Origin of the sequence: Phycicoccus sp. Root101, assembly GCF_001426245.1 — a bacterium.
Taxonomy (GTDB): domain Bacteria; phylum Actinomycetota; class Actinomycetes; order Actinomycetales; family Dermatophilaceae; genus Pedococcus.
Genome location: NZ_LMCM01000007.1, coordinates 1 through 57,296, shown reverse-complemented (window position 1 = coordinate 57,296; position 57,296 = coordinate 1). Strand labels below are relative to the sequence as shown.

Genomic DNA, 57,296 nt, shown 5'->3' with positions numbered 1-57,296 from the left:
CACGAACCGGGTGAGGACCGTGCGGTCCGGGTATGCCGCGGCGAGCCGGCGCGCGGAGCTCGCCGCGGCGGCATACCGGGGGGCGCACCAGGCGCTCGACGGGTCGCCGAAGACGCGCTGGAGGTCGATCCCCACGAACCAGGTCGTCCCGCTCACGCGCGGGACCCCGTGCCCTCCTCCTGGCGCCGGACGGTCCCGCGGCGCAGCACCAGGGTCGCGACGAACGACAGGATCAGCGCGAGGAGCACGCCGAGGTTGGCGTACGGCCAGTTGCCCTCCCAGAACGCGCCGGCGGGGTCGTCGACGAACTTGCCCAGACCGAGCGGCTCCAGCAGGTAGCCCTGCCAGTTGTTCCAGGAGGCGTCCTTGGCGAAGCTGTTGACGACCAGGCCCCAGCCGATCACGGACGTCACGACCATCGTGCCGATCGAGACCCAGTCCCATGCGCCGTACCGGCCGGCCGGGTCGAACAGCGCCGCCTCGTCGTAGTCGCGCTTGCGCAGGACGATGTCGGCGATCATGATCCCGGCCCACGAGGCGAGCGGGACGCCCAGGGTGATGAGGAACGACTGGAACGGGTTGATGAAGCTGTCGGCGAAGAAGACGACGTAGATCGTGCCGACGGTGAGGATGACCCCGTCGACGATCGCGGCCCGCGGTCGCGAGATGCGCACGCCGAGGGACAGCAGCGTCAGGCCCGAGGAGTAGATGCCGAGGACGGCACCGCTGACCAGGGCCAGGATCGCTGCGAGCAGGAACGGCACGAGGAACCAGGTCGGCAGGATCGTGGCCAGGGTGCCCACCGGGTCGGACCCGATGCCCTCCAGCAGCTTCTTGTCGGAGCCGGCGAGGGCCAGCCCGAAGACGACGAGCAGCACGGGCGCGAGCGCGCCGCCGAAGGTGTTCCACCCGACGATGGAGGCGCCGGAGGCGTCGCGCCGCTGGTAGCGGGACCAGTCGGCGGCGATGTTGATCCAGCCCAGGCCGAAGCCGGTCATCACCAGGACAAGGGCGCCGACGACCTGCTGGGTGGAGCCCGAGGGGAGGTCGGAGACCGTGGACCAGTTGATGTGTCCCACCGTGAGCGCGATGTAGACGACGCTGACCGCACCGGTGATCCAGGTCAGCCAGGACTGCAGCCGCATGATCACGTGGTACCCGGCGACGGAGGCCGCCACGACCAGCGCCGCCGTCACGAGGCTCGCCACGATCTTGGTGGCGGTGCCGCCGCTCCACCCGAGCTGGGTGAAGATCGTGGCGGTCGCGAGGGTCGCGGTGATGACCAGGAAGGTCTCCCAGCCGATCGAGGTCAGCCACGACATGACGCCGGGGACCTTTTGGCCGGTCACGCCGAACGCGGCTCGCGAAAGCACCATCGTCGGTGCGGAGCCCCGCTTGCCGGCGATGGCGATCACGCCGCACAGGGCGAACGACACGACGACCCCGACGACCGTCACGACGAACGCCTGCCAGAACGAGATGCCGAACCCGAGGACGAATCCGGCGTACGACAGCCCGAACACCGAGACGTTGGCCGCGAACCACGGCCAGAAGAGGTCGGAGGGCCGGGCGGTGCGCTCGGCCTCGTCGATGATCTCGATGCCGGTGGTCTCGACCCCGAGACGGCGCGTCTGCTCGCGCGTGTCAGTGCTCATGGCGCGAGCGTAGGCCCTGACGGCCCCCACCACTCATGCGCCACGGCACGACGCCATGACGACGTGCCGTGGTGCGGCGGTGATGACACACGGGCAGGGCCCGCGCATGAGGTGGTGTGGTCGGTCGAGCGTCCGGGTCAAGCTTGACCCGAGGCCCACTTCCCGTACTCGTCGTACTCGTCCTCGCTGACGGAGGTGTCGGACTTTCGGTCCGGCTCCGCGTAGGAGGACCCGTGCAGTTCTTGCTCAAGCGCACTCAGGTCGGTGTTGGGAGAGAAGTACTTCAGCTCCCGGGCAACCTTGGTCTGCTTGGCTTTGGCCCGGCCGCGCCCCATGGCGTGACCCCCTCATGCGTCTGGCGGGACGGCATCGCTGGGTCCGAGTCGTCGTGATGACGGCTCGACTCCGCGGAGCGGTCCCGGGAATCGTGTATTTGTCGTGGGGCCAACGCTACATGAGCGTGGCAAGTTTGGCGGCAGGACTCCCGGCTGACGGGACGAGATCAGCGTGCCGGCAGCCAGATCCCGCCGGCTGCCCCGGCCGCCATCCGCTCCTCGGCGATGTGGTCGGCGGCCGCTGCAGGCGTGATGTCGCGTGATGTCGCGGTCTCGAGGACCTCGAGGGTGTGGTCGAAGATCGCCGCGGCGCCCTTCTTCGCCCGCTCGAAGTCGAACCCGTGCAGCTCGTCGCTGACCTGGATGACGCCACCGGCGTTGACGAGGAAGTCGGGGGCGTAGGTGATGCCGCGGGCCTTGAGCTGGTCGGCGGTCCCGCCCGGGCCCTCGGTCACGAGCTGGTTGTTGGCGCCACCGCACACCACGGTGGCCCGCAGGGCGGCGACGGTCTGCTCGTCGAGCGCCCCTCCGAGCGCGCAGGGGGCGTAGACGTCCAGGTCGGACCGGACCAGGGCGTCGGTGTCGGCGACGACGTCGATCTGGGGGTGGGTGGCCTTGAGCGCCGCGACGGCCTGCTCGTTGACGTCGGTCACCACGACGTGCGCGCCGTCCTCGAGGAGGTGGCCGGTGAGGATGCGACCCACCTTGCCGACGCCGGCGATGCCCACGGTCCGGCCCTTGAGGGTGGCCTCGCCCCACAGGTGCTGGGCGCACGCGCGCTGGCCCTGGAACACGCCGTACGCGGTCAGGACGGAGGAGTCGCCCGCGCCACCGTTGCTCTCCGAGCGCCCGGTGGCGAAGCGGGTCGTCTCGCTGACGACGTCCATGTCGGCGACGTAGGTGCCCACGTCGCAGGCGGTGACGTACCGGCCGCCGAGGCTCTCGACGAACCGGCCGTAGGCGCGCAGCAGCTCCGGGGTCTTGTCGGTCGCGGGGTCGCCGATGATGACGGCCTTGCCCCCACCGAGGTCGAGCCCGGCGACCGCGTTCTTGTAGGCCATGCCGCGCGAGAGGCGCAGGACGTCGGCCAGGGCTGCCTCCTCGGAGGCGTACGGGTAGAACCGCGTCCCGCCGAGGGCCGGCCCGAGGGCGGTGCTGTAGATGCCGATGATGGCCCGCAGGCCGGTGGCGCGGTCGTGGCAGAACACGACCTGCTCGTGCTGGGCCATCGCGGCCAAGGGGCCGGGGGGCGTGGTCAGCACGGGGCTGGACGGCGACGAGGACGTGGTCACGGTGGTGACTCCTGGAGCTCGGTGGGGCGCTGGACGGGAACGGGATGGCGCGGGTCACGCGCCCACCCCAGCGTATTCCTGACCACCTGGTGGTCGTGTGACTAGTCCCAACGAGCCATGGGGGATGACCCGTATGGAATGTTCCCAAAGCATCCCCCTTGTCCGATTATGGAGAGACGTCCCCTGCACGAGGAGAAAGTCATGGTTACTCGCACCACCGAGGTCGAGAAGTTGCTCACCCCCGCGGAAGTCGCGTCACTGTTCCGCGTCGACCCCAAGACGGTCACCCGCTGGGCCAAGGCCGGCAAGCTCAACTCGATCCGCACGCTCGGCGGCCACCGCCGCTACCGAGAGGCCGAGGTTCGCGCCCTTCTCACTGACGTGATCTGAGCCGCTGACCGGCGTCCGGGGGCAGGGCCCGGGCGCTGGACCACCAGCGGCTCTCCATCACCGCTCACCCACGGGTGAGGTCACCACCGGCTCGGGAAGGTCGGTGGGGTCAGGGCCTTGACGGTCCGGACCTGCCTGGCCTCGTCCGCGGCCCCGCGACGGTACGTTGCGGACCATGGTCGACCACGCGCTGCCTGCTGCCCGTCAGGGCCCGCTCACCGATGTGGGTGTGGTCGAGGTCGGTGGGATCGGTCCCGTGCCGTTCGCGGCCATGCTGCTGGCAGACCTGGGGGCCGACGTCGTGCGTGTCGACCGTCCCCTGGACGACCTGAGCGGCACCCACGCCGTGCTGTTGCGTGGGCGGAGGTCGGTGGTGCTCGACCTCAAGTCCGACGAGGGTCGGACGGAGGTGCTGCGCCTGGTCGAGGCCAGCGACGTGCTGCTCGAGGGCTTCCGCCCCGGCGTGGCCGAGCGGCTGGGGTTCGGACCCGAGGTCGCCCTCGCGCGCAACCCGCGCCTCGTCTACGGCCGGATGACCGGGTGGGGACAGGACGGGCCGTATGCCGCGCTGGCCGGCCACGACATCACCTACCTCGCGATCAGCGGGGTCCTGGACGCGTTCGTCGGGGACGGCGGCCGACCCGTGCCACCCCTCAACCTCCTCGGCGACTTCGGTGGGGGTGGGGCGCTGCTGGCCTTCGGGGTGCTGGCCGGCGTGCTGCACGCTCGCGCCACCGGCGAGGGCCAGGTGGTCGACGCCGCGATCGTCGACGGCGTCGCGGCGATGACGGCGATGCAGCAGTCGCTCCTCGCCTCCGGGGCGTGGTCGGGGCCACGGGGCCACAACCTGTTCGACGGTGGAGCTCCGTTCTACCGCTGCTACCGCACCGCGGACGACCGGTGGATGGCGGTCGGCGCGATCGAACCGGTCTTCTACGGCCGCCTCCTGCAGGGTCTGGGCCTCCACTCCGCCGAGCTGGCCACCGCCCAGATGGATGCTGCGGCGTGGCCGGCGACGAGCGAGCTGCTGGCGAAGGAGTTCGCCCGTCGCACCCGGGCCGAGTGGGTCTGCGTGTTCGCGGACCTCGACGCCTGTGTGGCGCCCGTGCTCAGCCTGCAGGAGGCGAGGGAGGACCCCCACCTGGCTGCGCGCCATACGTATGCCGCCCGGGCGGGGTCCGTGGTCCACCCCGGCGTCATGCCGCGGTTCTCGGCCACTCCGGGGTCCGCGGGCACGGCCAGTGCACCCCGGTGAAGGGATGAGTGCGGCGAGCCCCGGACGAACGCGGACGAAGCGCTTCGGCTGACAGGCTCGGCGAGTTGGGACTAGGAGGTGCTGGCCGAACGGACGACATCACGTTCAAGTATTGGCAAAGTTCCTATCCCCGACCTCCCAAGAAGTGTTCGATCATCACATAACTTACGCAGGTGTCTTCTAGGGAGCTCGTAGTGATCAACAGCCTCGGCCTTTTCGTCCAGGAGCAGATGAGCCTGCTCGGATGGACCCGCGAAGTCCTCTCCGAGCGCACCGGGATCGATGAGTGGACGCTGGCCACGATCCTGGACTCCCACGTCCTCCCCGGGTCGCCCGACACCGACGACATCGTGGCCCTCGCCCGGGCGTTCTCGATGCCGGTGCGTGAGATCGTCCTCCGTTCCGCCGAGGGGTGCGGCCTGCACGTGATGGCGCCGCTGAGCCCCACCGAGACCCTGCTCCTCGCCTCGAACGACGAGCTCATGCGGGAGGTGCGTCGCCGGCTCGCGCTGGGCGCCCGCACCGGTGGCTACCTCGCCGCCCCGGCCCAGCACTGGGACGTCGAAGCCGTCTGACCCCGCAGTACCCGTCCGAGCCTCCTTGGCCGGTCCTCGGCCCCTCCCTGGCCCCTCCCTGGCCCCTCCCTGGCCACGGATGCCCGAGGACCCACCTCGGACCCCAAGAACTGCCCGCCCCTCGTGGTGGGGCCTGCGTGTCCTCAGGCTCCACCACGAGGGGCTCTGGCATTCCCCGCCGGAGGGCGCGTGGGCCGGGGGCCAGCCGCGGGCCGCTGACGTCCAGACCCGTGACCCTCAGGACTCGGGCGAGGGTCCCTCAGGCGTCGCGGCGCAGGGCCGAAGCCAGCCCCTCCAGGGCGGCCACGGCCCGCTGGCGCTCCCGGGCCAGGTTGTCGAGCACGCGGTCGTCGACGAGCTCACCCTGGTCGCCGAGGTCCTCGACCTCCTTGCACAGCGCGGCCAGGGCGGTCGCGCCCAGGTTGGCCGAGCTGCCCTTGAGGCTGTGCGCGGCACGGCCCATCTCCTGGGCGGCTCCGGTGTCGCGGGCCCGCACGAGCTCGCGCATCGTCTGACCTGAGTTCACGTCGAAGCGGTCGATGAACCGCAGCAGCATCGACGGGTCACCGGGTTCGAGGTCGAGCAGCTCCCCGAGCCGGTCTCGGTCGAGGACGTCCGTGTCGGCGTCGGGAACGAGGTTCGCGCCGGTGCCGCCGGTCTCGCCGGTCTCGCCGGAAGGCGTCGCAGCGGTCGGTGCCGACAGGGGAGCCGACCCCTGCGCCGAAGCCGGCGCCGACAGGGATGCCGGCGCACCGGCGGCCCCGCTCGTTCGCTCGGGGTCCGGCTGGACCCAGCGGGCCAGGGTCGAGCGGAGCAGGCCCACGTCGACGGGTTTCGTGAGGAAGTCGTCCATCCCGGCGAGCAGGCAGCGCTCGCGCTCCCCGGCGATCGCGGCGGCGGTCATGGCGATGATCGGCACCCGGGACGCGTTGGCCTCGTGGGCACGGATCGCCCGCGTCGCCTCGTAGCCGTCCATCTGCGGCATCTGGCAGTCCATGAGGATCGCGTCGTAGGCGCCGGGGTCCTCCACGAAGGTGGCCACACCGATGACGCCGTTCTCGGCGACGGACGCGGCATACCCGAGGCTCTCCAGGATGCCCACGGCGACCATCTGGTTGACGGCGTTGTCCTCCACCACGAGGACCCGGCCGAGGTGGCCTGCGGGGCCGGCTGCCGCGGGCGGGCTCGGCGCGACTCCGCGCGCGTGGGCGGCAGAGCCGAGCGGCGTCGGGGCCGACGCGGCCACGGTCGCGAGGCTGTCGAACAGGCTCGAAGCGAACACCGGCTTGGTCAGGGCGAGGTCGATGCCGGCCTCGGTCAGGGTCGAGGACTTGAGGTCCATCGACGAGCTCAACAAGATGATGCGGGTGGCGGCGAACCGGCCGTCGCCGCGCACCATCCGGGCGAACTGCTCACCGTTGACGCCCGGCATGAGGTAGTCGAGCAGCACGATGTCGAACGGCGTGCCGTGCCGGTTCGCCTCGTCGAGCAGGCTGAGCCCTTCGACGCCGGAGGCGGCCAGGGACGTGTCGACCTTCCACGAGCCCAGCTGCTCCTCGAGGATGAAGCGGTTGGTCTCGTTGTCGTCGATGACCAGGACGCGCAGGCCGGAGACGATCGCCGTTCCCATCGTCGCAGGCACGGACACCTCGGTGGCGGGGGCGAACGGCGCCGTGAACCAGAACGTGCTCCCGCGACCGCGGGCGCTCGTGACCCCGATCTCGCCACCCATGGCCGTGACGATCTGGCGGCAGATGGCCAGTCCGAGGCCGGTGCCCCCGAACTCGCGCGTCGTCGAGGTGTCGCCCTGGGAGAAGGCGGTGAACAGGCGGCTCTGCACCTCGGGCGTCATGCCGTAGCCGGTGTCGGTCACCTCGACCCGCAGGACCACCGAGTCGTCCGGCGTCCCGCGCTCGAGGGAGGCCCGCACGACGACCTCGCCGCTCGCGGTGAACTTCACGGCGTTGGAGGTGAGGTTGGCGACGACCTGTCCGAACCGGACGGGGTCGCCGCACACGGCGGTCGGCAGGTCGGGCTGGCAGGACACCACGAGCTCGAGCGACTTGCGCCGGGCCAGCTCGGCCACGACGGTGCTGCTCTGCTCGATGACCGTGCGCGGGTCGAAGTCGACCTGCTCCAGCTCGAGCCGGCCGGCCTCGATCTTGGACAGGTCGAGGATGTCGTTGACCAGGGCCAACAACTGGCGCCCGGCGTTGTCGATGCCGTCGGCGAGCCGGCGCTGGCGCTCGGTGAGCTCGGTGCGGTTGAGCAGCTCGGAGAGCCCGATGACACCGTTCAGGGGGGTACGGATCTCGTGGCTCATGGTGGCGAGGAACTGCGACTTGGCCACCGAGGCGGCCATGGCGTCGTCGCGAGCGGTGGCAAGGCGTTCGCGCGTCCACTCACGCTCGGCGACGCGGCTGAAGAGGGCGGCGGCCTGGCTGATGGTGACCGCGTCGCTCTCGGTCGGCGGCGTCGTGGCGCGGCTGTCCATGACGATGACGCAGGCGGCGCGGCCCTCGGCCACGATCGGGGCTGCCACCAGGGTCGTGCCCTCCGAGGTGGAGCCGACGGCTGGGGTGCGCTGCTGGACGGCCTGACGGGCCAGGCGCAGGGCCTCCTCGCGGTCGTCCTGGGGCGTCTGCCGCAGATCGCCGTCGACCGGGTCGAGGCGACCGTCCTCGGAGACCATCCACGCGGCGACCGGACGCCACCCGGTGTGCGTGGCGACGTCTGCGATGACCGTGGGGACGACCTCGACGAGGCTGTTGGCCTGGTTGGCCGTCGTGGCCATCGCCGAGAGCAGGGCCAACGCCTGTTCGGCGTCCTTGGTGGCGGTGATGTCCTGGGACGTGCCACCCAGCCGGAGGACCTGGCCGTCGGCGTCCCGGGTCACCTGGCCGCGGCCGCGGATCCACATGATCTCGCCGTCCACCTGCACCGTTCGGGCGTCGAACTCGAACGCGTCGCGACCGGCCAGGGCTTCGCCGATCGCCGCGTTGACCCGGTCCCGGTCGTCCGGGTGGAGCCGCTCGATGAACGCTCGGTAGTTGGGGACGGGCTCATTGCCCCGCTCGATCTCGTAGATCCGGTAGAGCTCGTCGGACCAGGTGACGACGTCGGCGCGGACGTCCCACTCCCAGCTGCCGATCTTGGCGATCCGCTGGGCCTCGGCGAGCTGCTGCTCGCGGTGCTGCAGGGTGTCGAGGAGGCGGCGCTGCTCGCTGTACTCGGTGACCCGGTGCAGCCACCCGACGTGGTCGCCGTCGTCGTCGAGGACGGGGGTGTGGCTGACGAGGGCCCAGATGTCCGACCCGTCGCCGCACAGGAAGCGACACTCGAGGTTGCTCCCGGGGGTCCGGGTGGTGGCGAGGTTGGCGAGGTGGCGGGAGAGGTCGTCCTTGCCCTGCTCGTCCATGCAGTCGTAGACCGACAGGGTGCGCATCTGCTCCGGGGTCCGTCGGAGGAGCTCACCGAGTCGGTCGTTGGCGAACACCGTCATGCCGTGCTCGTCGAACACCCACAGCCCGTCGGGAGATGCCTGGACCAGCCAGCGACTCAGGTCACCGGGGTCGACGTTGGCGAGGGCGGGGTGCTGCACCCTCCGATCTTCATGCATCAACAGGGGCCAAGCGTCGCTAAACGCTGGAAATCATCTCTTCGGTTGGTGCCAGGGGGAGTGTGAACGAGAACTGTGCCCCGCCCTGGGGGTGGTTGGTGCCCCAGATGCGTCCGCCGTGCTGCTCGACGAGCCCCCGGCAGATCGCCAGACCGAGGCCGGTGCCTCCGTGGCGCCGCGTGTCGGATGCGTCGGCCTGCCGGAACGGCTCGAAGATCACCTCGAACTGGTCGGGGGGCAGCCCGGGACCGTGGTCGCGGACCTCGAAGCAGACCTGCCGCCCGATCTCGCGCGTGGTCACCTGGACGACCGAGCCGGGGTCGGAGAACTTCACCGCGTTGGTGATGAGGTTGGTGAGCACCTGGATGGCGCGGTCCGGGTCGGCCATGACCCGGGCCGGCGGCCCCTCCGCGTCGATGCGAACCCGCCGCTCGGCCACGAACGCCGCCGTGTCCTGCAGGCTGGCCGCGACGAGCGCGCTGGTGTCGCAGGCCTGCGGGTACAGCGCCATCTGGCCGGCCGCGAGGCGCTCGATGTCGAGGATGTCGGTGACCAGCCGGATCAACCGGTTGGTGCTCACGGTCGCGAGGTCCACCATCCGCCCCGCGGCTGCCGGGAGCTCGCCGGCCGCGCCGCCACCGAGCAGGCCGAGGGCGCCCCGGATGGACGTGAGCGGCGTACGCAGCTCGTGGCTCACCACCGCGAGGAACTGGTCCTTCATCCGCTCGACCGCACGCTGCTCGCTGACGTCGCGGAACACGACGACCGCCCCGCTCTCGACCCCCTCGGCGACGATGGGGGCGGAGATCCACTCGGAGTCGAACGCGGACCCGTCGGCCCGGGTGTGCCGCCCGAGGACGCGCGTCGCCAGCGGGACGGGGGTGCCGTCCTGCCCCTGCGTGGCCGACCTCTGCGTGGCCGACCCCGCAGTGGCCGACCCCTGCGAGCCCGGTATGGCGTCGGGCTGGCTCCCGGCCGGGAGCCGCCGGGGGGTGGTGTCCACCTCGGCCCGCAGCACGACCTGCACCGGTCGGCCGATGATCTCCTCGCGGCGTCGGCCCACCAGGGCGGCCCCGGCCTCGTTGATGAAGGTGACGTGGTCGGTGTCGTCGACGCCGTAGATGCCTTCGCCGGCGGAGTTGAGGACGGTCTCCAGCCGCTTGGAGAGCCGGCGCAGCTCGAGGGCGTGGCGACCGAGGTGGTGCTCGGCCCGGGCGCGCTCCACGACGCGTCCCAGCTGCGTGCCGAGGTGACGCATGATCTGGATCGTCGCGCTGTCGAGCTCGCGGATCTCGGTGCTGAAGAACTCCAGGACGCCGACCGGCTCCTCGCGGATCATCAGCGGGAAGGCGCACCCCGAGACGAGGCCCGCAGCCGTGCCCTCGACGGCGCGGCCCCGCTGGGCGCGCTCGTCGAGCCGGTCGATCCACTGGGGCTTGGCCTGCTCGAAGACGGTGCGGGGGAGCCCCAGCTCGCTGACCGGCAGCATCTCGGTGCGGGCGCGGAACTCGGAGCAGCACCCCGAGTCCCGGGAGTACCACTCGGAGTGCTGGAGGATGCCGGTGTCGTGGTCGGCGAGGTAGGCGTGCGCGAGCTGCCAGCCGCCATAGTCGCAGAACGCCTCGAGCGTCGCGTGCAGGGCCTCCTCGACGCCGGACGCGGTGTTGGACGCGGTGGCCACCGACCCGAGCAGCTCGAGCGTCCGGGCCTGGCGGGCGAGAGCCAGCTCGGCGTTGCGCCGCTCGGTGATGTCCTGGGTGACCTTGCCGAAGCCGCGCAGCTCGCCCGACTCGTCGCGCAGGGCGGTGAGCACGACGCTGGCCCAGAACCGGGAGCCGTCCTGGCGCACGCGCCATCCCTCGTCCGTCGCGCGGCCCTCCGAGCGGGCCTGCTCGAGCAGCTGCCAGGGACGGCCGGCCTGCAGGTCCTCCTGGGGGTAGAAGGCGGCGTGGGAGCGCCCGAGGATCTGGTCCTCGGTGAAGCCGTGGATGCGCAGGGCGCCCTCGGTCCAGGTGATGACGTGCCCGTGCGGGTCGAGGTTGAGGATGGCGTAGTCGCGGACCTGGGTGACGAGCATGTCGAGGTTGGCCTCGCTGTGCCGCAGGTCGTCCTGCAGGCGTCGCTCGTCCGAGACGTCGCGGAAGCTCCACACCCGCCCCATGGTCGTGCCGTCGACCCGCTGCGGCTGGGAGTAGCGCTCGTAGATCCGGCCGTCGAGGAACCTCAGCTCGTCGAAGCTGGTCTGCTCCGGGTGGTCGTACAGGTCGCGCACCTGCGCCACGAACCCGTCGGGGTCGACGAGCTGCTCGAGCACCGAGCCCATCACCTTGCCGTCGTCGCCGGAGTTCATCACCTCCCGGTCGATGCGCCACATGGACGCGAACCGCTCGTTGTGACCGACGATGTGGCCGTCACGGTCGACGACGAGGATCCCGTCGACGGTGGACTCGAGGGTGGCGGCCAGCAGGGCGCGCGAGGTGGCTGCGCGTTCGCGTTCCCCGGCCCGGGTCACGGCGAGCGCCGCGAGCTGCGCCGCCCACTCGGGGAGGTCGAGGTCGCCCTCGGGAGGCGGCGTGCCCGGCATGTAGTGGAGCGTGACGCAGCCCATCTCGCTGCCGTCCTGCCCCTTGATGGGGGAGGAGTGGGTGGCGCCCACGAACGTCGCGGTGACCGGGGGGTGGACCACCTGCGGCAGGTCCTTGACCGTGATCACGCAGCGGTGGGCGGACGCCATACCCATGACCTTGCGGGCCAGCCCCGCGAGCACCTCCGCCAACGACGTCGGGCCGGCCAGCGCCTCGACCAGCTCGGCCTGGGCGGCGAGCATGAACCCTGACCGCTTCTGGTCGGTGATGTCGACGAGGAAGCCGTCCTGGACGATCCGGCCCTCCGCCGTCCGCGCCATGGCGGCGTCGTCGACGAGCCAGACGATCTGGCCGTCGGGACGGATCATGCGGTACTCGGAGCGGACGCGGCCGTCGACCTGGAGTCGGGACTCGCGGTCGAGCACCCGCTCGCGGTCGTCGGGGTGCAGGTGGCGCAGCCAGAGGTCGGGGTCGGCGACGAGGGCCTCGGGGGTGAGCCCGATCATGGCGGTCACTGCCGGGCTGGCGTGCAACCAGCGCCCTGCGGCACCCGGTTCGGCGACGTAGACGGCCACGCCGAGGCGGTGGGCCAGGGCCCGGTCCTCGGGTTGGAGGACGGGGCGCTCGGACCACTGCGTGAAGGGTCCCTCCCCTACCACCATGTCGCTCCCTCGATGCGTGGCCATGTCATCCGTGACGGGCGACCAACGAGTTCGATGGTAGAAGCCGAACTGTCCGATGTGCACCCTTTGGTCTGAGTCGGGTCTCCTTGTCAGCCCGTAGGACGGAGACGTCGATCGGCTGTGTGGACAGGATGTTGCGTGCAGTTGCCCCGAGGGACCTCGGGTTGATGCACTATGTCCGCATGATGTGCCGACCCGGGGGATCAGTCCCTCTCCCCGCATGACCCCCGCGCTGCCGTCAGGTGGCCCGCGGCGGGTCCTGGTGGTCGACGACGACGAGCTGATCCTCGAGGTGGCCGAGATGAGCCTGTCGATGGTCGGAGGCTGGGAGGTCACCACCGCCACGGGTGGTCAGGAGGCGCTGGACCGCTGCGCCCGCGAGCTGCCCGACGCCGTGGTCATGGACGTCATGATGCCTGGCATGGACGGGTCGACCGCTGCGGTGCTGATGTCCCAGGACCCCGCCATCAGCCACATCCCGGTCGTGCTGCTGACCGCCAAGGCCCAGGCCGCCGAGGACGCCCAGAAGTCGGGGCTTCCGGTCGTCGGGGTGCTGGCCAAGCCGTTCGACCCGATGACGCTGCCGGCCCAGCTCAGCACCATGCTCGGGTGGACCGCGTGAGCGACGAGGCCCTGATGTGGGCCAAGATGCGTGAGCGCGCCCGAGCCACGAACCTCGCCCGCACCGACCAGATCGAGCCTGCGCTCGCGGACGGCGCCCCGCGCGAGGTCGTCGACGCCGGCCGTGCGGTGGCCCACTCGGTGGCCGGGGCCGCCGGAACGTTCGGGTACGACGAGGCCTCCCGCCTGGCCCGCCAGATCGAGCACGCCCTCGAGGACGCCCTGCGCTCCGAGGCTCCGGCACCGGCCAGCCTGCGCGACGACCTGGTCGCGCTGCGCGCCGAGCTCCAACCCACCGACGCCTGACCGCCGCCGGACCGCTGGGCCGACTTCCCAGCCGACCTGCCGGTCCCGGACGACACGGCAAGACGGCAGTTGCTGGGCGAAACGGCAGTTATTTGTGCTGGTTTTGCCCAGCAACCGCCGTGTTGCGGGCGCGTCGCGAGCAGGACGCACAGCCCCGCAGGGCGTGCGAACTGGCTCGGACAGGACGAAACCGCCGCCACCTCACGGGTGGCGGCGGTTCCTCGTGGTGGCCAGGGGCGGGGTCGAACCGCCGACCTTCCGATTTTCAGTCGGACGCTCGTACCAACTGAGCTACCTGGCCGTGAAGCACGCACAACATGCGTTCGCGACCGGTCTGCTCCGGTTGATCTCCGGGGTAGGCCTGTCGCGGCGCGTCGATCATATCCCATCGCCAACGGTGGTGGTGACGCCCTCTCGGGCGTCGGCTGGGGCTCGCGGAGCGCCACACCGCCCCTCGGTGCAGGCGTTATGCCGACGCGGGCTCCGCAGGTCCTAGAGTCTGCCGCGAGGCAACGGCACCGACCCCGCCCGTGTCTACCCCCAGTCCCCCGACCGGTCCCCGAGGAGCGCCATGACGAAGCCGGCACCGCGTCGTCGCCCGAGCCTCCAGGACGTGGCCGAGGTCGCCGGCGTCTCCCACCAGACGGTCTCGCGGGTGGTCAACGGGTCGCCGAGCGTCGCTCCCGCCACCCGTGACCGCGTCCTCGAGGCGATCCACCAGCTGGGGTACCGGCGCAACAGTGCCGCACGGGCCCTGGCCACCAGGCGGTCCGGGACGATCGGGGTCGTCGTCGCCGGGCTCGGCTACTTCGGGCCCTCCAGCACCGTGGTGGGCCTCGAGGCGGCGGCCCGCGCCGAGGGCTACAGCCTGGTCCTCGTGTCGGTGTCCGAGACGAGTCCCGAGGCGAGCAACCGGGCGACCCAGGACGCGATCGAGCACCTCATCGGCGAGTCCGTGGAGGCGCTGGTGATGATCGCCCCGGACGACGCCGGGCTGGACCTCGGCCCCGGGGCCCAGGTGCCGCTGCCCCTGGTGGTGCTGGACTCCGACCCTGCTCGGGCCGGGCTCAGCGTGGGGGTCGACCACGCGCAGGGTGCGCGGCTGGCGACCCAGCACCTCATCGACCTCGGGCACCGCCACATCGCCCACATCGGCGGGCCGGCCAACTGGTACCAGGCGGAGTGCCGCCTCGAGGGCTGGCGTTCGGCGCTCGCCTCCGCTGGGCTGACGCCGGGGCCGGTGCTCACGGGGGACTGGACCGCCTCGAGCGGTTACCGGCACGGTGTCGGGCTGGCCGCCGACCGGGATGTCAGCGCGGTCTTCGTGGCCAACGACCAGATGGCCATCGGGGTCCTGCGGGCCATGGCCGAGGCCGGGCGCAGGGTGCCCGAGGACGTGAGTGTCGTGGGCTTCGACGACCTGCCCGAGGCGGAGTACCTCTTCCCGCCGCTCACCACGGTCCACCAGAACTTCGTCGCCCTCGGGAGGGCGGCGCTGCGGGAGCTGCTCGGCGCCATCAACGGCGAGCCGGGCGACGGCGCGGTCCTCGTCCCGCCGAAGCTCGTGGTGCGGGGTTCGACCGCCCGACGCGCCCGCGCCTGAGCCCTCTGCGGAAGGGTCCGAGCGGCGTCCGAGCCGTCGCCCCCGAGGTGTTCGTCCACCTCGCTCGACGGGAAGTTCGAGCGAAACCCTTGACACGCAGGGCGGTGTTAGCGCTAACTTCTGCACAGCGTTAGCGCTAACACCGACTCGATGAGGAGTTCACGATGGCCCAGCCGGAAGCCCGGGAGACCCATGTGGTCGGTGTCGACTTCGGCACCCTGTCCGGTCGGGCCCTGGTTGTCCGGGTCAGCGACGGCGCCGAGCTCGGGACCGCCGTCGCGACCTACCCCCACGGGGTCGTCTCGGAGGTCCTGCCCGGCAGCGGCGAGCAGCTCCCCCCGGAGTGGGCGCTGCAGGTGCCCACCGACTACGTGCACGTCCTGCGCACCGCGGTCCCCGAGGCCCTCGCAGCGGCCGGGATCGACCCGGGCAGCGTCGTGGGCATCGCCACCGACTTCACCGCCTGCACGATGCTCCCCGTCACCTCGGACGGGACGCCGCTGTGCGAGACCGCCTCCGGGGCGTCCGAGAAGCACGCCTACGTCAAGCTCTGGCGCCACCACGCGGCCCAGGCGCAGGCCGACCGCATCAACGTCCTCGCCAAGGAGCGCGGCGAGCGCTGGCTGCCGCGCTACGGCGGCCTGATCTCCTCGGAGTGGGAGTTCGCCAAGGGTCTGCAGATCCTCGAGGAGGCCCCCGAGGTGTATGCCGCGATGGCCCACTTCGTCGAGGCTGCGGACTGGATCGTGTGGCAGCTGTGCGGTACCTACGTCCGCAACGCCTGCACCGCCGGGTACAAGGGCATCTACCAGGACGGGGAGTACCCGTCGCGCGAGTTCCTGACCGCCCTCAACCCGGAGTTCGCCTCCTTCGTCGAGGACAAGCTGGCCCACCGGATCGGGCAGCTCGGCGAGGCCGCGGGCTCGCTGACCGCGGAGGCGGCGCGCTGGACCGGGCTGCCGGAGGGGATCGCTGTCGCGGTCGGCAACATCGACGCCCACGTGACCGCCCCGGCCGCCCAGGCGGTCGACGCCGGACAGATGGTGGCCATCATGGGCACCTCGACCTGCCACGTCATGAGCGCAGCGGTCCTGCGCGAGGTCCCCGGGATGTGTGGCGTGGTCGAGGGCGGGATCGTCCCCGGCCTCTGGGGCTACGAGGCGGGGCAGTCCGGGGTCGGTGACATCTTCGGCTGGTTCGTCGGCAACGGTGTGCCGCCGGAGTACCACGCCGCAGCCGCCGAGCGCGGCCTCTCGGTCCACGAGCACCTGACCGAGCTCGCGGCCCGCCAGCCGATCGGTGGGCACGGTCTCGTGGCCCTCGACTGGCACAGCGGCAACCGTTCGGTGCTGGTCGACCACGAGCTCTCGGGACTGGTCGTCGGCCAGACGCTGGCGACCCGGCCGGAGGACAACTATCGGGCGCTCCTCGAGTCCACCGCGTTCGGCGCGCGCACCATCGTCGAGACGTTCGCCCACTCGGGCGTCCCCGTGACCGAGTTCATCGTCGCGGGCGGGTTGATGCGCAACGAGCTCCTCATGCAGATCTACGCCGACGTCCTCGGTATGCCGTTGTCGGTCATCTCCTCCACGCAGGGCCCCGCCCTGGGTGCCGCGATCCACGCTGCGGTGGCTGCCGGGGCCTACCCCGACATCCACAAGGCCGCCCAGGCCATGGGCGGGCGCCGCGTCGCGGCATACGAGCCGATCGCGGCCAACGCCGCCGCGTACGACGAGCTGTACGCGGAGTACCGCGCCCTGCACGACCACTTCGGGCGGGGCGGGACCGACGTGATGCGCCGGTTGCGGGCCCTCCAGCGGCGGGCGGTGGGGGCATGACGACCATCCCCGGCACCGTCCGCGCGACGGTCGACCGGTTGCGGGCCGAGGTGGCCGAGCTGCACGCCGAGCTCACGCGCAACCAGCTCGTGGTGTGGACCGCGGGCAACGTCTCGGCGCGCGTCCCGGGCGCCGACCTTCTCGTGATCAAGCCGTCCGGCATCTCCTACGACGAGCTGACCCCCGAGGCCATGGTCGTCTGCGACCTCGAGGGCCGGGTGGTCCAGGGTGACGGCTCGCCGTCCTCCGACACCGCGGCCCACGCCTACGTGTACCGGGAGATGCCGGAGGTGGGCGGCGTGGTCCACACGCACTCGACCTACGCGACGGCGTGGTGCGCCCGACGCGAGCCCATTCCCTGCGTCCTGACGATGATGGCCGACGAGTTCGGCGGCGACGTCCCCGTCGGTCCGTTCGCCCTCATCGGCGACGACTCCATCGGGCGCGGCATCGTCTCGACCCTGCGAGGGCACCGGTCGCCGGCCGTCCTCATGGGTGGCCACGGCCCCTTCACCATCGGCGCCACCGCCCGCGCAGCGGTGAAGGCGGCCGTGATGCTCGAGGACGTGGCCCGCACCGTGCACGTCGCCCAGCAGCTGGGGCGGACCTGGCCCCTGGACCAGGCCGACGTCACCCAGCTCTACGACCGCTACCAGAACGTCTACGGACAGAAGGACACCACACCATGACCGCGACCCCTGCACACGTCTGGTTCCTCACCGGGAGCCAGGGCCTCTACGGGGACGACGTCCTGGCCCAGGTGGCGGCCCAGTCGGCGACGATCTCGGACGCGCTCGCGGGTCACGACGGCATCATCGCCGAGGTCGTGGCCAAGCCGGTCCTCACTGACGCCGACGCCATCCGGCGGGTGATGCTCGAGGCCAACAGCGACGACAGCTGCGTCGGGGTCATCGCCTGGATGCACACCTTCTCGCCCGCCAAGATGTGGATCTCCGGACTCGAGCGGCTCCAGAAGCCGTTGCTGCACCTGCACACCCAGGTCAACCGCGACCTGCCCTGGGCCAGCATCGACATGGACTTCATGAACCTCAACCAGGCCGCGCACGGCGACCGGGAGTTCGGGTACGTCCAGTCCCGGCTCGGGGTCACCCGCAAGACCGTCGCCGGCCACGTCAGCGACCCGGCCGTCCTGGCAGGGGTGGCCGCGTGGAGCCGGGCGGCCTGCGGTCTCGCGGCGGTGCGGTCGCTGCGACTGGTGCGCTTCGGCGACAACATGCGCAACGTCGCGGTGACGGACGGTGACAAGGTCGAGGCGGAGCGCCGGTTCGGCGTCTCGGTGAACACCTATGGCGTCAACGACCTCGTCACCGTGGTCGACGCCATCGGCGATGCCGACATCGACGCGCTCGTCGCCACCTACGCCGACGAGTACGACGTGGCCGCGCCCCTGCGCGCGGGCGGCGAGCGGCACGACTCGCTGCGGTATGCCGCGCGGATCGAGCTGGGCATGCGACAGTTCCTCGTCGAGGGTGGCTACGGGGCGTTCACGACGAACTTCGAGGACCTCGGGGGCCTGCGCCAGCTCCCCGGCATCGCGGTCCAGCGCCTCATGGCCGACGGCTACGGCTTCGGCGGCGAGGGCGACTGGAAGACCTCGGTCCTGCTGCACGGGCTCAAGGTCATGGGTCGCGGCCTGCCTGGCGGCACGTCCTTCATGGAGGACTACACCTACCACCTCGCCCCGGGCGCGGAGCTCATCCTGGGCGCGCACATGCTCGAGGTCTGCCCCTCGATCGCGGCGGCCCGCCCGACGGTGGAGATCCACCCGCTCGGCATCGGTGGACGTGAGGACCCGGTACGCCTGGTGTTCACCGCTGCCCCGGGCTCCGGCTTCACCGTGGGCATGGCCGACATGGGAGACCGGTTCCGGTTGGTGGCCAACGACATCGAGGTCGTGACGCCCCCCGAGGACCTTCCCCGGCTGCCGGTGGCGCGAGCCGTGTGGCGCCCGCAGCCGGACCTGCGCACCTCCACCACGTCGTGGCTCATGGCCGGCGGCCCCCACCACACGGTCCTGTCGACCGCGCTGGACCGGGAGCACCTCGAGGACTTCAGCGAGATGGCGGGCGTGGAGCTCGCCCACATCGACGCTGACACCACCGTGCGCGGCTTCGGTCGCGAGCTGCGGTGGAACAACGCCTACCACCGGCTCGCCCAAGGGCTCGCCTGATCGGAAGCCGTTGCAGGACAACTGAATACGCACAACATCTGGATCAACCGGCACAAGGGCAGGTTGGCCTGCACAAGAATGGAGCACACAGTGGTGCGCAGAATCGTTGCGGTCGTAGCGGCCGGGGCCCTGGCCTTCGGCCTGAGTGCGTGCGGTCGCCAGACCGACACCGGGGGTGCCGCCAAGAGCGGCTCGACCGAGAAGGGGACGATCGGGGTCGCCATGCCGACCAAGACGTCCGAGCGCTGGATCAAGGACGGCGACTACATCAAGTCCCAGCTCGAGGCGGCCGGCTACAAGGTCAACCTCCAGTACGCCAACGACGACATCCCGACCCAGGTCACCCAGGTCAACGACATGGTGACCAAGCAGAACCAGGTCCTGGTCGTCGCCTCGATCGACGGCACGGCTCTCAAGGGCGCCCTCAAGGAGGCCAAGGACGCCGGCATCCCCGTGATCGCCTACGACCGGCTGCTTCGTGACACCGACGCCGTGGACTACTACACGACGTTCGACAACCTCAAGGTCGGCAAGCTGCAGGCCGAGTCCCTCCTCGAGGGGCTCGCGGCCAGCGGCGCGCCGAAGCCGTGGAACGTCGAGGTCTTCGCCGGTTCGCCGGACGACAACAACGCGACCTTCTTCTTCAACGGCGCGATGCAGGTCCTGCAGCCGAAGATCGATGCCGGCGAGATCAAGATCGCCTCGGGCGAGACCGCGTTCAAGACGGTGGCCACCCTGCGCTGGGACGCCGCGGTCGCCAAGAAGCGCATGGAGAACCTGCTGACCAAGTCCTACTCCAACAAGGACGTCAACGGGGTGCTGTCCCCGTACGACGGCCTCTCCCGCGGCATCATCGCGGCGCTCAAGGGCAGCGGCTACGGCAGCGGTGGAAAGACCCTGCCGGTCGTCACCGGGCAGGACGCCGAGCTCGAGTCGGTCAAGTCGATCCTCGCGGGCGAGCAGTACTCCACCGTCTTCAAAAACACCCGTGACCTGGCGCAGGCCACGGTGAAGATGATCCAGGAAATCGCCGACAAGAAGACCGTGACCGTCAACGACACGTCCTCGTACAACAACGGTGTCAAGACCGTGCCGACCCAGCTGCTCGAGCCGGTCTCGGTCAACAAGGACAACGTCTCGAAGGTCCTGCTGGACGCGAAGTACTACACCGAGGACCAGCTCAAGTAGCCGGTCACCACTGAGGTCCGGTGGCAGCGGCACGTCTCCGCCGCTGCCACCGGCACTCCCCGGGCCACCCGGTGGCAGCGGCACCATGCAGCCACTGCCACCGGGTTCCGCCCAGCACCTCTCCCGGGACCGCGCGGTCCCACCCGACGATGCGACGAGGCATGCCGATGACCAACCCCATCCTGTCGATGCGGTCCATCACCAAGGAGTTCCCGGGAGTCAAGGCACTCTCGGACGTCAGCCTGGACGTCCAGCGCGGCGAGATCCACGCGATCTGCGGCGAGAACGGCGCCGGGAAGTCGACCCTGATGAAGGTCCTGTCCGGGGTCTACCCGCACGGCACCTACCTGGGCGACATCGAGTTCGAGGGGAGCCCCTGCGAGTTCAAGGGTATCCGCGAGAGCGAGGCCGCGGGGATCGTCATCATCCACCAGGAGCTCGCGCTCGTGCCCGAGCTCTCGATCGTGGAGAACCTGTTCCTCGGCAACGAGCAGAGCCGGGCCGGGGTCATCAGCTGGAACGCCGCGCGACAACGAGCCCTGGAGCTCCTCGCGCGGGTGGGCCTGCAGGAGGACCCCGCCACCCCGATCCGGAGCATCGGCATCGGCAAGCAGCAGCTCGTCGAGATCGCCAAAGCCCTGGCCAAGGACGTGAAGCTGCTCATCCTCGACGAGCCGACCGCCGCGCTGAACGACACCGACTCCCGGCACCTCCTGGACCTGCTCCTCGGGCTGAAAGCCAAGGGCATCACCTCGATCATGATCTCCCACAAGCTGAACGAGATCGAGGAGATCGCCGACTCGATCACGATCATCCGCGACGGGCGCACCATCGAGACCCTCGACGTGCGACGTGGCGAGGTCAACGAGGACCGCATCATCCGCGGGATGGTCGGCCGCGACCTCGACCACCGCTTCCCGCCGCACGAGTCCACCGTGGGGGAGACCCTGCTGGAGATCCGCGACTGGACGGTCGCCCACCCGGACGACTCGTCCCGCCTCGTCGTCAAGGGCGCCTCGATGACCGTGCGCCGCGGCGAGATCGTGGGGCTCGCCGGCCTGATGGGCGCGGGCCGCACCGAGCTGGCGCGCAGCGTGTTCGGGCAGTCGTACGGTCGCAAGGTCACCGGCGAGCTGCTCAAGGAAGGCAAGCCGGTCAAGGCCAACACGGTGCAGCAGGCGATCGACGCAGGCCTCGCCTACGTCACCGAGGACCGCAAGAGCCTCGGCCTCAACCTGCTGGACAGCGTCAAGGTGTCGATCACCTCTGCCGGGCTCAAGAAGATCCGGCGCAGGGGACGGGTCGACGAGCACGCCGAGGTGGTGGCGGCCAACCGCTACCGCACCAGCATGAACATCAAGACGCCGTCGGTGGAGGCGGGCGTCGGCAAGCTGTCGGGTGGCAACCAGCAGAAGGTCGTCCTCGGCAAGTGGATGTTCACCGAACCCGACGTCCTCATCCTCGACGAGCCCACCCGCGGCATCGACGTCGGGGCCAAGTACGAGATCTACGAGATCATCAACCAGCTCGCCGACAGCGGGCGCGGCGTGCTTGTGATCTCCTCCGAGCTGCCCGAGCTGCTCGGCCTCTGCGACCGCATCTACACCCTCTCCGCGGGCGTCATCACCGCCGACGTCCCCCGGGCCGAGGCAGACCAGGAAGTCCTCATGCGTTTCATGACCCAGCGAAAGGCAGATTGAGCCATGGCCACCCACACCGCACCCCCGCGGACGGAGGAGCGAGCGGCTCCCACCACCTCGCTGGCGGTCGAGATCCGTCGCACGATGAGCGGCAACATCCGCCAGTACGGGATGATGATCGCGCTCCTGCTGCTCGTGGTGATGTTCCAGATCTTCACCGACGGACTGTTCCTGCAGCCGCGCAACGTCACCTCCCTGCTCGTCCAGAACGGCTACATCCTCATCCTGGCCATCGGGATGGTCATGGTGATCATCGCCGGGCACATCGACCTGTCGGTCGGGTCCGTCTCGGCGTTCGTGGGCGCGACCGTGGCCCTGTCGATGCAGCGGTTCGACCTGCCGTGGCCGGCCGCGATCCTGCTCGGCCTGGCGCTGGGCATCCTGGTCGGGGTGTGGCAGGGCTTCTGGGTCGCCTACGTCGGGATCCCCGCCTTCATCGTCACGCTGGCCGGCATGCTGCTCTTCCGCGGCCTGGACCTGATGATCCTCAACGCCGAGAGCATCCCCGTCCCCGAGTCGTTCCAGAAGATCGCCAACGGCTACCTGCCCGAGATGGGGCCGGTGACGGGGTACCACAACCCCACGCTGGTCCTCACGCTGCTCGCGGTCGCCGTGATCGTCTGGCTGGAGCTCAAGAAGCGGGCCGACCTGCGCACCTACGGGATGGTCGTCCCCCGCATGGCGCTCACCATCGTCAAGCTCGTCGTGGTGTGCGGCCTGCTCATGACCTTCGGCCTGCTCCTGGCGTCGTACAAGGGTGTCCCCGTGGTGGGCCTGATCCTCGGCGCGCTCATCATCTTCTACACCTTCGTCACGCAGCGGACCGTCCTCGGCCGCCACATCTACTCCGTGGGCGGCAACGCGAACGCCGCCCGCCTCTCGGGCGTCGACACCCGACGGGTCGACCTCTTCGTCATGGTGAACATGGGTGTCCTCGCGGCGATCGCCGGCATGGTCTTCACCGCCTACCTCAACGCCGCCAACCCCAAGGACGGGGTCAACTTCGAGCTGGACGCCATCGCTGCGGTGTTCGTCGGTGGCGCGGCGGTCGCCGGTGGTGTCGGCACCGTCACGGGGTCGATGATCGGTGGACTGGTCATGGGCGTGCTCAACCTCGGTCTCGCCAACATGAGCGTCGACTCGAACTTCGTCCAGATCATCAAGGGCCTGGTCCTGCTGGGCGCGGTGGCCTTCGACGTCTACAGCAAGTCGCAGGGGAAGCCGAGCTTCATCGGGATGCTCATGAAGGGCTTCGGCGGGCGCAGTGGCCCGACGGCGGCCACAACGGCGTCGCCCACTCCGGTCAGGGCGGACGAGGTCGCCACCCCGACGGGGGTGACCCACGTGGCCCGGCGGCGGGAGGAGGGCCTTCCCGAGGGCCTCGACCCGGCGAGCGCGGACGAGCGCCGCCCGGAATAGCCCCCGGGGCCGTCGCCGTTGTCGCAGGCATGAAGGCCATCACCTACGCCGAGTACGGCGACCCCAGCGTCCTCACCCTGTCCGACGTCCCTGACCCGAAGGTCGGGCCGGGTGAGGTCCTGATCCGCGTGCGCAGCGCGTCGGTCAACCCCGTCGACTGGAAGATCGTGGCCGGCTACCTCGACCCGATGATGAACGCCGAGCTCCCCGCCATCCCCGGCTGGGACGTCTCCGGTGTCGTCGAGAAGGTCGGCTTCGACACCCCTGAGTTCGAGGTCGGCGACGAGGTCATCGCCTACGCCCGCAAGGACTGGGTCCACGGTGGCACGTACGCCGAGCTCGTCACGGCTCCCGCGCGCACGGTCGCGAAGAAGCCCAAGGCCCTCGACTGGCACCAGGCCGCCGGCCTCCCGCTCGCCGGCCTCACGGCATACCAGCTGCTCACGCGGCTCGGCACGAAGGCGGGCGACACGGTCCTCGTGCACGCCGCGGCCGGGGGCGTGGGCATCCTCGCCGTCCAGATCGCGACGTCCCTCGGGGCGCGCGTGATCGGCACGGCCTCCGAGAAGAACCACGAGTTCCTGCGCGGCCTGGGTGCCGAGCCCGTGACGTATGGCGACGGGCTGGCCGAGCGCGTGCGTGGGCTGGCGCCCGACGGCGTCGACGTGGTGGCCGACTTCGTGGGTGGCGTGCTCGACACGACCAAGGCGGTCCTCGCCGACGGTGGTCGTCACGGGTCCGTCGTCGAGGCCGAGGTGCTCGAGGAGGGCGGTCTCTACCTCTGGGTGCGCCCGAACTCCGACGACCTCGCGGCCCTGGCCGACCTCGCCGATGCGGGGAAGCTCACCGTCCCGGTGGCCGACGTGTTCCCGCTGGCCCAGACGGCGGACGCGTTCACGACCAGCGCGGGCGGCCACGTCCGCGGCAAGGTCATCATCGAGGTCCGCAGCTGACCAGCCGGAGACGCAAGAAGGCCCACACTCTCGTGTGGGCCTTCTTGTTTCTCGAGCGACCCCGACCGGGCTCGAACCGGCGACCTCCGCCGTGACAGGGCGGCGCGCTAACCAACTGCGCTACGGGGCCTTGGTGGTGCTGTGGTGCGTATCCCCAACGGGATTCGAACCCGTGCTACCGCCGTGAAAGGGCGGGGTCCTGGGCCGCTAGACGATGGGGACCGAACGAACGGTCCCTCGCCGCTAGCGAGCAGCAGCTCGGATCCGTCGAGGACTCGGAAAGCATAGGGGTTGAATGCCGTGAACTCCAAAACGGGGTCAACGGCGAGCCTCCGAGAGGGCCGATCGCACGATCGCGAGCACGGCCGCGTCGTCCGCCCCGGCCTGGACGGCGCGCTCGGCGAGGGCGTCGGCGAGGTGGCGCAGCGCGACCTCGGCGGCCTGCGCGCTGGGGGCGACGACGGTGCCGGCGCGGCTGCGCGAGACCACGAGGCCCTGCGCCTCGAGCTCCTTGTAGGCGCGGGCCACCGTGCCCGGTGCCAGCTGCAGGTCCGCGGCCAGGCCGCGCACCGTCGGGAGCTTGTCGCCCTCGGCGAGGGCGCCGGAGGCGATGAGGTCGGCGAACTGCTCGCGGACCTGCTCGAACGGGGCGATGCCGGCCGCGTCGTCCACGGTGATGCGCGGGGCGCTCACGCGTCGCCCCGGGTCCAGGCCAGCAGCCGGTCCACGTCCCACGTCGTGACGATGCGGTCAGCGGGCACACCGAGCCGTTCGGCCCGCTCGCAGCCGTAGGCCTTCATCTCGAGCTGGCCTGGGGCGTGCGCGTCGGAGTCGACGGCGAACAGGCACCCGATCTCCAGGGCCATCAGGAGCAGGTCGTCAGGCGGGTCCTGGCGTTCCGGGCGGCTGTTGATCTCGACCGCGGTCCCGTGCTCGGCACAGGCCTGGAAGACGGCGCGGGCGTCGAAGTCCGACTGCGGACGAGTTCCGCGGCTGCCCTCGACCAGGCGGCCGGTGCAGTGGCCGAGGACGTTGACGCGGGGGTTGGAGACGGCGGCGACCATCCGCTTCGTCATGGGTGCGGCGTTCATCTTCAGCTTGGAGTGGACGCTCGCGGTGACGAGGTCGAGCTGCGCCAGCATGGCCTCGGTCTGGTCCAGCCCGCCGTCGTCGAGGATGTCCACCTCGATGCCCTTGAGCAGCCTGAACCCGTCGCCCAGTGAGGCGTTCACGGCGTCGACGACCTTGAGCTGCTTGGTCAGGCGCTCGACGGTGAGGCCGTTCGCGACGCGAAGCTGCGGCGAGTGGTCGGTGAGGACGAGCCACTCGTGGCCGAGCTCGACGGCCGTGAGCACCATCTCCTCGATGGGGCTGCCACCGTCGGACCAGCTGGAGTGCGAGTGGCAGTCGCCGCGCAGGGCCGCGAACAGGTCCTCGCCGCCGCTCACGAGGGGCTTCGCCTTGTCCTGCAACGTGTCCAGGTAGGCCGGCAGCTCGCCGGCGACCGCTTCGGCGATCACCCCGGCAGTGGACTTCCCGATGCCGGACAGCTCCTGCAGGGTGCCGGCCGCCGCCCGCTCGGCGAGCTCGTCCGAGGGAGTCTCACGGACCGTGACGACGGCCTTGCGGAACGCTTCGACACGGTACGACCCCGCCCGCTCCCGCTCCAGCAGGAACGCGATGCGTCGAAGCGCCTCGTCGGGCGCGACAGGGGCCGAGAGCGGGGTGACTGTGGCAACCACGGGTGGATCCCTTGCTCACCAGGACGTGTGCAGCGGTCGGCCCTCGGCGAACCCCGCCGTGCTCTGCAGCCCCACGACCGCACGCTCGGCGTACTCCTCGACGGTGCGCGCACCGGCATACGTGAAGCTCGAACGCACCCCGGCCACGATCTGGTCGATGACGTCCTCCACGCTGGGGCGGGCCGGGTCGATGAACATCCGTGCGGAGGAGATGCCCTCCTCGAAGAGGGCCTTGCGAGCCCGCTCGTATGCCGTGTCCGTCGCGGTCCGGTTGCGGACCGCGCGGCTCGAGGCCATGCCGAAGGACTCCTTGTAGCGGCGGCCGCGCTCGTCGGTGTAGAGGTCGCCGGGGCTCTCCAGCGTCCCGGCGAACCACGAGCCGATCATGACGTTGGAGGCGCCGGCAGCCAGGGCGAGGGCGACGTCGCGCGGGTGGCGCACCCCGCCGTCGGCCCAGACGTGCTTGCCGTGGTTGCGGGCCTCGGCGGCGCACTCGAGGACGGCGGAGAACTGCGGCCGGCCGACCGCGGTCATCATGCGGGTGGTGCACATGGCGCCGGGTCCGACGCCGACCTTGACGATGTCGGCACCGGCCTCGATGAGGTCGCGTGCCCCGGCCGCCGACACGACGTTGCCGGCCGCGACGGGCACCTGCGGGTCGAGCCCGCGGACGGCCTTGAGGGCGTCGAGCATCTTCTCCTGGTGGCCGTGCGCGGTGTCCATGACGAGCAGGTCGACCCCGGCGTCGAGCAGGGCGGTGGCCTTGGCTGCGACGTCACCGTTGATGCCGACCGCGGCGGCGATGCGCAGGCGGCCACGGGCGTCGGTGTTGGGGGAGTAGAGGCGGGCGCGGAGCGCGCCGGCGCGGGTGATGATGCCGACGAGGTTGCCCGCGGCGTCGACGACAGGGGCCACGTGGTGGTGCGTGGTCGCGAGGGTGTTGAACGCCTCCTCCGGGTCGGTGCCGTCGGTGACGAGGACGGGGTGGGCCGTCATGACCTCGCCCACCTGGGTGAACCGGTCGACCCCGGTGAGGTCGGCCTCGGTGACGACACCGATCGGGCGCTTGCCGGACTCGTCGACGACGACCGCGGCGCCGTGCGCCCGCTTGGGCAGGAGGCCCAAGGCCGCGCCGGCCGTCTCATGCGCGGACAGGGTGATCGGGGTGTCGTGGACGAGGTGCCGGGACTTGATCCACGAGGTCACCTCGGTCACGACGTCGACGGGGATGTCCTGCGGGATGACCGTGATCCCGCCACGGCGCGCGACGGTCTCGGCCATGCGGCGACCGGCGATCGCGGTCATGTTGGCGACGACGAGAGGGATCGTCGTGCCACTGCCGTCGGCGGTCGACAGGTCCACGTCGAGCCGGCTCGTGACGTCCGAGCGGCTCGGGACCATGAAGACGTCGTCGTACGTCAGGTCGAACTGGGGCTGGAGACCGTTGAGGAACTGCACGCCGGAAGTCTAGGCGTGAAGGCCGTCCGGCCCCGGTTCGTGCTCGCTATCCCTTGAACTGCTGCCGGACGATGCCGTCCCAGACGCGGTCCCCACCGAGCGTGCGGGCGGCGATCATGGCGCGTGCGGCGGGCGTGATGACGTACCGCGACCGGGGGCTGCTCGACTCGACCGCCTTGAGCACGGCCCGGGCCACCGACTCAGGCCCCGTGGCCAGCCTCGGGTTGGCGTACCCGCTCGCGGTGGCCCTCGCGCTCGCGGTGAGCAGCGCGGCATACGGGGAGTCGTCGTCCACCGTGGCGGCGTCGGAGGTGAGGGCCGTCTCCTCGAACCTGGTCCGGATCAGGCCCGGTTCGACGAGGCTGACGTGGATGCCGAAGGGGCGGACCTCGTTGCGCAGGGCGTCGGTGATGGCCTCCACCGCGTACTTGGTCGCGTGGTAGTAGCCGCCCACCGGCCAGGTGAACCTGCCACCCATCGAGCCGATGTTGACGATGCGTCCGGCGCGCGCCTCGCGCATCGCCGGGAGGACCAGCTGGGTCAGGCGGGAGAGGCCGAAGACGTTGGTCTCGAACATCATCCGCACCCGGTCGAGGTCGGTCTCCTCGATGGTGCCGTACTCGCCGTAACCCGCGTTGTTGACGAGCACGCCGACCCGGCCGTGCTCAGCCTCGACGGTGCGGACGGCCTCCGACATGGAGTCCTCGGACGTGACGTCGAGGGGCAGGACGCGCGCGCCCGCGGCCTCGAGCCCGGCGAGGGTGTCGGTGCGGCGGGCCGTCGCGTAGACGGTGTGCCCGGCCTTGACGAGGAGGTCCGCCGTTGCCGCGCCGATCCCCGACGAGCAGCCGGTGACGAGGACCGCGCCGGTGGGGGAGGCCGTCACTTGAGACCCTCCTGCTTCGCTGCGGCGCGCCGGACGATGACGCGTTCGGCCAGGGTGAAGACGCCCCACCCGACGGCGAGGCCCGCGACGAAGACGACCCACTCGTTCACGCCGGGGACGAACTTCTCCAGCCCGCCGCGGACCAGCAGCAGGCTGCACAGGCCGAGCAGGAACGGGACGACGAACGGTCGACGGGTGGCGGTGCGGTCGCCGGGTGCGGTGTTCATGGCACCAGTGTGACCGATGCGTGGCTCCGGACCGGTCAGTCGTCGACGTCGTAGCGGACGATGCGGTCGCCCTCGCGGACGACGACAGCCCGGGGTTCGAGCAGCAGGAGGGCGACCGGTTCGTCGGTCACCAGCCGGGCCCGCACGTCCCCCGAGGCCGCATCGCGCAGCTCGAGCCCGTTGCGATCCTGCCAGGGCAGGATGACCCGGTCGCGGGGGGAGTAGACCCGGCGGGTCGCCACCACCGTCCCCGCGGCGGCGAGCGCTCCGGGGACGGTGGACGGGGCCCGCGGCGGCAGGCTCGAACCGGTGGCCGTCGAGAGGCGTTCGGTCCGTCCGGGCCACGTGAGGACGACGCCCTCGCCACGCACGGCGACCTCGGGGAGCCGTCCTCCGGGACAGGGTCCGAGGACACGGGTCCACAGGGGGTCGAGCTCGGCATACAGGGAGACGACGCACTGCGCGTCCTGCACCACGGGGACGACGACGGGCCCGTCGGGGACCGCCACGAAGGAGGAGCCCGGCTGCAACGAGGTCCGTCCGCTTGTCGGGTCGGTCAGCAGCACCCCGCCCCCCTCGACCCGCTGCGCGTGCACCCGTGGTAGGGATCCCCCGGCCGGGGCGGGGGGGGGCGCTCGGCGCCGGTCTGCTCCCAGTCCTGCTTCCCCGCACCGTCGATCCCGACGAGGCGGCAGGTCCGGCGCTGCGCGTCCGGGCAGTCGGCGACCAAGGTGCTGCCCCCGGAGGCGGCGAGGGGGGTGACGACGTGGCCGGTCGTGGCCCGCCAGGTCCAGCGGGCCGAGCCGTCCAGCCGCACCGAGTCCACGCGCTCACCCTTGACCACGACGAGGCGACCGTCGGCGTAGGCGGCGTCGCCGCCCACCACCGAGCCCAGCCGGACCGACTTCCCGGTGCGCAGGTCGAGGGCCGCGTTGCCGCCACTGACGAGGGTCCGCCCTGCCACGACGTCGCCGTCCGTGGCCGGTGCGGACCAGTCGGCCGACAGGGCTTTGGTGCGGGGGACGAACGCATAGCCCGCGAAGACGAGCAGGGCCAACAGGCCGACCGTCAGCAGGATCGCGGCGGTCTCGTCGAGCCGGATCGCCGTCGTTCGCTTCACGAGTCCCGGTGGGCGCGGGAAGCGTTGTGGCGCGGGCGGATCCGCACCGCGGGCAATGCGGGGGCGGGCAGGTGCTGGACATCGCCGGCATACCCCTCCACCTCACCGAACCGATCGGAGTGCGCCATCCACTCCTCCCTCGCCTCGACGATCTCCTCGTGGGTGCGCCCCACGAAGTTCCACCACATGAGGATGTCCTCGTCGAACGGTGCGCCGCCGAGCAGCAGGGCCCGGGCCGGTTCGTCACTGCGGTTGGTGAGGGTCAGGCGGGCGCCTCCCGTGGGCAGGTAGGCCAGGGCGCTGCGAGCCAGGTCCGTGCCGTCGACGGTGAGCCCGTCCGTGTCGGCCAGCACCCCGTGCTCGTATGCAGCGTCGAGACCGAGCTCGACCGTCGCCCCCGCGTCAAGCACCACCTCGGCGCCGAGCAGCGGCGTGAAGGTCACGACCGGTGACGTCTGGCCGGCGAGGCTGCCGAGGAAGACCGAGATCGTCGCGCCGTCGAGCCGGACGGGCGTCGGGGCGAAGTGCTGGAAGTCCTTGGGGGCGTGGCGATCTGCGTCCGGCAACGCCACCCACAGCTGGGCCCCGTGCAGCACGCTCGTACCGGGCGTGGAGACCTCGGAGTGGGCGATGCCGTGCCCACCGGTCATGAGGTTGAGCTCACCCGGGCGGATCACCGCGTGGGTGCCGAGGCTGTCGCGGTGCTCGACCTCCCCGGCGAAGAGCCAGCTGACCGTCTGCAGCCCGGTGTGCGGGTGCGGGGGCACGTCCATGCCGCCGGACGACGCGACGTCGTCGGGCCCGTAGTGGTCGGCGAAGCACCACGCGCCGATGAGCGACCGCTGCCGCTGGGGCAGGGTGCGCCTCACCGTCATCGCCCGGGGGCCGCCGAGGGGGACGTCGCGAGGCTCGAGGACCTCGACCTCGCCGACCGGTGGGCCGTCCGTGCACGCGGTTTCCTCGGGGGCGGTCTCGAGATTGCTCACCCGCACAGTCTGCACCGCCGACCCTGTGCGAGGGTGAGGCGAGAGGGGGTGGGCAGGTGGCTGCAGCTGGGACGGTGCCCGGTGTCGTCGAGGGCGTGCGCTGGCACGAGCTCGAGGCAGGTCCGGTGCGTTCGTTGTGGTTCTCCCCGGCGGAGCGGGCGGCGACGGCGACCGTCGTCGTCTTCCCGGGTCTGGGCCTGCCGCGCTACCTCACGCCCCTGGCCCGCACCCTGGCGGGAGGTGGCGTGCAGGTCGTGGTGTTCGACGCGCTGGCGTTCCGCGGACGCCGCCGACGCGTGCGCCCGACCATCCCGGGTCTGTCGACCGCCGGGCAGCAGTGGCTCATCGAGCTCGTCGCTGTCTCAGCCGCCAGCGGCTCCCTCGTCGGCACCCCCCTCACCGCCGGTGGGCCGGTGGTGGTGCTCGGCCACTCGACCGGCGCCCAGGTCGCGCTCGAGGTCGTGCTGGGCGTCCAGCACACCGGTCGGGTGGGCGCCCTGGTCATGGCCGGGCCGACGTTCACCCCTGCCCAGCGGCACCTGCGCCACCTCGTCCCGGCGGGGCTGACCGCCTGGCGCAAGGACCCGCCGACCGAGCTGGTCGTCCTGAAGAACCTCGCCCGGGTCCGCACCGATGTGGTCCGCCTCGTCGTCTCCGGCCTCCGGCACCGACCGGAGCAACGGGTGGAGCACCTCCGCGTCCCGCTGACGACGACGGCGGGCGAGGCGGACTCGTTCGCTCCTCCCGAATGGCTCGGCGAGCTGGCGGCGAGGGCCGGTGCCGGCGGCCGGGCGCACGTCCTCGTGGGCTCGCACAACAACGTCTTCCCCCATCCCGACGAGGTCGCGGCACTCGTGCGTTCAGCCGCCGTCTGACGAGGTCGGTCGGGCCCTCCGCAGGTCCGCCGTTCAGTCGGTGCGGTGCGCCACGCGGTCGAGCCGCGGTGCCGGCGCTCGGTGCGCGGCGAGCGCCGCCCGGGCCGAGAGGTGGCGCTGCTCCTGGAGGTTCGTGGCGCGCGCGGCCGCCTTTCGGTATGCCGCGGCCGCCTCTTCGTCGCATCCGGCCAGCTCCAGCAGGTGGGCCCGCACGGCGTCGAACCGGTGGGACCCGTCGAGCCGTTCCCCGAGGCCGTCGAGAACAGCGAGACCTGCCTCGGGTCCGTGGACGTTCGCGGTCGCCACGGCCCGGCTCAGCGTCACCAGCGGGTTGGCCGTGAGGTCCTCGAGCATCCCTTGGAGGGCGAGGACCTGCGGCCAGTCGGTGGCGGCTGCTTTCTCCGCGCGGTCGTGGACGGCCGCGATGGCGGCCTGCACCTGGTACTCGCCGATGAACCCCCTTCCCGCACCCAGGGTCCCGTCGAGGAGTGCCGTCCCCTCGCGGATCTTGTCCCGGTCCCACAGTCGGCGGTCCTGCTCTGCGAGGGGCACCAGGTCGCCCGCCGGGGTGGTGCGCGCCGACCTGCGCGCGTCGGTGAGCAGCATGAGCGCCAGCAGGCTCGTCACCTCGGGCTCGGCGGGCAGCAGACGGTGGGCGGCGCGGGTGAGGCGGATCGCCTCGTCCGTGAGGTCGGTGCGGTGCACGCCCTCCCCGCTGCTCGCGGCATACCCCTCGTTGAACACCAGGTAGAGGACGCGCAGCACCGAACGCACCCGCTGCGGCAGCTCCTCCGCGCCGGGTTCCTCGAAGGTGGCACCGGCCGCGCGGATGGTTGCCTTCGCCCGGCTGATCCGTTGCGCCATCGTGGCCTCGGGCACCAGGAAGGCGCTCGCGACCTGCGCCGTGGTCAGGCCACCGACGGCACGCAACGTGAGCGCGATGGCGGACGCGGGGGTGAGGGCGGGGTGGCAGCACAGGAGGAGCACGGTCAGGGTGTCGTCGTGGTTGACGACCTCGGGGCCACCGACCACCTCGCGGGCGGTGGTGAGGCGCTCGCGCCGCCGCCGCGCGTCGTCGCTGCGCCAGTGGTCCACGAGCTTTCGTTGCGCGGTCTGCAGGAGCCACCCGCGCGGACGTTCGGGTATGCCGTCGCGTGGCCACCGGTCCGCCGCGACGATCAACGCCTCCTGGACGGCGTCCTCGGACGCGTCGAAGTCACCCGTGCGACGCGCGAGGGCACCAAGGACCTGCGGCGCCAGGGTGCGCAGCAGGTCCTCGACCTCGTGATCGGCGTCGGTCACGCCGGCTCAGTGGTGGTCGTGGGTCACGGTCGCGAGGAAGTCGTCCATCGCCGCGGCATCGGCCGGGCCCTCGTCCATGACGCGGCGCACCTGGATGGGCTGCTGGGTGGGGACCCCGCCGCGACCGGGCACCGCGGACACGCGGGCGGCGATCTCGAGGGCGCGCTCCTCGGTCTCCACGTCGACGATCTGGAAGCCGGCGACCCACTCCTTGATCTCCTGGAACGGGCCGTCCGTGACCACCGACCGGGTGCCGTCGGACGTGACGACCTTGGCGAGGTCGGGTCCGGTGAGGATCGTGTGGTCGACCAGCTCACCGGAGGCCTCGAGCTCGGCGTACAGGGCGCGGTAGTAGTCGAGGTGGGCGGTGACCTCCTCGGGCTGCCACTGCTCCATCGGGGTGTCGTCGGGGCCGGACTGGAAGTCGACCGCGAGCAGGTAGCGGGTCATGGGCGTTTCTCCGTTCTCGTGTGCGGTGCGCGGTCGCGCGGTGCACGGACACCCCGAGGACGAGGCTGCGGCGGCGTCCTCGACATCCTCTGACGGTTGGGCCGAGATTTCTCGTCCGGTCCGGTTCCTTCCGGGATCACTGTTCGAGTCCTGTCCGCGACGAACTCTCGCGCATTCCGTGGGTGCGCCCCGATACTGACGGACGGGGTGAGGCGAGTGGCCGTGTCGAGGATGTCGAACGTGGTGCTGGCAGGCGTGCTCGTGGCGCTGGTGTCCGCGTGCAGTGGTTCCGGTGGGCTTCCCGACCGGGAGGTGCTGGCGGCCTACTCGGAGACCGTGCCTCCCGCCGGCGAGACGGTGACCTTCTACGCGCTCACCCACTGCGGGGTCGAGCACGCGCGCATCGGCGGCCACTGGTGGACGGCCCAGGAACCCCTTTCCACCGGGGAAGGTGGGTCAGCGCCACCCGGCTGGGACGACCCGTACCAGCAAGGACGCCTGACCCTCGAGTCCGCAAGCCGGGCGGTCTTCCGCGCCCACGGGGAGGAGGTCGTGTTCCAGCGGAACGCTGACGACCGGGAGCCTCCCGGCTGCCGGTAGCGGGATGGTGGTGTCAGGGACCAACCGAAAACACCGTCGAGCGGCAGGTGAAGCCGAAGAGCACGTCAGGTGGGCCCCGTGAGGCTCGAACCCACAACCTACGGAGTGCCCGTCAGGTGTGCGTTCGTGAGGATTTTGGCCGCTTTTCCGTGCTTGGTGGCTGGTGCGTGGTCGTGGTTGTTCGGGTCGCGAATCGGCCCTCGTGTCCTGCTCGGTGTCCTTCCGCATCGGCGCTTGCCACGTCGGCTCTTGGTGGCCGATGGAGCCCATGGGGTGCGCCCGGCCAACGAAGGCCGAGATGGCAGTTGCCCACAGCGAGGAGGTTCAACGGCTTTCTGCCATCTTTGCTTGGAAGAGGCGAGCGTCAAGCTCCCGTTGCAGGAGTTCCTTGGAAGCGCTGCCCCAGAGCCACAGCAGGAGCCACAGGGCGAGCCCACCGATTCCAGCGGTGTACGACAAGGCAGAGTGACCGCTGCCATTCAGGTAGCCCGACAGGACAAGAAGGGGAACGACCACGATTGCCCCCGGGAGCATGGAAACGCGCTCCAGGCCTACCGCCCTTGTCACCGCTCTACGCTGCAGCGAGCCCGTCAGCACCGCATCACCGATGGAAATGGCGGCGGCCATGCCAGGTGTGGTGAAGAGGACGACAGAGCTGTTTCGCGACGGGATGCGGATGTCCACAGGGGTGAAGCTAAAACAGTGCACGCAGTAGGCGCACCGTTGGGGCAACTGCTTGCCACACATCCGACACGGTGGCCATCCCGCCCACTTGTCCAAACGCCCGCCGCTCAAGTCACGGTAGCCACGGACGAAGTTGCCTCCGATCATGGCGATGACCGTGCCGAAGTAGGCCATAAGCCGAGAAGCCCAGCGAAGAAGTTTGAGCCGCTTCCATTTCGACAGCCGCGCATCAGCGGTGTGGCGCAGCTGCTGGTACATCAGCTCAGGATTCGGATCGGACATTTCGTCATGTATAGGCAATGGACGACCCTGCTTCCCATCGATCGGCTGCACTCCAACCAAACGGGTGAGGCCGCGGGTCTGCGCAGTGACCGAACGGATGAGGAAGCGACGGCGACCGGCTGCGATGCCGGTGCGGGAGCCAACCACACGGGTCTGACGACTGCTGTGGCGCTGATCGTGAGGGCTGGGTCATCCGGGTTAAGGGCAAAGGGCTGCGCGCGTCGCGACTCAAGTCCAAGACGTCGTACCGCGTGCTGCTCCTGCCCGGGTGGGGCCTAGCGATGTTGAAGGCTCGGCGCGTGCGACTGGGGGCCTTCGACGGCCCGGTCTTCGCCGGCAGCAAGGGTGGCTACCGGGATCGGAACAAAGCCGGCAGGGCCTTCCGGGAGGTGCGGGCCGGCACCGAGTTCGACTGGGTGAAGCCGCACACCTACCGCAAGACGGTCGCGACCCTGCTGGACGGCAGTGGCGCGACGGCACGGCTGATCGCTGACCAGCTGGGGCACTCCCGCGTGTCCATGACCCAGGACGTCTACCTGGGCCGGCGAGCCGTCGACCCGAGCGTGGCACTGGCGCTGGAGGGCTTCGACCCGGACGCCGGCCGCGGTCCTGAGCTGGGCGAGGCGCCGTGAGCGTGTCCTGCTTCGTGTCCTGCTGGGCGCCCATCGAGCGGCTGACTGCACTAGTCAGGGCGCTGACCTGCGTGTTTGTGGGCCCCGTGGGGCTCGAACCCACAACCTACGGATTAAAAGTTCTCAGGACCCAGTCTCAGACGGACTCGTACGGTCGCTAGTCGTGCTCAAGCACGCTCAGCATACGTAGATGAGCCTTCGGGCGGAAGCCGGCAACTGCACCACTATTGCACCGCGGCCTCCGGCCCCGAGGCCGACGTGAGTAACCGGGCACGCCCATGCACTCCGTGGTGGCGGTTTGCTGGCCGGCGCGGGCATCTCAAGACACGTTGTGCAGAGTGCCGCCGGGTCAGCGTTGTCCGATCGCGCCGAGCGTGACGCGGCGCGGACCGGCTGTGGGGCCTGCCGATGAATCTGACCGGGTCGATGCGTCACCGGCTGCGAAGAATCGTGGGGTCCCGGCGGCGAAGGAAGTCGGTCATGCCTGGGACGGTGAGGGCGACGCGTCCGTGTTCGGGCGAGTAGTGCAAGCCGCCAAGCATGGTGGAGCGTGAGCCGAAGTCCGTTTTGAGGCAGACATGGTTACGGCGTCACCGGAGGAAGCCGTACACGACGCCGGCGACGGCGGCGCCAATGACGGCTCCACCTGCCAGCTGCATGACGCTGTGCCGTCCGTCGCGCCACCTTGCCCATCCGAGCACCGGCAAGAGCGAGGCTGCGGCGATGCCGGCGCTGGGAAGTTCGATGGCGAGAACGGCGATTGCCCCAGCGGCGACGGCCATGTGCATCGAGGCCTTCCACACCATGGTGGTGAGCCCCATGGCGACGAGACCGCAGATCATCGCAAGGATGAGCCAGACCAGTGGCCGGGGAGCACCGGCCAGGTACAGCACGACCAGCGCGAAGGTGACCGCGCCGGCGGCGGATGCCATAAGGGCGGGTCGCTGAGAGCGGCGGACGACCTGTCGATCGTCGGCCGATCCGTTACGAAGGGCGCGGAAGAGGATGAGGTAGGGAACGCCAACCACGAGAACGAGAGCGGCTAGCCACCACGCGGCAGCGGCCAACAGGCTGGCGGTGTACTTGACGGCGAGGTAGGCCATGAGCGCAAGGACTACGTTCGCGGGTGTCAGGGCACCTGCGATCAGCCGGGCCGCAGGGGTGCTTCGGGCGTTGTTCAACCGCGAATGGTCGTCCACATCGGTCCGCATTCAGTCTCTCCTTGGCGAGCGTTCGGCGCTTCTGAGGGCGTCGCTCAGGCTGAGTAGTGGGCGGGGCCACGGTGCCCGGTCCAACTGGGTCAGGGCGTCCTTCGCGGAGACGGCACCTGGCATCCTGGCCAGAGGTTTACCCATGGCCCGAGCGAGTTCCATGAGGGTGCTCGGCATTGCGACTTGGTGTTCCTCGAGTCCATCGGAGATCTCGATGAGGCGTCGCTGAGCTTTGAGCCGCGGATCGAGAACTTGCGTGATCCGGTCCTGCCGTAGCGGGAGCTGCACATGGGGATGTTGGTTCACGATCAGCCGCCACAGAGGATCCAGCCTGATGGTCAGCCGTCGTGCTGCCAGACGGTGCGCGAGTGCCGGCAGTACCGGGAGCGCGAGCAGGCCGGACGCCAACAAGATGAGAGGAACTGGGAAGAGCAGGGTCGCTGTGCGGTCGAGGTAGGGCGTCGACCGCCCTACGATCTGGGCGACGGAACTGTGCGTCGTCCACATCAAGAGGACCGCGATCCCGGACCAGGCCGAGGCCCCGATGAGGGCTATGGCCACGGCTGCCGGAGGGTCTGTGCCCCGAGCCGAACGAAAGCTCTGGTGGGCGTAGCGGGCCACGCCAACCTCGAACCATGCTAGGTAGAGGTAGATCGTCACGATGTAGACGAGGCTTGCCAAGTGGCGGGGGGCCTCGCCCAGGTCTGCTAGCTCGACGGTGTGGATCGGGGCTGCGAGCCACGCCGCGGAGGATGTTGCCGCCGTGGCCGCGCTGACGGCGTAGACGGTGCGGCGTTGGCCGTCAGGTATGTCCGAGTGACGAGTGCCCAAGAGGTAGATCTGCGCGCTGGCCACGGCAACGCATAGCGCTAAGCGGCTGCCAAGGTTTGTGACGTTGGAGATGTTCACCCACTCGTCCAGCCGGATGCGGTTGAAGTGAGCGGTGGCGGCCATGGCGAGCGCCATCACGGAGACTGCCAAAGCGGTGCGCCAGGTGGCGGGTCTGCGGAGTGCCCGGACGCCTCTGTAAGCCCCAGCGCCCCAGAGCGCCGCGACCGTGAGCACTTCGAGAGCGGTCATCTCAGTCGCGTGGATAACCTTGAAGAGGCTTGCCACTCTGCCGCGCGGGCACAGTCATCGAGTGCGACCGCGAGTGATGTTCCGACGTACTCAGCTGCAGCTTCCTCGTGGTTGCTGTACCCGGTGCGTTGCAGCATCTTCCGCGTCGTGTCTATTGGGAGAGAGGGTGCTAGGGCGGCAAGAAGTTTCGGGTTCAGGCTGCTGTGGAACGCCGGGTCGTGGTGCAGCAGTAGGTGACCAACTTCGTGGCAGAGGACGGCACAGCGCCTGGTCGGTGACGCACCCAATGGGACGAGCAAGTAGTCGTACTGGAGGGTGGGGATCCAGGCGCCCGAGGGCGCGTTACCCGTTAGAGGGACCTCAATGACTCGCACGTCCCTCTCGCGGGAACGAGCCAAGCTGTCAACCAGGCCGTCGATCGTGCCGCTCTCGCGGATCAAAGCCCGCCCCGTGCGCACCGCCTGGCGCAGCCGAACGCTCGCGCGATGACGTTCACTCCTCGCCATTGCCTTTGCCTTCCATGCGCTGAATCTCCTTGAGCGCGCCGAGCAGTTGCACCAGACCTTCCGCATCTAGGTCTCCGCGGAGGCGCAGGCCGCCCATACGACGAAGCTGAGAGAGGGTTTCAAGGTCCTCATTCACGCGCTTCTCCTCGGCGCTGTCGAAGAAGTAGCCCACGGGGACGCCGAAGACCTTCGCGATGCCCGCGAGGAGGCGCGCTGACGGGTTGTCGCGACGACCGTTACGCAGGTTGCTGAGGTGCTGAACTGTTACGGGCACGCCGTCGGCAGCCAGTTCACGTACCACGACCTCATTCGTGTACCAGCCCCGTCCGTCGGGCTGAGGGATGGTCCGGAAGAGGCGCTGGAGTTTGTTCGCGAGATTTGGGATGCCCGCACTGTCCATAGTCCGATAGTACTCACGCCCCACGAAATGCATCTCCAGATATATTAAGTTAAGCCAAAAAAGCATCAAACGCGCCGATGGTCTATCATGTTTGGGGTGGTGCTTTCACCGGACTCCCCAAACGCAGGCCAACCCCGAGGGGTGGACGCCGACCACTACCTCCTGTCGAGGCCCTTGGCGACCAGCCGCGACCTCGATGAAAGCCAAATCCCCGCTGCCTCCGGCTGGTCGCGGCAGCAGCCTCGCGAGGTACACGCTGTGAGATCACGCCTAGAGGGTGCGTTCTGTGGCGCCGGTAGAGCACTGGTTGCTCGCGATCGACTCAGCCGTAGGTGTCCCCTCAGGGGCCATTCGGAGCCTTAGAGCAAGGAAGTCGAGGAGGAACAGATGGCGACCCGAAGCCGAAGCTGCGCCGTCGGTCTCACCGTGACCCTGTCCGCAGTGGTGCTGACCTCGGCCTGCAACGACCCCGCGCCACCTTCAGCGACCTCGACAACCAGCACCACCGTGGCGCCCACCTCGACGACTGGCACCACGTCGTCCCCAACGTCGCTCACTCCGGCCGAGAAGGATCTCACGTCGGCGGAGGAGACGATTGGGCGCTACTGGGGTGTCCTCGACGAGCTAGCCGCCGATCCGACGAAGAGTCTGAACCAAGTCGCCAACGTGGCACGCGACCAAGCGGCGATTCAGGCCCGCAACACCCTTGGAACCTATCAAGCCAAAGGCTGGACCCTGGTGGGTCGAACGATTGTTGACTCTCCGACCGCGACCACGAAGAACGGTAAGGCCTTCTCGGTTTCCGCGTGCATCGACGTCAGCAAGGTCAACATCGTGGACAAGGCGGGCAAGTCCGTCGTGCGGCCGGAGCGCCCAGATCGTCAGCGGTATCCCTACACCGTTGTGAAGGCGCCGCAGGGGTTCTTCGTCACCGTCGACAAGCTCAAGGGGAAGCCATGCTGAGGCCCGCCCCGTCCGCCCTAGCGATTGCTGTTGCACTGCTTGGTTGGGCAGCGCCAGAGTACGCAGCGGCCCTGCCGGTCACATGCCTTCCCGGCACGAGTCCTGATCCTTGGAGTGGGGAGTGCATCATCGTCGTCACCGGCCCCGGTGGTGGCGGGGGTGGTGGGGGTGGCGGCGCCGGGGGTGACGCCAAGCCCGTCTCCCTGCCAACGTGCACCCTGGCCTTGACCTCGCCGACGAAGGTGGTGCCCTGCTCCTCGTCGGATGGATGGTGGGTGCAGTCGCAGCAGTGCTACGCCAAGGTGTTGCAGCCGAAGCCGCCGTTCAGTGACCCGGCCTGGGGTGGGCGCACGACCGGTCAGGTCTACGTGTGCACGCGACCGGTGGGTATCGGTCCGGTTTCCGGGATTGCCTTCTGGCTCTGGCTGGCCAAGCCACCGAACGGCGCGCCGCCGGACCCGCAGGTGCTGGCGCGGCAGGCGGTCGCGCGGATGAACCTCCGCGCCATCAACATCGGCATCGTGCCGGAGTCCGGAGCGGGAAACGTTGGGATCATAGGGATGCCGACGTGGATGTGGGCACAGAATCCTGGGGCGACGACGTGGGGGCCGCAAACCCAGTCCGCGACGGCAGGTGGCTTCACGGTCACGGCAACAGCGAAGGCTCAACGCACCGTCTGGACGATGGGCGACGGCGCCAAGATCACGTGCACCGGGCCAGGCACGGCGTATGCCGACTCCTACGGCAAACAGTCGTCCCCGACCTGCGGGCACACCTACACCCGGCAAGGCACCTACACGGTGCGGGCCACGACCTACTGGGTCGTCACCTGGGTAGGGATCGGCCTGACCGGCACGATCCCGCTGGACTTCACCGACACGACCACGATCACCATGGGCGAAGCCCAGGTGCTGAGCAGCTGAGCAGCTCTAGGGGGAACAGATGGCGCTGACCACCGAGACGGCCGACTCCGCCGCCGTGAGCGAGGGAGCAGGCACGCGACCGGTCCGCCGGCGTCGAGCCAAGAGCGGCGCCGACGGCGGGCAGGCGTCCGTGACGCCGGCGCCAAAGCTTCGTCGTCGACCGGCGTTGGTCGCCGCGTCGGTTGCGGCCGTCATCCTCGGCGCCCTGCTGGGGGCATGGACGTGGTCGTCGACGGCCAACACCCACGAGGTGGTGGCGATGCGCCAGACCGTCACCCGCGGGGAGGCGATCACCCGAGGCGACCTGATGACGGTCCAAGTGGGGCTGGATCCCGCCCTCAAGAGCATGCCGGGCGACCGCCTGGGAAGCCTGGTGGGCCAGCGCGCGGCGATGGACATGGCCGCCGGCAGCCTGATCACGGCCGCGGACGTGACCACCACCGTCCTGCCTGGGAAGGGCAGGTCGGTGGTAGGGGTCGCGTTGCCGCCCTCACTGATGCCGGGAGAGAAGTTGCTGGCCGGCGACCAAGTCCGCATCGTGGCGACCCCAGGTCAGCAAGGCGACGTGGGTCAGGAGCCGCCTGAAGCCATCTCCGCGACCGTGGTGGGTCTCCACCCGAACGGCGAGAACGAGCAGACGGTGGTCTCCGTCGAGGTGCCGCAAGAGCAGGCCGCCGAGCTGGCGGCTCGGGCGGCGACTGGCAAGGTGGCGCTGGTCCTGGACAGCCGGGAACGCTGAGCCATGGCCCTGATCGTGCTGTTCTCCGCCTCCGGGTCGCCCGGGGTCACGGCCTCGGCCCTGGGGCTGGCCCTGACTTGGTCGCGGCCGGTGCTGCTGGTCGAAGCCGACCCGACCGGCGGTTCGGCTGTTTTCGCCGGCTACCTGCGTGGCGAGTCGACGCCGACGAACTCGCTGATCGATTTGGCGCTGGCGCAGCGGCACGGCCAGCTGCGCGAGGCGATCGCCGAGTCCACGGTGCGGATGCCAGGCCTGCCCAACGCGGCGGTCTCCCTGCTGCCGGGCACCCGCGCGCACGGGCAAGCGCGCAGCCTGCTGCCGTTGTGGCAGACGCTCGCCGCGGAGCTGATGGCACTAGAGGCCACGGGCCAGGACGTCATCGTCGACGCGGGCCGGCTCGGCCTGGTCGGGAGCCCCGAGCCTCTGATCTACGCGGCGGATCTGGCCCTGATGGTGACCCGGACAGACCTGGTGTCCCTGTCCGGGGCACGGTCTTGGGTCGAGACGCTGCGAACCGGGTTCGAAGGAGTCGGCGGGACGTCCTCTTTGGGCTTGCTGCTCGTCGGGGAGGGGGAGCCCTACCCCGCCCGGGACGTCCAGAAGGTCCTGCAGATCCCAGTAATCGCCTCGCTGGCCTGGGACCCCGCGGCCTCCAACGTATTCGCCAAGGGAGCCAAGGCACCGCGCCGATTCGACTCCTCCCGCCTCGTCCGCAGCCTCACGGCGGCTCGGACCTCGATCCAGTCCGCGGTGACCACCAACCGCGACCAGCTCGCCACGCAGATCGTCGGGGGGACGGCATGACCGACAACACCACGGTGAACCGCGAGCCGGGCAGCCACCCCACCGACCCGGCCTTCCTGCCGTTGTTCGCCGCGCCGCCGACGGACCGCCCGACCGTCCGCCCGGGCAGGGTGCGGGGGTCGTTCTCGATGTCACCAACGGCCGGCCCGACACCGACTTCGTCGCGCCCGCGAAACCCGACCGAGCCCGACGGCGTCGACCAGAACATGCCCCGGATCTATCGGCACGGCGCCGACATCGACTGGGGCCTGGTCACCGCCCTGCGGGGACAGGCCTCGGACCGTCTCAGTGCCGCCCTCGGGGAGGAGCGGGGCCACCTGCGCCCGGCCGCGCAGCGAGAGCACGGCCGCGCGATCATCCTCGAGCTGCTCAACAACGAGCACGACGAGCGAGTCGGCGCTGGCCAACAGGCGTGGGACCCCGCCGAGCAGGACGCCTTGGCCAAGGCCGTCGACGACTCCCTGTTCGGGCTCGGGCGACTGCAACCACTGGTCGACGACCACCGGGTCGAGAACATCCTGATCTTCGGCTGCGACTCGGTGTTCCTCGAGCTCACCGACGGCCGCGTGATCCCCGGGCCGCCCGTGGCCAACTCGGACCAGGAGCTGATCGACTTCCTGGTCTTCCTGGCCTCTCGGTCGGAGGTCAACGCGCGGCCCTTCTCGGAGGGTCAGCCGCGGCTGCACCTGCGTCTGGACGGCGGCGCACGGCTGGCCGCAGCGGCATGGGTCACACCGCGCCCATCGGTGGTCATCCGGCGGCACCGACTGCGCAGGGTCACCCTGGCCGACCTGGTCGACCGTGGGACCCTCACGGAGCTGGCGGCGTCATTCCTGTCCGCGGCCGTGAAGGCCCGCCGCAGCATCGTCGTGTCCGGCGCCCAGGGAGCAGGCAAGACCACCCTGGTCAGGGCGCTGTGCGCGGAGATCCCCCAGCACGAGATCATCGGCACCTTCGAAACCGAGTACGAGCTTCACCTGCACGAGCTTAAGGACCAGCACCCGTACGTCTTCCCGTGGGAGGCGCGCCCCGGCTCCGGCGAGCGGACCGCCGACGGCAGCCAGGCCGGCGAGTTCACCCTGAGCCAAGCCCTGTTCGACAGCTTCCGGTTCGACCTCTCCCGCCAGATCGTGGGTGAAGTTCGAGGACCGGAGGTCCTGGCCATGCTCAAGGCCATGGAGTCCGGCGCGGGCTCGATATCCACCACCCACGCCAAGAACGCCGAAGGAGCGATCGGCAAGCTGGTGACCTGCGCCATGGAGGCCGGGCCCCACATCACCCACGACTACGCCGTGCGGGCGATCGCAGCCAGCATCGACATCATCGTGCACGTCCACCTGGAAACCACCCCACTGGCCGACGGCACCGCGCAACGCTCCCGCTGGGTCACCGAAATCCTCACCCTGACCCCCGGAGAGCGCGAGAAGGGGTACGCCGTCCAGCGGGTCTTCCTCGCACCGCCCGGCAGCCGGCAGGCGGAGCCTGCGGTCCTGCCCGATGAGTACCGGGAGCTTGCCGTGTGGGGATTCGTTCTCGAGGAGTTCTACGGGCATAGCGAGGCCGCATCATGACCCCGCTGGTACCGGCCGTGGCCGGAGCGCTGATCGTCGCCGGCCTGCTGGGCGTCGTCGCCGGTCTGCGGCCCCACCCCACCCCACCCCCGGCGCCGAAGCGCAGCACCATCGGCAAAGGAGCCAGTCTGGGTCGACTCCGTGGGCTGGACCGGCACACCCGGCTCCTGCTGGCCGCAGGCGCCGCGGCGGGCGTCGCGGTCGCGCTCCTGACGGGCTGGATCATCGCGATCCCGCTCGTGCCTGCGGCGGCCGCAGGCGTGCCCATCCTGCTGTCCGCGCCACCCTCGGCCAGCAAGATCTACCGGCTGGAAGCGATGGAGGAGTGGACCCGTTCCCTGGCGGGCATCCTCACCGCCGGCGTCGGCCTCGAGCAGGCACTGATCTCCACCCTGCGCTCAACCCCTGAAGCGATCCGGCCCGAGGTCACCCGCCTGGCGTCCCGGCTGCGTGCCCGGTGGGCCACCGAAGACGCCCTGCGCGCCTTCGCCGACGAGCTCGACGACACCACCGGCGACCTGATCGCCGGCAACCTCATCCTCGCGGCCCGCCACCGAGGCGCCGGCGTGGCCAGCGTCCTGGAAGCCCTCGCTGAGTCCACCGCAGCCGACGTCGCAGCCAGGCGAGAGATCGAGTCGGACCGGGCCAGGCCGCGGTCGACCGCGCGCTGGGTCACCCTGATCACGATCTCAGTCCTCGGTGTCCTGGCGCTGACCGGGGACTACGTCCGCCCCTACGGGACCCCGATCGGGCAGCTGCTCCTGGTGCTGCTGCTCGGCCTGTACGTGGCGACGCTGCTGTGGATGCGCACGATGTCCACCGGGAAGCCGCTGCCCCGGTTCATCGGGTCCGCCTGCAGGCAGGCAGCCCGATGATGGCCACCGGTCTGCAGCTAGCGCTGACCGGTGGCGCCCTCATCGGCCTCGGGGTGGCGCTGCTGGTCTGGCGCCTGACCCCTGCCGACCCCGACCTGGGCGATGCGCTCGGGCGGTTGTCACCCGAGCACGCCAAGCGGCGCGCCGTCGAGGCGCTGCACCCGGCCGCCGACACCCGCGAACGGTTGGGCGCCTGGGGGATGAAGACCCTGCCGGTCGGTACCTGGGGCACCATCCCGGTCCAGGAGCTGGCGATCCTGCGGACTCCTGTCAGCCGCTACTACGGCGAGAAGATCATGTTCGCCCTGCTCGGGCTGGCCATCCCGCCACTGCTAACCACCTTCTTCACCCTCCTCGGGGCGCGCCTGCCCATCTTCATCCCCGCCGTCGCGACCGTCGGTCTGGCGACTGTCATGTTCTTCCTGCCCAACTACAACGTCCGCGACGACGCCAAGAAGGTACGGGCCGAGTTCAGCCGCGCGCTGGGCGCATACATCGACTTCGTGGCGCTCGAGCGCAACTCCGGCGCCGGGCCCCGACAGGCCATGGAGGTGGCCGCGGGCGTGGGCGACTCCTGGGTGTTCCGCCGCCTCGGCGAGGAGCTCGCCCGCACCCGATGGTCTGGGCTGACCCCATGGGATGCCCTGCACGCCCTGGCCCTCGAGCTGGGGTTGCCCGAGCTCGACGACCTCGCCGACATCATGCGCCTGTCCGGGGAGGAGGGCGCCCAGATCTACCGCAGCCTGCGCGCCCGCTCCGCAGGGATGCGCAGCGCGATGCTCGCCACCGAGAAGGCCAGGGCCAACGAGGTCGGCGAAAAGATGTCCATCCCGATGAGCCTGCTGGGGGTGATCTTCTTGGCCATCCTCGTCGCACCTGCCCTGCTGCGCGTGATCGCAGGCAGCACCTGACCACCTCACCCACCGGGCCACTACCCATGTAACGGACCCAACCTCCGGGGCGCCGGGCCCCGACCAACCACCGGACCGAACCAGGGGGAGACCCTATGTACTACCTCGCAGCAACACTGCACACCCTCGGCATCGCGATGCGCGACATCGCCATCCGCAAGCCCACCAAGGACCCCGAGCGCGGCTCGGTGACGATCGAGAACGTCATCTGGGCGGTGGCCGTCATCGCCATCGTCGGGATCGTCGTCCTCGCGATCACCAACTATGTGCGCACCAAGGCCGCAGAGATCAAGTAGACAACCGTGCACCGGCCCCGCAGGTTCGCGTCCCGTGACCCCTGGATGGCGGTCACGGAACACGACCGTGGATCGACCTCGATCCAGATGGTGCTGCTGATGCCGGCGCTGTTCGCGGTGATGTTCCTCGGCATGCAAGGTGCCCTCATCTACCACGCACGAACCGTCGCCCTGGCCGCCGCGCAAGAGGGCGTCCGGACCGCCGCTGGAGTGGGCGGATCCGGCGCGACAGGCGCCCACGACGCCTACGCCTTCATCACCGCAGCCGGCGGTGACGACGTGCTCCAGGCGCCCAGGATCCGCAGCTCCCGCAGCACCACCACCGCCACCGTGACCGTCACCGGACGCTCGCTCAGCGTGATCCCCGGCTGGGCACCCAAGATCACCCAAAGCGCCAGCGCCCCCGTCGAGAGGACCACCCAGTGAGCCACCTACGGCGCCAGCCCCGCCTCTGGCTCGCGGGGCGCGAGGCAGGGTCGGCCGTCATCGAGGCCGCCATCGGGGTGCCGGCGTTCATGCTCTTCGTCGGGCTCATCATGTTCGCCGGCCGGGTAGCCGTAGCCAACCAGGCCGTGGGCTCGGCGGCCACCGAAGCCGCCCGATCCGCCTCCATCTCGCGGACCCAGGCCCAGGCCGTGGACACGGCAACAGCCGCGGCCACGCAGGCCCTGAACAACCAGAAAGTCAACTGCCTGCGGATGACCATCAGCGTCGACACCAGCGGCTTCGGTTCGCCTGTGGGCACCCCCGCCAGCGTGCGGGCCACCGTCACCTGCGTGGTCAACCTCTCCGACCTGGCCGTGCCCGGAGTCCCAGGCACCCGAACCGTGGCAGCGAGCATGTCCTCGCCGCTGGACACCTACCGAGAGCGGTGAGGCCATGCACCACACGAACCCCCAGCTCGTCAGCTCGACCCGCCGCCCCACAGCCCGGCTGCGCGGCCTCGGCGGCGGCGGGGTCGTCTGCGCGTCGGAGCGCGGCTCCATCACCCTCTGGATCGTGACCACCGGCTTCGTCATGATCGTTCTGGTCGGGATGGCCGTGGACCTGGGTGGCCAGGTGTACGCCCAACAGCACGCCCGAGACATCGCCCGCCAGGCAGCCCGGGTCGGCGGCCAGCAACTCCAGGCTGCACCGGCCATCCGCGGTGAAGGCGCAATCGCGGACACCTCCCGAGCAGTCCAGGCCGCTCGCAGCTACCTCGCCGCCGGCGACGTCGCCGGCACCGCCCGGGTCACCGGCGGCGACACCATCGAGGTCACAACCAGCGCGGTCTACACCACCAAGTTCCTGTCCATCATCGGGATCAACCACCTCACCGTGACCGGCCACGGGCAGGCAACCATCACCAGAGCACTGCAAGGGGTGCAGCGATGACACTACGAACCCGGCTCACCGGACTGATCGCAGCCCTGACCATCGTGGTCATCGTGGTCGCCCTGCCGATCACCCTCGTGGCTGTCGGCGCCGACCCGATACCCGACACCTGGCCCACACTCGACCAGGTCCGGACCGCGCTGACCAGCCCGGACGACGGGACCCTGGCCCTGGGTGCGCTCACGGTTCTCGGGTGGGCGGCGTGGCTGTTCCTGGCCGGGTCGATCGCGCTGGAGATCCTGGCCCGGGCCCGCGGCGTCCGCGCCCCGCGGCTGCCGGGCCTGCACGTGCCTCAGACGGCTGCCGCGGGCCTGGTCGGCGCGGCGATCCTGCTGTTCGTGGCCGCCCCCCTGACCGGCACCCCCGTCCAGGCCGCCCCAATGGCGACGCAGGCGACCACCCAGACGGTCACCGCTGCGCCCGCCCGCGCAGCCACCCCCCTCACCGGCGCCCATCACGGCAGCCCCACGCCAAAGCCCGCGCGCGCCACAGCCCGTCACACCGAGGCGCAGGCCACGACGGCGCGCCCAGAACCGACGACCTTGGACCACGTCGTACAGCGCGGCGAAACGCTCTGGTCCCTCGCGCAGCAGTACCTGGGGGCGGGAAGCCGCTACACCGAACTGGCGGACCTGAACCGTGACGTCCTCGGACCCAACCCGGGATTCCTGACCGTCGGGGAGGTGCTCCATGTCCCGGCCGCGACGCCCACCACCGGCGCCCACCCGGATAAACAGATGGTGGAACACGGGGTGACCGTCCACCGTGGCGACACCCTGTCGCAGATCGCCGAGGAAGAGCTCGGCGACGCGGACAAGTACCCCGAGATCTTTGAGGCATCCAAGGACACCGTGCAGCCCGACGGCCGCCATCTGAGCGACCCTGACCTGATCCTGCCCGGCTGGGAGCTGTCCATCCCGGCCATGAAGGCAGCCGTCGCTGCGACGGCCAACGCGCACCGCGAGCCAGCCGGCACCGAGCACCCACGACTCGGATCCTCCGAGCCGGCCGGCGCAGGGGAGCCGACCCCGCAGGCAGCTGCCCCACAGGCGGCACCGGAGTCGCCGACCACGCCACCGGCGGACGCGCCGACAGTCCAGCAACCAGAGCCCACCCCCGCGGCCACCAGCGGTGACACCCACGACGACGCTGACCCCCCGCATGCGCCGTGGATGCTGGCCGGTCTGACCGGTGCGGGAGCGATGCTGGCCGGGGCCATGCTGCTGGCACTGCGCGGCCGCCGCAAAGCCCAGTTCCGGGCCCGGCGCCCGGGGCGCACCATCGCCGCCCCGGAGGCACGGCTCGCGCCCGTGGAGAAGACACTCACCGCAGTCGGTGGCCCGGCCAGCGTCAACGTGCAGGTCATGGACGAGGCCTTGCGACGTCTCGCCGTGGAGACCGCGGCCTCGACCGCACGAATGCCGGAACTGGCGGCTGTGGAGCTGGCCCAGCATGCCCTGACCTTGCACCTGTCGACCCCGACGACACTGGAACCGCCGTGGGTCGGGAGCGCCGACCAGCTGCATTGGACCCTGGCCGCCGGGGCCGACCTGCGCGACGTCGGTCCCCTTACCCCCGACCAGCCCGCCCCGTACCCCTTGCTGGTCACCATTGGTGCCGGCGACGACGGCGGCGTGTGGCTGCTCAACATCGAGGACCTTGACCTGAGCATCACCGGGGACGCCACGTTCGGGCGCGACTTCGCCCGGTACGTGGCCGCCGAGATCGCCTGCAACCCGTGGTCGCACGGGGTCCGGGTCGACCTGGTCGGCGTCGCACACGAGGTCGCGGCCATGAACACCGACCGCATCCATGTCCACGCCGCCGGTGAAGAGGATCCCGCAGCGCAGGCCCTGGCCGACGCCATCACCATGATCGACCGCAGTGCCGAAGCCGACGCCGACATCGTCACCGCCCGGGCACGCCAGGACGGGGCCGAGGCCTGGCCGGCGCGGCTCCTGCTGGTCGAGGCGGCCGAGGACAGCGAAGGCTCCCCTGGTGAGTCCGCGGGGGGTGGGCTGCCACCAGCCCTGGAGCAGCTGCTCGAGACCGTCTACCGGCACGCCGGTCAGACCGGCACCTGTGTGGTCGTCCGCGGCGAGCGGAAGGGCACCCCGGGCCTGGTCCTGCGCGTCACCGGCAACGGCCGGGTCATCCTGCCTCATGCCGGCCTCGACCTGATCGCAGTCGGCTTGACCAGCGATGAGGCCCAAGGCTGCGCGGCCCTCCTGGCGCAGAGCGAGGACCTGGCCGACGCACCGATGCCCGTCGACCAGCACGCCCGCGACGGGTGGCGCGCCTGGTCCGACGAGGCCGGCGCACTGCGTGAAGAACACACCATTACCCGACACGACCCGGCCGACGACGACGGGGCGGTCTCGCTCCTGGACCACGACGACGAGGACTACCTGCGCAAGGGCGCCACCACGAATGACGACCTCGAGACCCTCGCGCCCCAGGTGCCGCAGCGGGTGAGCGACGCGGTGGCCGACGCTGACCCCACCCTGGATGACGACCTGGCCATGTGGTGGTCCCAGGACTGCCCCCTGCCCAGGCTGACCCTGCTCGGACCGGTCGCCGCCCGGACCCGCGGCACCCCGGTCACCAAGCGCAAGCCGTACTACACCGAGATGCTCGCGTTCCTGGCCACCCGCGCGCACGGGGCGACCCCGGAAGAGCTGGCATACGCCTTCAGCATCACCCCGGCCAAGGCCCGAGACTACGTCCGCATCGTCCGCGACTGGCTCGGCACGAACCCGCGAACCGGTGAGACCCACCTGCCCGACGCGCGCAAAGCGCCAGCGGCCATCGCCAGTGGCGTCGGGGTGTACCAGGTTCTCGACCTGCTCGTCGACGTGGACCTGTTTCGCAGGCTCCGCGTTCGGGGGGAGTCGCGTGGACCGGACGGCGTCGAGGACCTCCGCACGGCGCTTCGACTGGTGCAGGGCCGGCCTTTCGATCGGCTCCGCGACGGCGGATGGTCCTTCCTGTCCGAGGGCGACCGCCTCGACCAGCACATGATCTGCGCCATCGTTGACGTCGCGCACCTCGTCACCACCCACAGCCTCCAGACGGGAGATACCCGCCAGGCTCGACTGGCCGCAGAGACGGCTGCCCTGGCGGCGCCCGACGAGGAGATCCCCAGACTGGACCTCGCCGCGGTCGCCGACGCCGAAGGTCACCCCGGCGAGGCAGAGCGGATCCTGCGTGACGAGGTGTGTAACCGCACCGACGACGAGGCCCCCCCGCCCGAGCTGTCGGACCGAACCAAACGGGTCATCACCACACGCGACTGGCACGAGCGATCCCGAAAGGCCGGCTGACCTAGCTGGAGTGTCAGCAGACTCCCAAGACTCTCCCGCGGTGACAATCGGTTCGCGTGTGGACCCGTGTCGAACCGCCGCGAGCCGGATTCGGGCAAACGGAGGTGGCGAAACGCCATGATTGACCCCTCGACACGCCAACCTAGAACCCGCTACAGCGTGGCTAACAGGCGTATCTGCATCGACCATCGATTTTGATGGCTAGGTTGGACGCTGCGCTCGGACCGCGGGCGACGATTGACCTGCGGGGGGATTACGAGTGCGACTGACCAGAGTGAAGATCGAGAACCACAGCCGCCTTGCAGACTCTGAGATCGAAGTCCGGCAGCATTTGATTCTAGTCGGCCCAAACGACGTCGGGAAGTCGTCGTTGCTCAGGTGCCTCGACTTCCTCCTAGGCGCAAGCAACGCGCAGCTCTACAACCGGATCACTGCCGAAGACTTTGCTGATCCGGCTCTGCCCTTCGTGGTCGAAGCCGACCTTGCGGGCCTCAGCGCTGACCACCACGCTCTGTTCCCGGACGAGGCCACCGTTGACCCGATCACCAGTGTGATCACCCTGACTGTGCGGCTCGCAGTCGTCGTGGACGCCAACGGCACCCTTGGAATTGACCGCCTGGCACCGCACTCGGGCACCAACCGGCAATTGTCCCGAGCCCAGATGGACGCGCTCGGTTGGACCCTCCTCGGCGCGACCGCGATGGCACGCGACCTGCGCGACGACCGCCGCACCGCGCTCGATGAGATCTTGCAGCGCGTCGACCTCGGCGCCGAGAAGGCGGGCTTCGATGCCTTGGTGGAGCAGGTCCAGAAGGGGCTCAAGAACTCCAAGATTCTGGAAGGTCTGCGTGACGACCTTGCGGGACAGTTGTCGAAAGCACTCCCCATCGCGATAGACAAGGGCGCACTTGAGTTCGTCACCGCCGCGACAGCCGACGGCGACGTGCTTGCAGACGTTCGGCTCCACGTCGAACGCGGCGGCAGCTTTAAGAACATCACGGATCAGTCCGATGGCCTTCGGGCGCTCTACGCCCTCGCGCTTTACGACCTATTCAGCGTCGGAGCAAACATGGTTGCCGTCGATGAACCCGAGATCCACTTGCACCCGACCAGTCAACGGAGCTTGGCGAGCCTGCTCAGGGACGGCCCCAACCAGAAGTTGCTCGCCACCCATTCACCAGACATCGTCAGCGCATTCTCGCCAGACTCGATCGTTGCCGTACGTGCCGGGGGAACGCTCGTCCAGCCGAAAGCCGGGTTCCTGTCTGCTGACGAGAAGATGGTCGTCCACTGGTGGGTCCGGGACAAACTGGAACCACTCACCGCAAGCCACGTTGTGGCAGTCGAAGGGGTCTCGGACCGGATCATCGTCCAGGTCGTCGCTGACCTGACCGATCGGAATCTTGATCGGCTTGGTGTATCGATCGTCGAGACCGACGGCGCCGGCGACATGGGCGCCATCATCAAGCTATTCGGCGCCGACGGATTCGAAGTCGATATGACGATGCTTGTCGACGAAGACGCCCGCAACGACACTGCCAACAAGCTCGGGGTGGCTGCGGCTGACCTGGAGAGCAACGGGCACTTCGTGTCCGGTCCCGACCTCGAGGCGGAGTACATCGCCGCGATCGGTGCCCTGGACACTTGGGTGGCTTTCGGAACCTCAGGCCTATTCACAAAGAACCAGCTCGCCAACTGTGTAATGACAGGACCCGGCGGCACGCCTACTCCCGACGACATCAGGACGTTCGTCATCAAGTACCGACACAAGGTTCGCGCCGCAATGGCCGCGGCCAAAGTTCTCGACGATGCGACAGCTCGCAAGATCACGAGCGTGAACGCAACCCTGACGAAAGTCGCCGGGAAGTGAAAACACCCACGCCCGCCCAGGCGGAGGTACGCGATCACGAATCCCTAGCGCTCCTTCTGGTAGCGCCGGCTGGTTGTGGCAAGACAGAGGCGCTTGCCATCCGTGTTGCGGGTCTGATCGAGGCGCAACGCGTGGCGCGACCCCGCCGCATCCTGGTCACCACGTTCACCAACCGAGCGAAGGACAACCTGCGCGAACGTCTCAGGGAGTACGTCCCCCTCGCGACGCAGCGCGAGTACGTCACTGTGGCCAACTTTCATGGGTTCGCGACCCGAGTCATCCGAGCCCACGGCGCCGTCATCGGCATTGATCCTGGCTTAGAGATGCCCGATAGCGATTGGGTGACAGAACGCTGCTTCGAGCTAGGCATCGGCTGGGGTGGCAAGGACGCCGTCACTGAGATCTTCCGCGTCGTTAAGCAGCTGCCTTCAACAGACGTTCAAGTTGCCGCAGAGCTTGCGGCCCGCGGCAACAAGTGGGCGATCCAGATCGAGCATGAACGACTGGCTGCTAACAGGGCCACCTACGACGACCTACTCCGGTATGCGGAGCTGATTCTCGCCAACGACGCCGTGGCGGGCCTGTACCGGAGCCACTTCGGGGCAGTGATCGTCGACGAGTACCAAGACCTCACTCCACAACAATTGCGCGTCCTGCAACGCTTGAGCGACGGGAATATCACGTTCGCTGGCGATCTTGCGCAGGGCATTTACCGGTTCGCTGGCGCCACGCCAACCGAGATCGACGCGCTGATGCGCCCCCTGTGCGAGCACGTCATCACCTTCAACGAGTCCCACCGCTCCTCGCCAGCGGTGCTGGACATGGTGAACGCGATGAATCCGCTCACAGGCGGCGAAGACCTCACGAGTGCCGACCCGAGCCGGTGGCCCGCTGGTGGACTCGCGGGCGCCATGACGTTCCCTCACGCAACGAGCGAGGCCAATTGGGTCGTCAGAGCCGCGCGACTCATCCTCAAGCTCGCACCAAACCACCGGATCGCAGTCATGTCGCGCATTAAGAGCCGTGTCCGTTTCGTCGAGGCAGAACTTGGGGGTACGGATGTGCCTGTCCACCGTTGGGAAGACGGGATGCTCGACACCGAGACCGCGAACATCGTCAAGTCGACACTGACCCGACTAAACGTCGCCGACCTCGGACTCGCGACCGACAAACTGACCTTCTTACGCGAACTCGCCGGCATCGATCTCATCGACGAGTACGACACACGCCGCAATTTGGTTGACGCTCTGACGTGGACTCTCGAGCGACTGGGAGAAGGTCTACATCCCGACCGGATCGCGGAACGGATCCGCGTCGGTGACCAGACGACACTCATCAAGGCACCGGGCATCCATCTATTGAGCGGTCATGTCGGCAAGGGCCAACAGTTCGACTGGGTGTTCATCGTCGGCGCAGAGGATGACAACATGCCGTTCTTCCGCGCTCACAACAGTGACGTCGAACTCGAAGAAGAGGCTCGCATTCTTGGTGTGATGCTCTCGCGAGCTCGGCACGGCGTCGTCGTCACCTATAGCGAGGTAGTGCCGAAAGTCGACGGGCACGACAAATCCCGCGCAGTATCGCGGTTCGTAGCTCAGCTCGGCCCAGCGAGCCCGCGCGACCGTGATGGTGTCATTCGATGGCTCAACGATGCGCCCTGGGACGACCTCCGCGTGACGTAGTCGCTGCGGCTCGCAGCACTCTCAGCCTTGAGCAAGTCACCAGGCCTAGCGTTGATCGTGAGGTCAGGCGGTACGTCATGCCGCCTGTCGGGGACGCCCACAGATTCCACTCATCACTCTGGGCGGTCACATACAACTTCCCCTGCCACGGTCACGAAGTCGGGTGGGGGATCAGGCTGTCTTCAGTCACCGTCTCCTCAAGCCAGGAGAAGGCCGAGGAGACCGCGCGCTCCTCGGTGTCGAGGATGCTGAAGGCTGTGCGCACGAGCGAGTAGAACTGGTCCACCCACGCCGTCGCGAGTTGGACGTTGCCACCCAGGCTGAGGGAGAGGCTCGGTATCAGGTGTAGACCGTGGAGGAGGTTGAGGCAACGTTCCATCGCGTGAGTCTCGATAGACCACCACTCGGAGTGCGCCACGCCGCTGGCTTGTGAGTAGGCCTGTCGGTAGAAGTCCAAGAGACCTGTCTCGTCGGCCATGCTGCGAATGGACTTGCCCTGCGCGAATGTGTCTCGGGTGTCGACGATCCTGTAGTCGATGATGCCGTGGTTGTGGCTGAGTCGTTCGAACTCGTCCATGGCTTCTTGATATCCGGGCGTGCGTGCTTCTGCCGGCACCTCCTCTGCAATGCGGGCGTAGAGCTTCGCCTTGCCTGCGCCGTATTCCTGGAACTGGCGGTAGATGGCTGGATCCTGCTGCGCCATCCAGTGCAGGTAGATCTTCGTTTCCACCAGCATGCGCACGATGTGGGCGCCGTGCTCCATGCACCACAGATCGGGCGCTGTAAGCACCGCGATGAGATCTCGCCCGGCCCGCGACACCAACCCCGAAACGACCTCCTGACGCTCCTTGTCGTGCAACCGGGCGGGCGCCGTCTCCAGAGCTTCGACAAAACTGGACAACAGGTCCATGGTGAGTTGTCGTAGGTGCGCACCATCGGACGGAACGGGGGTCGCGCCCGCGCCGCCGTCGTCCACCACCGCAGCTCCGTCGTTCCGCGCCTCCGGCTCCGAGTCTGGATCGGGGCTTGCTTGCGGCGGTGCAGTGGCCACCGCGGCTTCGGACTCGGCCATGTGAGTCTCGTTCCACGCCGAGCCATCACGTGCTGGCGGTAGGGTGGTTTCGCTCTCCCCTTCCCTCTTGCGAACGCACTGGGACGTCATCGAGTTGGCTCCCCAGAACACACGCGCCCACCTGATTGATCCGTCGAAGTAGTTCGGGTCCTGGACCGTCAGCATCCCCTTGTGTGCTCCCCACTGAGAGCGAATGACCGAGTCCGCCTGGGACCGGGACTCTGCTTCGTCTGGGTAGGTCTTCAGGAGGTCGATGGTCTGCTGGTCTGATGAGAATGTGCCGGCCCGAACCGTGCTCCAGGTGCGGAAGCACTTCATCAGCGCCTCGCGGTGGCCGTCGCTGAGCGCTTCGAGAAGCGCCTGGCGCACGAGATCGATGTCGGCCTGCTCAGGCGCGTGCACCTCGACATCCGCAGTCAGCCATGGAACCGGCATGTACGGGTAGGAGGTGAGCACACTGCGCACACCGGCAGAAAGCAGACCGTGATCATCGGCTTGCTCCGACACCACCGCTAGTGCGCTCGGAATCTTGATGGCGAGGCGCGCGAGGTTGGTGAGTCGACCGTCAAGCGACTCGGCCACAAAAGCGCTCTCATCGTGCTCGGACAGTTCGTCCTGAACTGCCTGCTGCCATGCGACGAAGTTGCGGATCGCGTCGTTGCCTTGCTCGGCGAGCACTGTCCCGTACCGGGTTTAGTGGAGGCTCGGAACTGACGCTCTGACGGTAGCCAGTGCGGGGTTTTGACGGTAGTAGCTGTCCTCGTACTCGGCTGGTGGTCGGTAGCCAGTGCGGGGTTTTGACGGTAGTAGCTGTCCTCGTACTCGGCTGGTGGTCGCCTTGCTCGGCGAGCACTGTCCCGTACCGGGTTTAGTGGAGGCTCGGAACTGACGCTCTGACGGTAGCCAGTGCGGGGTTTTGACGGTAGTAGCTGTCCTCGTACTCGGCTGGTGGGACCAATCCGATCTCGCCGTGCAGGCGTCGGTGGTTGAACCAGTCGACGTACTCGGCGATGGCGATCTCGAGGTCGTCGATGTTCTTCCAAGGGCCCTTGTTGCGGACCAGTTCGGCCTTGAACAGGGAGTTGAACGCCTCGGCCAGGGCGTTGTCGTAGCTGTCACCGGTGGACCCGACCGACGCGACGGCGCCGGCGTCGGCCAGCCGCTGGGTGTAGCGCACGGCAACGTACTGAACTCCCTTGTCGGAGTGGTGAATCAGACCACTGGTGTCGTGGCCGGCGTGCCTGCGTGTCCAAAGACCCATCTCGAGGGCGTCCAATGCCAGGTCGGTGCGCAGGTTCTTCGACAGTTGCCAGCCCACGACCCGACGGGAGTAGACGTCCACGACGAAAGCGGCGTATGCCCACCCGGTGAAGGTGCGGCAGTACGTGATGTCCGCGACCCACAGCTGATCGGGTGCGGTCGCGGTGAACGCCCGCTGGACCAGGTCTGGTCGGGTGTCCGGGCTGGTGCCACTGATCGTGGTCCGAGGCCCCTTGGCCCGGTTGGCGCCACGCAAGCCGGCGGCCTTCATCAACCGGTGCACCGTGCACCTGGCGACCGGGTGTCCTTGACGGGTCAGTTCGGCGTGGATCTTGCGGACGCCGTACACGCCGTAGTTGGCGCCGTGGACCTCCTTGATGACCTGCGTCGTTGCCTCGTCGCGCACTGCCCGGGCGGACCGGGGTCGGGTCTTGGCGGCGTAGTAGGTGCTCGGGGCGATCTGTGTGCCAGCCCGGGTGAGGGCGGTGCAGATCGGCTCGACCCCGAACCTGTCGCGGTGGCTGTCGATGTACTCGACCAGCACCGACGTGCTCACTTCAGCTTGCGGTCGAGCTCCGCCGCGGCGAAAAAAGCTGACGCGGTGCGCAAGATCTCGTTGGCCCGCCGCAGCTCCTTGACCTCCCGCTCGAGCTCAGCAATCCGCTTGGCCTCGGCCGTGCTCACGCCGCGACGATGACCCTGGTCGATCTCGGCCTGCCCGACCCAGTTGCGCAAGGTCTCTGGATTGATCCCGAGCTGATCACCAACCCGCTTCAACGCCCCGGACCTTGTCTCCGGGTCACGCCGCAGATCCACGGCCATCCTGATCGCTCGCTCCCGAAGCTCCTCGGGATACTTCCTCGGTGCTGCCATGACTCTCATCCTTCCGTGGAATGAGAGCCTCCATCAGACCCGGTACGGGACACCATGACTCTCATCCTTCCGTGGAATGAGAGCCTCCATCAGACCCGGTACGGGACA

Annotated in this window: 53 protein-coding genes, 3 tRNA genes and 1 other annotated feature (1 of these 57 running past the window's edge); of the genes, 30 read left to right on the top strand and 26 right to left on the bottom strand. The window is 69.6% G+C overall.

The genetic code is table 11. From position 1 onward, the window contains the following. The 4 genes from ASC58_RS10915 to ASC58_RS10900 form a co-directional block, all read right to left on the bottom strand. A protein-coding gene (locus ASC58_RS10915) for a cysteine hydrolase family protein (RefSeq protein ID WP_056919334.1) crosses the window boundary here: on the bottom strand, positions 1-156 show its 5' portion. 393 nt of this gene lie to the left of the window's left edge; 156 of the gene's 549 nt are visible here — the first part of the coding sequence; its start codon is at positions 154-156; its stop codon lies beyond the left edge, outside the window. Beyond that, positions 153-1,655 (bottom strand): cytosine permease, encoded by a 1,503-nt coding sequence (locus ASC58_RS10910; RefSeq protein ID WP_056919333.1) that lies wholly within the window; start codon positions 1,653-1,655, stop codon positions 153-155. Before ASC58_RS10910 ends, ASC58_RS10915 begins: the two co-directional genes overlap by 4 nt. A gap of 137 nt (positions 1,656-1,792) precedes the next feature. After that, positions 1,793-1,990: a DUF3073 domain-containing protein gene (locus ASC58_RS10905; RefSeq protein ID WP_056916306.1), complete on the bottom strand. Its 198-nt coding sequence runs from the start codon at positions 1,988-1,990 to the stop codon at positions 1,793-1,795. Positions 1,991-2,157: 167 nt separating this feature from the next. Next, the gene (locus tag ASC58_RS10900; protein ID WP_235529195.1) at positions 2,158-3,282 is read right to left on the bottom strand and encodes a Glu/Leu/Phe/Val dehydrogenase dimerization domain-containing protein; all 1,125 of its coding nucleotides are present in this window, start codon (positions 3,280-3,282) and stop codon (positions 2,158-2,160) included. A gap of 201 nt (positions 3,283-3,483) precedes the next feature. Between ASC58_RS10900 and ASC58_RS10895 the strand changes: the two genes are divergently transcribed. The 3 genes from ASC58_RS10895 (at position 3,484) to ASC58_RS10885 (ending at position 5,502) form a co-directional block, all read left to right on the top strand. Beyond that, the gene (locus ASC58_RS10895) at positions 3,484-3,672 is read left to right on the top strand and encodes a BldC family transcriptional regulator (protein WP_056916307.1); all 189 of its coding nucleotides are present in this window, start codon (positions 3,484-3,486) and stop codon (positions 3,670-3,672) included. 175 nt (positions 3,673-3,847) lie between these two features. Then, complete coding sequence (locus ASC58_RS10890; protein ID WP_056919332.1) at positions 3,848-4,927, top strand: CaiB/BaiF CoA-transferase family protein; 1,080 nt, start codon at positions 3,848-3,850, stop codon at positions 4,925-4,927. Positions 4,928-5,121: 194 nt separating this feature from the next. Continuing rightward, complete coding sequence (locus tag ASC58_RS10885) at positions 5,122-5,502, top strand: helix-turn-helix transcriptional regulator (RefSeq protein WP_056916309.1); 381 nt, start codon at positions 5,122-5,124, stop codon at positions 5,500-5,502. Between the two features lie 259 nt (positions 5,503-5,761). Here the strand turns inward: ASC58_RS10885 and ASC58_RS10880 are convergent, their stop codons facing one another. Both ASC58_RS10880 and ASC58_RS10875 read right to left on the bottom strand, forming a co-directional pair. Continuing rightward, complete coding sequence (locus ASC58_RS10880; RefSeq protein ID WP_056919331.1) at positions 5,762-9,103, bottom strand: response regulator; 3,342 nt, start codon at positions 9,101-9,103, stop codon at positions 5,762-5,764. Between the two features lie 37 nt (positions 9,104-9,140). Then, positions 9,141-12,368 carry a PAS domain S-box protein gene (locus ASC58_RS10875; protein WP_056919330.1) on the bottom strand — a complete coding sequence of 1,076 codons (3,228 nt, stop codon included), beginning with the start codon at positions 12,366-12,368 and terminating at the stop codon, positions 9,141-9,143. A gap of 241 nt (positions 12,369-12,609) precedes the next feature. On the opposite strand from ASC58_RS10875, the gene ASC58_RS10870 reads away from it, so the two are divergent. Then, positions 12,610-13,011: a response regulator gene (locus tag ASC58_RS10870; RefSeq protein ID WP_056916312.1), complete on the top strand. Its 402-nt coding sequence runs from the start codon at positions 12,610-12,612 to the stop codon at positions 13,009-13,011. Next, positions 12,999-13,316 (top strand): Hpt domain-containing protein, encoded by a 318-nt coding sequence (locus ASC58_RS10865; RefSeq protein ID WP_056916313.1) that lies wholly within the window; start codon positions 12,999-13,001, stop codon positions 13,314-13,316. Before ASC58_RS10870 ends, ASC58_RS10865 begins: the two co-directional genes overlap by 13 nt. 224 nt (positions 13,317-13,540) lie before the next feature. Here the strand turns inward: ASC58_RS10865 and ASC58_RS10860 are convergent. Further along, positions 13,541-13,617 (bottom strand) — tRNA-Phe (locus tag ASC58_RS10860). 270 nt (positions 13,618-13,887) lie between these two features. Between ASC58_RS10860 and ASC58_RS10855 the strand changes: the two genes are divergently transcribed. From ASC58_RS10855 to ASC58_RS10820, 8 genes are all read left to right on the top strand, one after another. Next, complete coding sequence (locus tag ASC58_RS10855) at positions 13,888-14,919, top strand: LacI family DNA-binding transcriptional regulator (RefSeq protein WP_056919329.1); 1,032 nt, start codon at positions 13,888-13,890, stop codon at positions 14,917-14,919. 164 nt (positions 14,920-15,083) lie between these two features. After that, positions 15,084-16,757 carry a ribulokinase gene (araB, locus tag ASC58_RS10850; RefSeq protein WP_056919328.1) on the top strand — a complete coding sequence of 558 codons (1,674 nt, stop codon included), beginning with the start codon at positions 15,084-15,086 and terminating at the stop codon, positions 16,755-16,757. Then, a complete protein-coding gene (locus ASC58_RS10845; protein ID WP_056916316.1) occupies positions 16,754-17,446 on the top strand; it encodes an L-ribulose-5-phosphate 4-epimerase in 693 nt (230 codons plus the stop codon). The genes araB and ASC58_RS10845 overlap by 4 nt, the downstream gene beginning before the upstream one ends. Further along, the gene (araA, locus tag ASC58_RS10840; RefSeq protein WP_056919327.1) at positions 17,443-18,948 is read left to right on the top strand and encodes an L-arabinose isomerase; all 1,506 of its coding nucleotides are present in this window, start codon (positions 17,443-17,445) and stop codon (positions 18,946-18,948) included. The genes ASC58_RS10845 and araA overlap by 4 nt, the downstream gene beginning before the upstream one ends. A 93-nt stretch (positions 18,949-19,041) precedes the next feature. Then, positions 19,042-20,136, top strand: coding sequence for a multiple monosaccharide ABC transporter substrate-binding protein (gene chvE, locus ASC58_RS10835; RefSeq protein WP_200947805.1), 1,095 nt, complete (start codon positions 19,042-19,044; stop codon positions 20,134-20,136). 167 nt (positions 20,137-20,303) lie between these two features. Continuing rightward, positions 20,304-21,836 (top strand): multiple monosaccharide ABC transporter ATP-binding protein, encoded by a 1,533-nt coding sequence (gene mmsA / locus ASC58_RS10830; protein ID WP_082553252.1) that lies wholly within the window; start codon positions 20,304-20,306, stop codon positions 21,834-21,836. Positions 21,837-21,920: 84 nt separating this feature from the next. Next, positions 21,921-23,255 (top strand): multiple monosaccharide ABC transporter permease, encoded by a 1,335-nt coding sequence (gene mmsB, locus ASC58_RS10825; RefSeq protein WP_369796229.1) that lies wholly within the window; start codon positions 21,921-21,923, stop codon positions 23,253-23,255. A gap of 29 nt (positions 23,256-23,284) precedes the next feature. Next, entirely contained in the window at positions 23,285-24,208 is a 924-nt protein-coding gene (locus ASC58_RS10820; protein ID WP_056919326.1) for an NADP-dependent oxidoreductase, read from the top strand. 56 nt (positions 24,209-24,264) lie between these two features. On the opposite strand, the gene ASC58_RS10815 is transcribed toward ASC58_RS10820, so the two are convergent. From ASC58_RS10815 to ASC58_RS10770, 10 genes are all read right to left on the bottom strand, one after another. Continuing rightward, positions 24,265-24,338: transfer RNA gene (locus ASC58_RS10815), tRNA-Asp, on the bottom strand. A 19-nt stretch (positions 24,339-24,357) separates the two neighbouring features. Next, positions 24,358-24,430 (bottom strand) — tRNA-Glu (locus tag ASC58_RS10810). Positions 24,431-24,526: 96 nt separating this feature from the next. Then, complete coding sequence (locus ASC58_RS10805) at positions 24,527-24,901, bottom strand: GntR family transcriptional regulator (protein WP_056916321.1); 375 nt, start codon at positions 24,899-24,901, stop codon at positions 24,527-24,529. Further along, positions 24,898-25,950 carry a PHP domain-containing protein gene (locus ASC58_RS10800; protein WP_056919325.1) on the bottom strand — a complete coding sequence of 351 codons (1,053 nt, stop codon included), beginning with the start codon at positions 25,948-25,950 and terminating at the stop codon, positions 24,898-24,900. The genes ASC58_RS10805 and ASC58_RS10800 overlap by 4 nt, the downstream gene beginning before the upstream one ends. A 15-nt stretch (positions 25,951-25,965) precedes the next feature. Then, the gene (locus tag ASC58_RS10795) at positions 25,966-27,408 is read right to left on the bottom strand and encodes a GuaB1 family IMP dehydrogenase-related protein (RefSeq protein WP_056919324.1); all 1,443 of its coding nucleotides are present in this window, start codon (positions 27,406-27,408) and stop codon (positions 25,966-25,968) included. Positions 27,409-27,454: 46 nt separating this feature from the next. Continuing rightward, positions 27,455-28,294: an oxidoreductase gene (locus tag ASC58_RS10790; RefSeq protein ID WP_056919323.1), complete on the bottom strand. Its 840-nt coding sequence runs from the start codon at positions 28,292-28,294 to the stop codon at positions 27,455-27,457. After that, positions 28,291-28,521 (bottom strand): hypothetical protein, encoded by a 231-nt coding sequence (locus tag ASC58_RS10785; protein ID WP_056916325.1) that lies wholly within the window; start codon positions 28,519-28,521, stop codon positions 28,291-28,293. The genes ASC58_RS10790 and ASC58_RS10785 overlap by 4 nt, the downstream gene beginning before the upstream one ends. A 35-nt stretch (positions 28,522-28,556) precedes the next feature. Continuing rightward, positions 28,557-29,087: a hypothetical protein gene (locus tag ASC58_RS10780; protein WP_157598460.1), complete on the bottom strand. Its 531-nt coding sequence runs from the start codon at positions 29,085-29,087 to the stop codon at positions 28,557-28,559. Continuing rightward, complete coding sequence (locus tag ASC58_RS10775) at positions 29,078-29,641, bottom strand: hypothetical protein (RefSeq protein ID WP_056919321.1); 564 nt, start codon at positions 29,639-29,641, stop codon at positions 29,078-29,080. The genes ASC58_RS10780 and ASC58_RS10775 overlap by 10 nt, the downstream gene beginning before the upstream one ends. Further along, positions 29,638-30,627, bottom strand: a complete 990-nt coding sequence (locus ASC58_RS10770; RefSeq protein ID WP_056919320.1) for a pirin family protein — start codon at positions 30,625-30,627, stop codon at positions 29,638-29,640. The genes ASC58_RS10775 and ASC58_RS10770 overlap by 4 nt, the downstream gene beginning before the upstream one ends. 56 nt (positions 30,628-30,683) lie before the next feature. Between ASC58_RS10770 and ASC58_RS10765 the strand changes: the two genes are divergently transcribed. Beyond that, on the top strand, positions 30,684-31,502 hold the full coding sequence (locus ASC58_RS10765) for an alpha/beta fold hydrolase (protein WP_162246845.1): 819 nt from the start codon (positions 30,684-30,686) through the stop codon (positions 31,500-31,502). 33 nt (positions 31,503-31,535) lie between these two features. On the opposite strand, the gene ASC58_RS10760 is transcribed toward ASC58_RS10765, so the two are convergent. Together ASC58_RS10760 and ASC58_RS10755 are read right to left on the bottom strand one after the other, a co-directional pair. Next, the gene (locus ASC58_RS10760) at positions 31,536-32,804 is read right to left on the bottom strand and encodes an RNA polymerase sigma factor (RefSeq protein ID WP_056919318.1); all 1,269 of its coding nucleotides are present in this window, start codon (positions 32,802-32,804) and stop codon (positions 31,536-31,538) included. Positions 32,805-32,810: 6 nt separating this feature from the next. Beyond that, positions 32,811-33,254: a YciI family protein gene (locus ASC58_RS10755; protein ID WP_056919317.1), complete on the bottom strand. Its 444-nt coding sequence runs from the start codon at positions 33,252-33,254 to the stop codon at positions 32,811-32,813. 240 nt (positions 33,255-33,494) lie between these two features. On the opposite strand from ASC58_RS10755, the gene ASC58_RS10750 reads away from it, so the two are divergent. Beyond that, entirely contained in the window at positions 33,495-33,854 is a 360-nt protein-coding gene (locus ASC58_RS10750) for a hypothetical protein (protein ID WP_157598459.1), read from the top strand. Between the two features lie 324 nt (positions 33,855-34,178). On the opposite strand, the gene ASC58_RS10745 is transcribed toward ASC58_RS10750, so the two are convergent. After that, the gene (locus ASC58_RS10745; protein WP_157598458.1) at positions 34,179-34,820 is read right to left on the bottom strand and encodes a hypothetical protein; all 642 of its coding nucleotides are present in this window, start codon (positions 34,818-34,820) and stop codon (positions 34,179-34,181) included. A 299-nt stretch (positions 34,821-35,119) separates the two neighbouring features. Between ASC58_RS10745 and ASC58_RS21625 the strand changes: the two genes are divergently transcribed. Next, positions 35,120-35,452: a tyrosine-type recombinase/integrase gene (locus tag ASC58_RS21625; RefSeq protein WP_056919314.1), complete on the top strand. Its 333-nt coding sequence runs from the start codon at positions 35,120-35,122 to the stop codon at positions 35,450-35,452. A 590-nt stretch (positions 35,453-36,042) separates the two neighbouring features. On the opposite strand, the gene ASC58_RS10735 is transcribed toward ASC58_RS21625, so the two are convergent. From ASC58_RS10735 to ASC58_RS10725, 4 genes are read right to left on the bottom strand one after another with little or no spacing between them, the layout of a single operon-like run. Then, positions 36,043-36,663: a hypothetical protein gene (locus ASC58_RS10735; protein WP_056919313.1), complete on the bottom strand. Its 621-nt coding sequence runs from the start codon at positions 36,661-36,663 to the stop codon at positions 36,043-36,045. Next, complete coding sequence (locus ASC58_RS10730) at positions 36,664-37,779, bottom strand: DUF6545 domain-containing protein (protein WP_056919312.1); 1,116 nt, start codon at positions 37,777-37,779, stop codon at positions 36,664-36,666. After that, positions 37,740-38,249, bottom strand: a complete 510-nt coding sequence (locus ASC58_RS21965; protein ID WP_369796221.1) for an ImmA/IrrE family metallo-endopeptidase — start codon at positions 38,247-38,249, stop codon at positions 37,740-37,742. The genes ASC58_RS10730 and ASC58_RS21965 overlap by 40 nt, the downstream gene beginning before the upstream one ends. Continuing rightward, positions 38,236-38,649, bottom strand: a complete 414-nt coding sequence (locus ASC58_RS10725) for a helix-turn-helix domain-containing protein (protein ID WP_157598454.1) — start codon at positions 38,647-38,649, stop codon at positions 38,236-38,238. The genes ASC58_RS21965 and ASC58_RS10725 overlap by 14 nt, the downstream gene beginning before the upstream one ends. A gap of 387 nt (positions 38,650-39,036) precedes the next feature. Here ASC58_RS10725 and ASC58_RS21010 point away from each other — a divergent pair, with 387 nt between their 5' ends. The 14 genes from ASC58_RS21010 to ASC58_RS10650 all read left to right on the top strand — a co-directional run bounded on the left by ASC58_RS21010 (position 39,037) and on the right by ASC58_RS10650 (position 53,983). Further along, positions 39,037-39,612: a hypothetical protein gene (locus ASC58_RS21010; RefSeq protein ID WP_157598453.1), complete on the top strand. Its 576-nt coding sequence runs from the start codon at positions 39,037-39,039 to the stop codon at positions 39,610-39,612. Positions 39,613-39,836: 224 nt separating this feature from the next. Further along, the gene (locus ASC58_RS10710; RefSeq protein ID WP_157598452.1) at positions 39,837-40,535 is read left to right on the top strand and encodes an ATP/GTP-binding protein; all 699 of its coding nucleotides are present in this window, start codon (positions 39,837-39,839) and stop codon (positions 40,533-40,535) included. Positions 40,536-40,554: 19 nt separating this feature from the next. Then, complete coding sequence (locus tag ASC58_RS10705; RefSeq protein WP_082553202.1) at positions 40,555-41,274, top strand: SAF domain-containing protein; 720 nt, start codon at positions 40,555-40,557, stop codon at positions 41,272-41,274. Between the two features lie 3 nt (positions 41,275-41,277). Continuing rightward, positions 41,278-42,078 (top strand): hypothetical protein, encoded by an 801-nt coding sequence (locus ASC58_RS10700; RefSeq protein ID WP_056919307.1) that lies wholly within the window; start codon positions 41,278-41,280, stop codon positions 42,076-42,078. After that, a complete protein-coding gene (locus ASC58_RS10695; RefSeq protein ID WP_235529194.1) occupies positions 42,075-43,649 on the top strand; it encodes a CpaF family protein in 1,575 nt (524 codons plus the stop codon). Before ASC58_RS10700 ends, ASC58_RS10695 begins: the two co-directional genes overlap by 4 nt. After that, positions 43,646-44,524 (top strand): type II secretion system F family protein, encoded by an 879-nt coding sequence (locus ASC58_RS10690; RefSeq protein ID WP_056919306.1) that lies wholly within the window; start codon positions 43,646-43,648, stop codon positions 44,522-44,524. The genes ASC58_RS10695 and ASC58_RS10690 overlap by 4 nt, the downstream gene beginning before the upstream one ends. Next, entirely contained in the window at positions 44,521-45,435 is a 915-nt protein-coding gene (locus ASC58_RS10685; protein ID WP_235529193.1) for a type II secretion system F family protein, read from the top strand. The genes ASC58_RS10690 and ASC58_RS10685 overlap by 4 nt, the downstream gene beginning before the upstream one ends. A gap of 95 nt (positions 45,436-45,530) precedes the next feature. Then, positions 45,531-45,731: a hypothetical protein gene (locus tag ASC58_RS10680; protein WP_056919304.1), complete on the top strand. Its 201-nt coding sequence runs from the start codon at positions 45,531-45,533 to the stop codon at positions 45,729-45,731. Positions 45,732-45,776: 45 nt separating this feature from the next. Beyond that, a complete protein-coding gene (locus ASC58_RS10675; RefSeq protein ID WP_082553201.1) occupies positions 45,777-46,157 on the top strand; it encodes a TadE family protein in 381 nt (126 codons plus the stop codon). After that, positions 46,154-46,606: a TadE/TadG family type IV pilus assembly protein gene (locus ASC58_RS10670; protein WP_056919303.1), complete on the top strand. Its 453-nt coding sequence runs from the start codon at positions 46,154-46,156 to the stop codon at positions 46,604-46,606. Before ASC58_RS10675 ends, ASC58_RS10670 begins: the two co-directional genes overlap by 4 nt. Positions 46,607-46,610: 4 nt before the next feature. Continuing rightward, positions 46,611-47,108, top strand: a complete 498-nt coding sequence (locus ASC58_RS10665; RefSeq protein WP_235529192.1) for a pilus assembly protein TadG-related protein — start codon at positions 46,611-46,613, stop codon at positions 47,106-47,108. Next, positions 47,105-50,431: a LysM peptidoglycan-binding domain-containing protein gene (locus ASC58_RS10660; RefSeq protein ID WP_056919302.1), complete on the top strand. Its 3,327-nt coding sequence runs from the start codon at positions 47,105-47,107 to the stop codon at positions 50,429-50,431. The genes ASC58_RS10665 and ASC58_RS10660 overlap by 4 nt, the downstream gene beginning before the upstream one ends. Positions 50,432-50,705: 274 nt before the next feature. After that, positions 50,706-52,301, top strand: coding sequence for an ATP-dependent endonuclease (locus tag ASC58_RS10655; protein ID WP_200947804.1), 1,596 nt, complete (start codon positions 50,706-50,708; stop codon positions 52,299-52,301). Further along, positions 52,298-53,983 (top strand): UvrD-helicase domain-containing protein, encoded by a 1,686-nt coding sequence (locus tag ASC58_RS10650; RefSeq protein WP_056919300.1) that lies wholly within the window; start codon positions 52,298-52,300, stop codon positions 53,981-53,983. The genes ASC58_RS10655 and ASC58_RS10650 overlap by 4 nt, the downstream gene beginning before the upstream one ends. 151 nt (positions 53,984-54,134) lie before the next feature. Here ASC58_RS10650 and ASC58_RS10645 read toward each other — a convergent pair whose 3' ends face one another. Further along, complete coding sequence (locus ASC58_RS10645) at positions 54,135-55,733, bottom strand: DUF5677 domain-containing protein (protein ID WP_056919299.1); 1,599 nt, start codon at positions 55,731-55,733, stop codon at positions 54,135-54,137. A 190-nt stretch (positions 55,734-55,923) separates the two neighbouring features. Beyond that, a protein-coding gene (locus ASC58_RS10640; protein ID WP_157598451.1) for an IS3 family transposase occupies positions 55,924-57,188 on the bottom strand; the annotation gives its coding sequence in 2 pieces (ribosomal slippage) (positions 55,924-56,909 and positions 56,909-57,188; 1,266 coding nt in all). Beyond that, positions 56,767-56,910: a sequence feature (AL1L pseudoknot), on the bottom strand. It overlaps the preceding gene by 144 nt. Positions 57,189-57,296 lie beyond the last annotated feature (108 nt).

Excerpts from the sequence above, each read along its gene's own strand:
- ASC58_RS10890 (WP_056919332.1), top strand. The coding sequence starts at position 3,848 with ATGGTCGACCACGCGCTGCCTGCTGCCCGTCAGGGCCCGCTCACCGAT.
- araA (WP_056919327.1), top strand. The coding sequence starts at position 17,443 with ATGACCGCGACCCCTGCACACGTCTGGTTCCTCACCGGGAGCCAGGGC.
- ASC58_RS10895 (WP_056916307.1), top strand. The coding sequence starts at position 3,484 with ATGGTTACTCGCACCACCGAGGTCGAGAAGTTGCTCACCCCCGCGGAA.
- ASC58_RS21010 (WP_157598453.1), top strand. The coding sequence starts at position 39,037 with ATGGCGACCCGAAGCCGAAGCTGCGCCGTCGGTCTCACCGTGACCCTG.
- ASC58_RS10820 (WP_056919326.1), top strand. The coding sequence starts at position 23,285 with ATGAAGGCCATCACCTACGCCGAGTACGGCGACCCCAGCGTCCTCACC.
- ASC58_RS10665 (WP_235529192.1), top strand. The coding sequence starts at position 46,611 with ATGCACCACACGAACCCCCAGCTCGTCAGCTCGACCCGCCGCCCCACA.
- ASC58_RS10660 (WP_056919302.1), top strand. The coding sequence starts at position 47,105 with ATGACACTACGAACCCGGCTCACCGGACTGATCGCAGCCCTGACCATC.
- ASC58_RS10870 (WP_056916312.1), top strand. The coding sequence starts at position 12,610 with ATGACCCCCGCGCTGCCGTCAGGTGGCCCGCGGCGGGTCCTGGTGGTC.
- ASC58_RS10680 (WP_056919304.1), top strand. The coding sequence starts at position 45,531 with ATGTACTACCTCGCAGCAACACTGCACACCCTCGGCATCGCGATGCGC.
- ASC58_RS10695 (WP_235529194.1), top strand. The coding sequence starts at position 42,075 with ATGACCGACAACACCACGGTGAACCGCGAGCCGGGCAGCCACCCCACC.
- ASC58_RS10855 (WP_056919329.1), top strand. The coding sequence starts at position 13,888 with ATGACGAAGCCGGCACCGCGTCGTCGCCCGAGCCTCCAGGACGTGGCC.
- ASC58_RS21965 (WP_369796221.1), bottom strand. The coding sequence starts at position 38,249 with ATGGCGAGGAGTGAACGTCATCGCGCGAGCGTTCGGCTGCGCCAGGCG.
- ASC58_RS10705 (WP_082553202.1), top strand. The coding sequence starts at position 40,555 with ATGGCGCTGACCACCGAGACGGCCGACTCCGCCGCCGTGAGCGAGGGA.
- ASC58_RS10910 (WP_056919333.1), bottom strand. The coding sequence starts at position 1,655 with ATGAGCACTGACACGCGCGAGCAGACGCGCCGTCTCGGGGTCGAGACC.
- ASC58_RS10735 (WP_056919313.1), bottom strand. The coding sequence starts at position 36,663 with ATGCGGACCGATGTGGACGACCATTCGCGGTTGAACAACGCCCGAAGC.
- mmsB (WP_369796229.1), top strand. The coding sequence starts at position 21,921 with ATGAGCGGCAACATCCGCCAGTACGGGATGATGATCGCGCTCCTGCTG.
- ASC58_RS10755 (WP_056919317.1), bottom strand. The coding sequence starts at position 33,254 with ATGACCCGCTACCTGCTCGCGGTCGACTTCCAGTCCGGCCCCGACGAC.
- ASC58_RS10685 (WP_235529193.1), top strand. The coding sequence starts at position 44,521 with ATGATGGCCACCGGTCTGCAGCTAGCGCTGACCGGTGGCGCCCTCATC.
- araB (WP_056919328.1), top strand. The coding sequence starts at position 15,084 with ATGGCCCAGCCGGAAGCCCGGGAGACCCATGTGGTCGGTGTCGACTTC.
- ASC58_RS10905 (WP_056916306.1), bottom strand. The coding sequence starts at position 1,990 with ATGGGGCGCGGCCGGGCCAAAGCCAAGCAGACCAAGGTTGCCCGGGAG.
- mmsA (WP_082553252.1), top strand. The coding sequence starts at position 20,304 with ATGACCAACCCCATCCTGTCGATGCGGTCCATCACCAAGGAGTTCCCG.
- ASC58_RS10875 (WP_056919330.1), bottom strand. The coding sequence starts at position 12,368 with ATGGTGGTAGGGGAGGGACCCTTCACGCAGTGGTCCGAGCGCCCCGTC.
- ASC58_RS10785 (WP_056916325.1), bottom strand. The coding sequence starts at position 28,521 with ATGAACACCGCACCCGGCGACCGCACCGCCACCCGTCGACCGTTCGTC.
- ASC58_RS10700 (WP_056919307.1), top strand. The coding sequence starts at position 41,278 with ATGGCCCTGATCGTGCTGTTCTCCGCCTCCGGGTCGCCCGGGGTCACG.
- ASC58_RS10745 (WP_157598458.1), bottom strand. The coding sequence starts at position 34,820 with ATGTCCGATCCGAATCCTGAGCTGATGTACCAGCAGCTGCGCCACACC.
- ASC58_RS10845 (WP_056916316.1), top strand. The coding sequence starts at position 16,754 with ATGACGACCATCCCCGGCACCGTCCGCGCGACGGTCGACCGGTTGCGG.
- ASC58_RS10725 (WP_157598454.1), bottom strand. The coding sequence starts at position 38,649 with ATGGACAGTGCGGGCATCCCAAATCTCGCGAACAAACTCCAGCGCCTC.
- ASC58_RS10675 (WP_082553201.1), top strand. The coding sequence starts at position 45,777 with ATGGCGGTCACGGAACACGACCGTGGATCGACCTCGATCCAGATGGTG.
- ASC58_RS10690 (WP_056919306.1), top strand. The coding sequence starts at position 43,646 with ATGACCCCGCTGGTACCGGCCGTGGCCGGAGCGCTGATCGTCGCCGGC.